The following is a 56,597-nucleotide window of genomic DNA, read 5'->3' on the forward strand; positions in this document are numbered from 1 at the left end:
AGAGTGAACATATTTTGTCTCCTTTCACCTGAGCCAACACGTCATTCCAGCCTTGTACATACGAAGTCAGAGCTTCTGGTTACCGTTCGGATTTTGAGTGACGTGAAAGGTGAAACGGAGGGCTTAAGCTACGAAGAAAGATCGGCGTCTTCAGGGCGGATACAAGCTTCCTCCGTTTCGTGTAACCGGTAGCTAACCAGCTACCGGTTCAAGATACAAGGGCGGATAAGCGCCAGCGTCATCCGCCGGAGTCAAAGGCCTGCCTGGTAAACGGCAATAATCTCTGCCGCAACCGCCACGGCGATTTCCGCCGGGAGCTTGCCCTTCACGTCCGCAAGCCCCACCGGGCAGCGCATGGTGGTAAGCTGCCGGGCCGTCACACCTTTTCCCGCCAGGCGATATTCAAAACGCTGACGTTTGGTCTGCGATCCAATCAGGCCAAAATAGCGGTAATCCCCGCGCTTGAGTATCGCCTCGGCCAGCTCCAGATCGCGTGGATGATGGTGGGTCATGACGACAAAGTAGCTGTCCGGCGCGGCAGCCGCCACCGCATCAAGCGGATCTTCAGCGTGAACAGCCTTTACCCCATCCGGCACGTTTAAAAACTGATCCTGACGCTCATCGACCCAGGTAGTACGGCATGGCAGCGTCGCCAGCAGTGAGACGAGCGCTCTGCCAACGTGGCCCGCGCCAAATACGATTATCTGCGGCTGCGGCTGGATGAGCGGCTCGAACAGCACCTTCGTCATCCCTCCGCAGCACTGGCCCAGCCGCGCCCCCAGATTAAAGTGCTCCACCCTCGGCGTGCTGGCACTGTTTCCCAGCATCTCACGAGCCATCGCGATGCACTGAAACTCCAGGTGCCCGCCGCCGATGGTCAGCCAGGTTTGTTCCGGCCCGACCACCATTTTTGTGCCGCCGTTACGCGGCACCGATCCTTTATCCTCCAGCACGGTGAGCAGGACGCAGGGTTCGCGACGCTCGCGCAGCTGCGACAGAATGCCGATCCACTCGTCGTTCATTCTGCCTCCTGACAGCCCCAGAAGATCCGTTCAGGCGTGGCGGGCGCATCCAGTAAGGGATGTTTGCGATAGCCGGTGACGCTGGCAACCGCATCCTGCAGGGCACACCACACGGAGATGCCGAGCATAAAGGGCGGTTCGCCAACGGCCTTCGAGCGATAGACCGTCTGCTGCGGATTGGCGTGGTCGGCCAGCAGCGTAACGCGGAAATCAGCGGGCGCATCGCCGATCGCCGGGATTTTGTAGCTCATCGGGCTGTCGGTCAGCAGCTGGCCTTTGTCGCTCCATACCAGCTCCTCGCAGGTCAGCCAGCCCGCGCCCTGAATAAAGCCCCCTTCTATCTGGCCGATATCCAGCGCCGGATTCAGGGAGGTGCCGACGTCATGCAGTATATCCGTGCGCAGCAGGCGGTACTCCCCGGTCAGGGTATCGACAATCACCTCCGAGCAGGCCGCGCCGTAGGAGAAGTAGTAGAACGGCTGCCCGCGCCCGGCGGCACGATCGTAATGAATGCCCGGCACCTTATAAAATCCTGTGGCGGAGAGCGGCACCTGGTTCAGCCACGCCATGTTTGCCACCTCTGCAAAGGTGAAATGATGACCGGGTACTTTAACTATGCCGTTGCGAAACTCGACCTGCTCCGCAGAGCAGCGGTGTAACCCGCAAAGCATCTCCACCAGCCGGTCTTTTATGGTCTGCGCCGCGATTTCTGCCGCCTTGCCGTTGAGATCGGTTCCGGAAGACGCCGCCGTCGGCGAGGTATTGGGCACTTTACCGGTGTTAGTAGCGCAGACCTGAATCTGCTCCAGAGGGATTTGCAGCACGATGGCGACAATCTGCGCCACTTTGGTGTTCAGCCCCTGGCCCATTTCCGTGCCGCCGTGGTTGAGCTGTACCGTGCCGTCGGTGTAGATAACAACCAGCGCTCCGGCCTGGTTCAGAAAGCTGGAGGTAAATGAGATGCCGAATTTAACAGGCGTCAGCGCCAGCCCGCGTTTGAGCACCGGACTCTGGCGATTAAATATTTCTATTTCTGCGCGCCGTGCCGCATAGCCTGCGCTCTCTTCCAGCTGACGAGTGATTTCCGGCAGGATGTTGTGTTCAACCTTCTGATGGTAATGGGTAACGTTGCGCTCGTGCTCGCCGTAATAATTACGTTTGCGTACTGCGAGCGGGTCCAGCCCCAGCTCGCGGGCAATGTGGTCCATGATCTGCTCGATGGCCACCATGCCCTGCGGGCCGCCAAAGCCCCGGTAGGCCGTATTGGAGGCCAGATTTGTACGGCAGCGGTAGCCGGTAATCAGCGCGTCGCCAAGATAGTAGGCGTTGTCGGCGTGGAACATCGCCCGGTCGCAGATCGATCCTGAAAGATCCAGCGAATAGCCGCAGTTGGCCGCCAGATCGATAACCACGCCGTTCAGCATTCCCTCATCGGTAAACCCCACGTCATAGCGCACAAAGAACGGGTGGCGTTTGCCGGTAATGCGCATATCGTCACGGCGTGAAGCACGCATTTTTGCCGGGCGGCCGGTCAGTATTGCTGCCAGTGCGGCATGGCACGCAAAGCTGGCAGCCTGCGTCTCTTTGCCGCCGAAGCCGCCGCCCATGCGGCGCATATCGACGGTCACTTTATTCATTGAAACGCCCAGTACCGAAGCCACCAGCTTCTGCACCTCCGTCGGGTGCTGGGTGGACGACCAGACCGTGACGCTGCCGTCCTCGCCGGGCTGCACCATGGCAATCTGCCCTTCCAGATAAAAGTGCTCCTGGCCGCCGATATGAAAATGGCCCTGAACGCGATGCGCAGCCGCCGCCAGCGCGGATTTTGCATCCCCACGCTGGTGAATATGTGGTTCCTGAACGTAGCTTTTCCGTGTCAGTGCGACTTCCACATCCAGCACCGGCTCCAGAATTTGATATTCAATTTTTGCGAGCCGTGCCGCAGCGCGCGCGGCTTCCGGCGTTTCAGCGGCGACGGTCAGCACGACCTGTCCGTGATATTCGACTCTGTCTCTGGCAAACAGCGGATCGCCCGGCTCCAGCGGCCCGATATCCAGCTCGCCCGGCACATCCTGCCAGCCGAATACCCGCACCACGCCGGTAACGGCAAGACAGGCGCTGACATCAATATTGACGATTCTGGCGTGAGCATGTTCGCTGAGCACCGGACACAGGTGCAGCAGGCCGGGCGGCGTCGGCCTGTCGTCGATGTACTCCGCTTTGCCGCTGACCTGTTTATCGGCGCTTTCATGCCTGCGGCTGCGGCCCGCGCCGCCGGACAGCTCGTGGGCAAACTGTTCAGCCAATGCCTGTTCAGAGAGGCTAACCGGGTTAGTTGACATAATTCTGCACCTCCAGCGGCATTTGGGCTTCGCTGCTTTGCAGCATCAGGCGGCGCAGCAGGTTTTGCGCCACGGCAAGGCGGTAGCGACCGCTGCCGCGAAAATCACTCAGCGGCTGGTAATCTTCTGCCAGCGCCTGACTGGCCGCTGCCAGCGTCTGTTCGTTGAACGGCTGGCCAATCAGCGCCTGCTCGCAGTGCTTTGCTCGGGCAGGTATAGCAGCCATGCCGCCGAAGGCGACTCTGGCGCTCATTACCACGCCTTCGTTGAGATGAAGGTTAAACGCGCCGAGCACGGTAGAAATATCGTCGTCCATGCGTTTAGAAACTTTCCAGACGTTGAAATTTGGTGACAGTGTCACGCGTGGTATAACGATATGGCTGATAAACTCCCCTACGGCCAGGGCTGTCTGCCGGTAGCCGAGGAAGAACTGCCCGAGCGGCAGCCTGCGAGTCTCAGCCCCGCAGCGTAGTTCAAGCACCGCATCCAGCGCTAACAGCACTGGCGCACAGTCCCCTATGGGTGAAGCGTTTGCCAGATTGCCGCCGAGGGTGCCGTGGTTACGAATCTGCCGGGAGGCAAAGCGCTCCAGCAGCTGGCTGAACGCCGGGATATGACCGGCCAGCGCCTGCTGACAGGCCTGTAAAGTGGCGGCGGAGCCAATGCGGATCTCATCGTCGGTGACGGTTATCTCCTGCAGCTCTTTTATCTGGCTTATGCCGATGATTAAAGGCATCGTTTTGTACTGCTGGGTGATGGTCAGCGCCAGATCGGTACCGCCCGCCAGCAGCCGGGCCTCGGGGTTTTGCAGATAAATCTCCGCCAGCCGGTCGAGGCTTTTCGGCAGCAGGCAGCGGCTGGATTTCATTAATACTGAGGTATCCGGGCTGCTCATCGCCTCCAGCCGACGGGCGGTCTGCTCTTCCAGCGGAGTGAACCGATCTTCGGAAATGTTACAGGCCCGCTCCGCCGCCTCAATGATTGGCCGATACCCCGTGCAGCGGCACAGGTTGCCGCCGAGATGCTGTTCAATATCGTGACGGCTGACCGTCTCCTGCGTCTTTTGCAGCGCAAACGTGGACATCACGAAGCCCGGCGTGCAGAAGCCGCACTGTGACGCGTGGCAGTCCGCCATCGCCTGCTGCACCGGGTGAAGCGTGCCGTTATCGGCAAGATCTTCCACCGTCAGCAGCTGTTTGCCGTCGAGCTGACCGATCAGCGTGATGCAGCTGTTCGCCGTGTCATACCGCATCTTCCCGCCGTCGCTGCTGCCCAGCACAACGGTACAGGCCCCACAATCCCCGGATGCGCAGCCTTCCTTTGTGCCGCAGCGCCGTTCGCTGCCGCGCAGCCAGTTCAGCACGGTGGTATTGGGATCGACATCATCCAGCGTTTTCAGCGTCTGATTCAGCAGGAACTGGATCATGCCGCCACCTCCAGCGCGTCGCGCTGCCAGGCGCATTTTCCGTCGATCCATGTTTGCCAGATATTGCGGTCATCCCCGAGCGTCATCAGGATAAACAGCTTCTCGTAGATGTCGCGGCTACTGGCGTCGCGCAGTTTTTGCAGCGGGGTGACCGCCGGGTCGAGGATCACGAAGTCGGCCTCTTTGCCGGTCTGGAAGTTGCCAATCTTGCCGTCCAGATCCAAGGCGTGCGCGCCGCCCAGGGTGGCATGGTAGAACGCTTCGCACGCTGACAGGCGATAGCTTTGCAGCTGCGCCACCTTGTAGGCCTCCGCCAGGGTTTGCAGCATATTAAACGTCGTCCCTGCGCCCACGTCGGTGCCGATTCCCATACGTACCTGCTTATGCTGACACTGTTTCAGGTTAAACAGGCCGCTGCCGAGAAACAGGTTTGAGGTCGGGCAAAAAGCCAGAGATGAGTCGGTGTTGTGCAGGCAGTCCCACTCGCACTCCTGAAGATGGATCCCGTGGGCAAACACGCTGCGTTTGCCCGTCAGATTGTAGTGATGATAAACGCCGAGATAGCTGGCGTGCTCGGGCCACAGGGCTTTGACCCAGTCTACTTCGCTGCTGTTTTCGCTCAGGTGGGTATGGACCCAGGTGTCCGGGAACTCTTCGCGCAGCTTCTGCACCGCCGCCAGTAACTCCGGGGAGGATGTGGGGGCAAAACGTGGCGTAAGCGCGTAGTTCAGACGGCCCCGTTTGTGCCAGCGCAGAATCAGCTCCCGCGTCTGCCGGTAGCTCTGCTCCGGGGTTTCCGTCAGGTATTCCGGCGCGTTGCGGTCCATCATGACCTTTCCGGCGATCATCCGCATGCCGACATGTTCCGCCGCGCTGAACAGCGCATCCACCGACTGCGGGTGTACCGTGCCAAAGACCAGGGCCGTGGTCGTGCCGTTGCTTAACAGCTGGCTGAGGAAGAATGCCGACATCCGCGCCGCATGATCGCGGCATTGATACTGGCTCTCCACCGGGAAGGTGTAGGTCTCCAGCCATTCCAGAAGCTGCTCGCCGTAGGCACCGATCATCTCCGTCTGCGGATAATGCAGATGGGTATCCACGAAGCCCGGCAGGATGAGTTTATCGCGGCTGTCCAGATAGTCCGTTTCATGGCGCAGCAGGCTGCGCCCTTCTTCCCAGGGTAACAGCGCGGCAATGGTGCCGCCGTTCAGAAAGAGAAGGCCGTCGTCCAGATGCCGGGCGTTGGCCTTCAGCGCCTCGGGGCTGGCCCCTACCTTCGCGATATCAAAAAACTGGCCGCGTATCGCCTGCGTATAATTAACTGCCATCGCCGTACCCGCTATGTGCTGAGGAATAGTTAACGTTCTGTTGCAACGTTGATGCCAGGTTGAAAAGCCACTGCAAACGGTTGCTTTACAACTCCGTTGCGCAACAAAAGAGCAATGCTCACAAACTGCACCCGCATGTGGCAGCGGATGCGCCTTCCTGCACTACTTTCGCGCAGCGCGAAACTTCGTTTATCGCAGGCCCGGTAGCCATGCTAAGGTATTAAGACGTAAAAGCGTTGAGGAACAGTGACATGATTATTATGGTAACCGGCGCCACCGCTGGCTTTGGTGAGAGCATCACCCGTCGTTTTATTCAGAACGGCCACAAAGTAATTGCTACCGGCCGTCGCCAGGAGCGTTTGCAGGAGCTGCAGGAAGAGCTGGGCGACAGCGTCCTCACCCTGCAGCTGGACGTGCGTAACCGTGCCGCCATCGAACAGGCGATGGAGCACCTGCCTGCCGAGTGGCGCGACATTGATATTCTGGTGAACAACGCCGGTCTGGCGCTGGGCATGGAGCCTGCCCACAAGGCCGATGCCGACGACTGGGAAACAATGATCGACACCAACAATAAAGGGCTGGTGTACATGACCCGCGCGGTGCTGCCGGGCATGGTTGAGCGCAACCGCGGTCATATCATTAATATCGGCTCAACCGCCGGGAGCTGGCCGTATGCAGGCGGCAACGTTTACGGCGCGACCAAGGCGTTCGTTCGTCAGTTCAGCCTTAACCTGCGTACCGACCTGCATAAAACGGCGATTCGTGTGACCGATATCGAACCCGGTCTGGTGGAAGGCACCGAGTTTTCTAACGTGCGCTTTAAAGGCGATGACGAGAAAGTGGGTAAAACCTACGAAAACGCTAACGCCCTGACGCCGGAAGATGTCACCGAGGCCGTCTGGTGGGTTGCTACGCTGCCGAAGCACGTCAATATAAACACCCTCGAGATGATGCCGGTCAGCCAGACCTTTGCCGGACTAAGCGTTCACCGCGAAGGCTAATCCTTTTCCCCTACCCGGATTACAGGTTCGGGTATGGGAGATCCCGCTAATAAGTGTTAAATTTAATTAAGTTTTCTAATTAAGAACAAAGCCATGCCATCACCTTCGGTTCTCAATCCTACGCAGCCCGTTAATCAGCAAATTTATCGTATTCTGCGCAGTGATATCGTTCGTTGTTTGATCCCGCCGGGCACCCCGCTTTCTGAAAAAGAAGTCTCCGTGCGTTTCAACGTCTCCCGCCAGCCGGTGCGCGAAGCTTTTATTAAGCTCGCCGAAACCGGGCTGGTGCAGATACGCCCGCAGCGCGGAACCTACGTGAACCGAATTTCCGTCACGCATGTGAAGAACGGCTGTTTTATACGTGAGGCAATCGAACGCGCAGTGGTAAAACGGGCCGCGAGTATGGCGACGGACAGCCATCTTTATCAGATTGAACAGCTTCTGAATCAGCAGCGTATAGCGATTGATAGAAACCAGCTGGACGACTTTTTCCAGCTTGATGACGAGTTTCACCATCAGCTCGCGCTGGTGGCGGACTGCCAGCTGGCGTGGGACACGGTGGAGAATATCAAGGCATCAATGGACCGGGTGCGTTATATGAGCCTCGATCACGTCTCCCCGCCGGACATGCTGCTGGCGCAGCATTACGACATTTTCGAAGCGTTACAAAGGCATAATGAGCACGATGTGGATCAGGCGATGCACCGCCATCTGCATGAGATAAGCCAGTCGATCCTGTTGATTCGTCAGGAGAACAAAGACTGGTTTAGCGAGGAGTGATATTACACGGAAGTGTAAGGCGCTTACGCTTTCGTAGGTCGGATAAGCAAAGCGTCATCCGACAAAATCTGACGGATGACGCCGGGCCAATCAGTACTTCGCCACCGTTGCTTTAGCGCCGTTTTCACGCACCGCAAGGTAAGCTTCTGTCACCTGCTTCACAAATTTCTCGTTGGCCGGTAAATCTTCGCCAAAGATGGTTTTCAGCCCCAGCAGCGCCTGCACGCGGGCTTCCCCTTCCTTGCTTCCTGACACCGCCTGCTGAATCGCCGGCAGAAGCGGATCGCTGATTTCAATATTCTCGCCCTGCTCGTCCACGCCGCCGACGTAGCGCATCCAGCCCGCCACTCCAAGCGCAAGCAGATCGAAACGGCTGCCGTTCGCCAGATGCCAACGGATGGAGTCCAGCCAGCGCTGCGGAAGCTTCTGGCTGCCGTCCATGGCGATTTGCCAGGCGCGGTGCTTCAGGGCCGGGTTGGTGTAGCGGGCAATCAGCGAATCTGCGTACTTGCCTAAATCAACGCCCTGCACCTTAAGCGTGGGTGCCTGTTCGTTAAGCATCAGCGCATGGGCCGTGCGGCGGTAGTTTTCGTCCTGCATGCAGTCAGAAATATGCTGGTAGCCCGCCAGATAGCCCAGATAGGCCAGGAAGGAGTGGCTGCCGTTAAGCATCCGCAGCTTCATCTCTTCGAACGGCAGCACGTCCTTAACCAGTTCAGCGCCTGCTTTTTCCCACGCCGGACGCCCGGCAACAAAATTATCTTCGATAACCCACTGGCGGAACGGCTCACAGGCCACCGCCGCAGGATCCGCTACGCCCGTCGCCTGCTCAACCAGCGCCAGGGTTTCTGGCGTCACGGCAGGCACAATGCGGTCTACCATGGTTGACGGGAACGTGACGTTAGCTTTGATCCAGGCACCCAGTTCCGGACTGATAGCCTCGGCTAAAGCAGTGATCACGTTGCGGGTCACATGGCCGTTTTCCGGCATGTTGTCGCAGGACATCACGCTAAACGCAGGCAGCCCGGCGGCTTTACGGCGCGCCAGCGCTTCGACAATCACGCCCGGCGCGGACTGCGGCTGATGCGGGTTTGCCAGGTCATGCACGATAAACGGGTGATCCATCAGGATTGTCCCCGTGGCAGGAGCGTGGCAGTAGCCCTTTTCCGTCACGGTAAGAGAAACTATCGCCACTTCTGGCTGCATCATGGCGTCGAATACGGCCTCCAGTCCGTCTACCTGCGCGTGAAGCGCCTTTTTCACTACGCCCACCACGCGGCACTGCCAGCCATCGGCGGACATTTCAGCCACGCTGTACAGATTGTCCTGCTGTTTGAGGTCGGCAATCTGCTGTTCGCCGCCGACCAGGTTTACTTCGCAGTAGCCCCAGTCGCTGCCGTACTCCTGAGCAAGAATATCGGCGTAGACGGCCTGGTGCGCGCGATGAAACGCGCCGAAGCCCAGGTGAACGATACGCGGAACAAGTTTGCTACGATCGTAGTGCGGCAAGGTGGCTTTTGCAGTTAAGAGCTTGTTTTCCATTTTGAAACTCGCTGTTTAGGGATCTCGGGACAGCTACAGACTACCTGCTATGGTAGTCTGCATTTTGATTTGAATTAATGTTCCGTCATTTGGTATGACACACTTTCCAAAGCTGTATGACAACTCACACTTCTGTCGGTTAATGCGTCACCGCCAGCGGTTTGATCGCTTTCGGCTGTTTGATGACGAAGAAGACCAGAACCGCACCAACGGCAGCCACAACCCCCGCAAGGATAAAGGCGCTGTCAAACTTGCCGGTATTCTGCACGATGAAGCCGGTGACAACCGGGCCGATAATCCCGGAGATACTGCCGACAAAGTGAATAAAGCCGCTGACGCTGCCGATACGCTTTTTAGTGACCACGTCCTGAATAATCGCCCAGTAAATAGAGCCGGTGACGTACAGGAAGAAAATAGAGATAGACATCAGCACTACGGCCGGAACAACCGAGCTGACCGAGCCTGCAAGCGCAACGCAGATAGCCGCCGCCAGTAAGCAAACCACTAAGACAATTTTTCTGGAAAGCAGTAGTTTCCCGGTGATGCGCAAGATAGCGTCGGAAATAACGCCGCCGAGCGCCAGGCCGACAAAGCCGACGATCCATGGAATAACCGTGGTGATACTCATCTCTTTAATATTCAGCCCGTGCGCCTGTACCAGATAAGACGGGAACCAGCTCAGGAAGAAGAACAGAATATAGTTGTAACAGAAGAAGGCAAAAGCGGTGACCAGGATAATAGGCTGCTTGAGGTAGTGGCCCAGCGTATGGTCGGAAGCATCATCATTCAGGCCGCTGTTAGCTGCGTCATCCTGCGCTTTAAGCTCCGCGATATACGCCTGCTCTTCCGCGCTGACGCGACGGCTTTTCTCCGGGCTGTCCGCCACGATAAAGAACCAGACCAGCATCCAGACGATACCGATGCAGCAGATGATCATAAACGCCGGACGCCAGCCGAACGAGAGCGCCAGGTAACCGACGATTGGCCCGGCAACCGCGCCGCCCAAAGGCGAACCCGCGCTGAGGAAGCCAACGGCCGTCGCCGCCTGTTTTCGCGGGAACCAGCCGTTAATCATCTTGTTAGCCGACGAACAAATTGGCCCCTCCGCCATGCCGAACAGCACGCGCAGAATAAGCATCGACCAGAAGCCGGTTGCCAGCGCGGTCATGCCGCAGAAGATAGACCACAGGCCAACGGCGCTGCCCAGCACGACCATCGGTCCGAACTTATCCACCGCCAGACCGCCGATGAAATTAAATAAAGCATAACCAAAGAAGAAGCTGCCAAATATCATGCCGAACTGTTCGGCATTAATAGTCAGATCTTTTTCGATCATCGGTAAGGTAATAGATAACGCAACCCGGTCGAGGTAATTGATCATATAGACTAAAAACAGCAACAGTACGATTATCCAGCGTAAATTCTTAGCCATAACTACTCCATAAATACGGTCTTACTATTTTGTAGGGTACGCAAAACAACGAAATGAGCGTAATGATGTGTGGTTTAAAATTTCAAAAGGACCTTGCAGCAGTGCTTCTGGTCTTCTTCAAATATCTTCATCGCCTCCAGCACCTCGGTATAAGGGTACTGATGGGTAATTAATTTCTCCGGCTGGACTTTTTTCTCCGTCATCCAGCTAATCACCTGCGGGAAGCGGTTACTGTTTAAGCGCGAGCTGCAAATAGACAGCTCTTTACTGGTGATACCCTGCTGGCTGATGACGCAAGGATCCGAAGAGAACCCCATAATGCCGATGCGGGCGGCAGGGGATGCCAGGCTAATGGCTTCCGGCAGAATTGCAGGATGACAGGCGGCGTCAATAATCACCGTTGGGCGAATGCCCTTTTCTTCCAGCCAGCTTTTCAAATCGATATTCGTGTTGTTGATAATCCGGTCGGCACCGTTGAGCTCCGCCATAGCCAGACGCTCATCAATGCGGTCCGCCACGATAATCTCTTTCACGCCGTAGACGCCGCGCAGCGCCTGAATCGAGGTCAGCCCCATTGGGCCTGCGCCATAGACCAGCGCCGTGTCTAACGGGCCAGGGTTCAGCTGGCTGCAAATGTTGGCGGCAATGGTGAACGGCTCCACCATCGTTGCTTCGTTATCGGGGATGCTGTCCGGCACCACGTGGGCATTTTTAGCGGGCAGCGTAACAAACTCGCTGAAGCCGCCGTCGCGGTGCACGCCAATGACCTGAAGCTCAGCGCATACGTTAGGACGACCAACAGAGCAGGGATAACAGTTTCCGCAGCTCACCACCGGATCGCCGACTACTCGCTCGCCGATGCGCGACGCGTCTACGCCCTCGCCTACCGCGTCAATATGACCAAAGAACTCATGGCCGATAACACGCGGGTATTTCGCGAAAGGATTGTGCCCGCGATAAATATGCACGTCCGAACCGCAAATACCGGCGCTGGATACTTTGATACGGACTTCGCCAGCCTGTGGATTAACAAGCGGACGTTCCTCAATCTCTAATTTTCCTGGTGTCTGAATAGTGATGCTTTTCATATTTATCTTCTCATTATCAAAAATAAAATACTCAATTGTGTTTGAGGGCCGGTGGCATATCCGGCCACGGTAATTAATGTTTATGCCATTCGTGGAATTCTTTTTTAAGCTTCAGCGGCGCGGTTTCCGGCATGGTCAGCAAGCCAATAACGGAAATAATCCCCAGCACGATGACATAAATTGCCAGCCCGTAATAATGTCCGCCGGTCATCTGTAATATTTTCACCGCCACCAGCCCCAGCACGCCGCTGCCGATAAGCGAGCCAACCTGCCAGATCAGGGCAATGCCGCTGCAGCGGATATGCGTCGGGAACAGCTCCGGGAAAAATGAAGCCTGCGGGGCGTAGCACATGCTGTGGCCGAAGCTCAGCACCAGAATCATCACCAGCTGGGTTAACCAGAAGGAATCCTGATTAATCGCCATAAAGAACGGAATAATCATAATGACCTGCAGCAGCGCCCCCAGAATATAGACGGGCTTACGGCCTACCTTGTCGCACAGCGCGCCCATTAACGGGATAGCCAGCACCTCAAGCACGACGGCTACAATCATGGTTTCCATTAAAATATTGGCATCCAGATTGTTCGCCTTGCCGTAGGCCAGCACGATGACGGTAAACATCGCAAAGGTGCAGGCTTCGATAAGCTTCGCGCAGACGCCTTTCACCACGATACCGGGATAGTCGCGAACCACCTCAATCAGCGGACGCGACTCTTCCGCTTTGGTTTCCCGGATCTGTGCAAAGACCGGCGATTCGTCAATGCGCAGGCGGATAAACAGCCCGACGATCACCAGCAGCAGGCTAAGCAGAAACGGAATGCGCCAGCCGTAGTCCATCATCTCTTCCGGCGACAGCGTGGCGTTCAGCAGCGCGAAGAGCGCCAGCGGCAATAAAAAGCCGACCGGAGCGCCAATCTGCACCCAGCTGGAGAAATAGCCGCGCCTGGCGGGTGCCGAATATTCTGCGGTCATCAGCACCGCCCCCGCCTGCTCTCCGCCAACGCCAAAGCCCTGCAATACGCGGATGAGGATCAGCAGCGCGGGTGCCCAGGCGCCAATCTTTTCATAGGTTGGCAGCAGCCCGATGCAGAACGTCCCTAACCCGACAATAAGGATGGTGATAACCAGGGCCTTTTTACGCCCGACCTTATCGCCGATATGGCCGAAGACAATGCCCCCCAGCGGCCGGGCCAGAAAGCCCACGGCATAGGTGGCAAAGGCGGCCAGCGTGCTGATTAACGGATCTGCGCTGGGGAAAAACAGATGGCCGAAAAACAGCACGGCAGCCGTGCCATAGGCGAAAAAGTCATAGTACTCAGCGGCGGTACCGATAGCCGATGCCGAAGCCACACGCCGGATGATCGACCTGTTTCCTGCATCATTCTTAATATCGACTGAACTGACCATGATTATCTGACCTTTATTGTAGGGTTGAGGTTATTACCATCCCTGGCCGCTGCGGCTAATGGCCTACCAGTTCCACAAGGTGCCGTCTTCGAGGCGGGCTACCGGCAGATGCGCCGGTTCATACGGGTATTTCGCCGCCAGCTTTTCGTCAAATTCGATGCCCAGCCCCGGCTTCTCGCCCGGATGCATATAGCCGTTATCGAAGGTCCAGCTGTGCGGGAACACTTCCAGCATCTGCTCGGAGTAGCCCATATACTCCTGCACGCCGAAGTTCGGCACCCACAGGTCAAAGTGCAGCGCGGCGGCCATGCAGATCGGAGAGAGATCCGACGGGCCATGTGAACCGGTGCGCACCTGGTAAAGCGAGGCGAAATCGGCGATGCGACGCATGCCGGTGATGCCGCCCGCGTGGGTGATGGTGGTGCGGATATAGTCGATGAGCTGCTCTTCAATAAGCTGCTTGCAGTCCCAGATGCTGTTAAACACTTCACCGACGGCAATTGGCGTCACGGTGTGCTGGCGGATGAGGCGGAAGCACTCCTGGTTTTCCGCAGGCGTCGGGTCTTCCATCCAGAACAGGCGGTAATCTTCAATGCTCTTGCCGAAGCGCGCCGCTTCGATCGGCGTCAGGCGGTGGTGCATGTCGTGCAGCAGATGTTCTTCAAAGCCAAACTTGCTGCGCACGGCGTCGAAAAGCTTTGGCGTGAAGTCGAGGTATTTTTCCGTGGACCACAGCTGTTCCTCCGGCCAGGCACCTTTGGTGGCTGGCTCGTATGCAAGTCCCTTGCCTTTTGACATGCCGTAGGTGGTTTTCATCCCCGGCACGCCGCACTGCACGCGAATCGCCTTGAAGCCCATCTCTTTATGGCGGGCATAATCCTCAAGCACATCATCAAGCGTGTGGCCGGTGGTATGGCAGTAAACCATCACCCCCTCGCGGGATGCGCCACCCAGCAGCTGGTACAGCGGCATGCCTGCAGCTTTGGCCTTGATGTCCCACAGCGCCATGTCCACCGCGGAAATTGCCGACATGGTCACCGGGCCGCGACGCCAGTAGGCGCCCTTATAGAAAAACTGCCAGATATCTTCGATGCGGTGCGCGTCACGGCCAATCAGCTGCGGGCAAACGTGATCCTGCAGATAAGAAGCCACCGGCAGTTCGCGCCCGTTCAGGGTGGCGTCGCCGATGCCGGTAAGCCCGTCGTCGGTGGTGATTTTTAACGTAACGAAGTTACGGCCGGGACAGGTGACAAAAACTTCAGCCTTCACAATTTTCATTCTGTTTTCCTTACTACGGAGGTTTCCAGGTCGACAATGAGCAGAAAACTACCGCTGAACAAACTACCATACAAGTATATTTATTCGATTTTGACGGAACAGGTCACACTTTTTAGCGTGACTTAAGGGAGGCTAATGGGGGTAAAAAGAATGGCTAAAATTGATGGGAACTCAGGTCAGGCGCGACCCCAACCGGCCACGATTATCAGCATGCCGCAGAACGCTACGCCTGCGCCAATCCAGTCGTAATGGCTAAGCTTTACGCCATCGACCACCCTGAGCCAAAGCAATGCAGTGACAACATAAACGCCGCCATAGGCTGCATACACGCGCCCGCTGGCAGCAGGATGTAAGGTCAGCAGCCAGACAAAAATCGCCAGAGAGCAGGCGGCAGGCAGCAGTAACAGAGGTGATGCCCCGCGCTTGAGCCATAGCCAGGGCAGAAAGCAGCCGATAATTTCCGCCAGCGCTGTTGCAAAAAACAGCAATGTTGTTTTGATCATATTGAACTATGTCTGGAATAATAGTGACTAAAAGGTGGCCCCTATGTCGCACGGGGGGTCAGTGATATAGTGATAAAGAAGTCGTGTTACACATTAAAAGGAAACCACAATGAACACAATCCTTCGCAAACGTCTGACTCAGGCTTTGCTGCCTCTGGCGTTATTGACGGGTGCGTTCGCGTTAAGCCATCCGGTTCAGGCCCAAACAAGTAAGCTGGTCATTGAATCGGGAGACAACGCGCAAACACGTCAGGATGCCGCGATGGAAAAAGAGCAATGGAATGACACACGCTCTCTGCGTCAAAAGGTGAATAAACGCGCGGAAAAAGAGTGGGATAAAGACGACGTTGCCTTTGACGATCGTGACAACTGTCAGCAAAGTGCGAACGTGAATGCCTATTGGGAACCCAATACGCTGCGCTGTCTGGATCGTCGCACCGGTCGCGCCATCACGCCGTAATACCCGCGTTTAACCGATAAGGCTTCTCGTCTGAAGCCTTATTTTTGTAGGGTGGATAAGCGCCAGCGTCATCCACAAAAGCTATCGATAACTGAAAAGCCCCGTCTACACCCAGAAAGGAATCCCCATGAGTACCGAACTCAGCATCAGGCTGCGCCCTCTTGAACGTGAAGATTTACGTTTCGTCCATCAGCTGGACAACAACGCGAGCGTGATGCGCTACTGGTTTGAAGAGCCTTATGAAGCCTTCGTTGAGCTTTCAGACCTGTATGACAAGCACATTCACGACCAGAGCGAACGCCGCTTTGTAGTGGAGTGCGACGGCGAGAAAGCTGGCCTTGTGGAGCTGGTGGAGATCAACCACGTTCACCGCCGCGCCGAGTTTCAAATCATCATCGCCCCGGATTTCCAGGGCAAAGGCCTGGCCTCCCGCGCCGCAAAACTGGCGATGGATTACGGGTTTTCCGTCCTCAATCTCTACAAACTTTATCTGATCGTCGATAAAGAGAACGCGAAAGCCGTGCACATCTACAAGAAGCTGGGATTTATGGTAGAGGGGGAGCTCATCCATGAGTTCTTCATCAACGGCGAGTACCGCAACACGATCCGCATGTGTATTTTCCAGCAGCAGTATCTGGATGCTCACCGTTCGACCGGCTCCCTTCTGAAACCGACCGCACAATAAATTGTTGCTGGGGGCTGCCCCCCAGCACGCAGCACTAAGCCTGCAGATAAACCATCTGGGTCTGGAGATATTCATTCAGGCCGTGACGTCCGTCCGCCCCGCCGATCCCCGATTTGCGCCAGCCCGCATGGAACCCCTGCATCGCTTCAAAATGCTCGCGGTTGATGTACGTTTCGCCGAACTTCAGCCCTTTTATCGCCTTCATGGCGGTATTCAGGTCGCGTGTATAGATTGAGGATGTCAGACCGTAGTCGCTGTCGTTCGCCATCGCCAACGCTTCGTCCAGCGTGTCAAAGGTTGTCACAGGCAGCACTGGACCAAAGGTCTCATCGTGCATGATGGTCATATCCTGACGTACGTCGACCAGTAACGTTGGCGGATAGAAGTAGCCTTTACCTTCCGGCGTTTTGCCTCCGGTTAAGACACGAGCGCCTTCTTTCACCGCCTGCGCCACTTTCTGTTCCACGCGCTCAAGCGCGGCGGCGTTAATCAGCGGCCCCATTGCGACGTCGTTACGCTCGGCCGTATCGCCAAAGCTAACCTGCTTAAACGCTTCGCTGAGGCGGGTAATAAACTCGTCGTAAATGCCCTTCTGCACGTATACGCGTTCCGCGCAGTTACAGACCTGCCCGGTGTTGATCATCCGGGAATCCACGACGGCTTTTACCGCGATATCCAGATCCGCATCGTTCATCACGATAGCCGGGGCTTTACCGCCCAGCTCCAGACAAACTTTGGTGATGTTTTTAGAGGCTGCCGCCATGATTTTCTCACCCGCGGCGACGCTGCCGGTCATGCTGACCATCGCCACTTTCGGGTTACCCGCCAGCTCCTGGCCCACGGTTTCCCCACGCCCAAGCACCAGGTTAAACACGCCTTTTGGCAGACCGATATCGTGAACAATTTCCGCAAAAGCAATGGCGTTATTCGGCGTGAATTCGCTCGGTTTAATGACGATGGTATTGCCGGTGATTAACGCTGGCGCGAGCTTGCGGGCAATCAGGAAGAACGGGAAGTTCCACGGCAGAATACCGGTGGTGACGCCCAGCGCACGTTTAAAGACCAGGATGTTTTCACCCGGACGATCGCTTTGCAGGATTTCACCTTCGTAGCGGCGCGCCCACTCGGACATGTAATCCAGATAATCGGCGGTGAAGGCAACTTCTACCTCAGCCAGCTGCTGGGTTTTCCCGCCTTCCGCCACAATCATGGCGCTGATAGCCGCCGCGCGTTCACGAATGCCTGCGGAAATTTTACGCAGCCAACCCGCCCGCTCAATAGCCGGCAGCGCTTCCCATGCGTGCTGCGCACTGGCCGCAGCGTCGATAGCTTCCCGAGCCTGCTGCGCGCTGCCGTCCGGAATACGGGAAATCACCTCTTCGGTAGCCGGATTAATCACGTCAATCCACTTATCGCCCTGCCACTGAACAAACTGACCGTTGATATACATAGGGTGCTGTACGGGTGCCGTCATGACCGTCTCCTGAATATGCAGATGAATGTTTGTTGTTACCGATGGGTAAAATATTTGTAACCACCTTAGGCATCTCAAACAGATAATCGGGCAAAACGGTCATGTTTTGTGATGGCACTCAATAAATTCAGTGCCTGATGGGCAATATGTTTACATATGAACAACATGAGAATGACCGTTTGAGACGCGCAGCGCCGAAAACGGTCAATACGGGCAGATTTAACGGCTGCTCACGGCCAGTTTTGCGGCGAACAGCATAAAAACGCCGCCTGTTGTGCGGTCCATCCATTTGACGACGGCGGGGATTTTTAATAAGCCTGACGCATAGCGGGTCGTCGCAATTAACGTCAGCGACCAGAGCGTGCCGATCAAAACGTGAATCGAGACGAGCAGAAAAGTCCAGACCACCGGGGAATGCCCCGCCGGAATAAACTGCGGCAGAAAAGAGACGTAAAAAATGCCCATTTTGGGATTGAGAACGTTGCCCAGCATACCCCGCACAAACCAGTTGCCGCCGGAACGAGCGTCGGGTTGAAAAGCATCGAACGTCCGGCGAGGCCGGATAAGAAGCTGCACGCCCAGCCAGCATAAATACGCTGCGCCGCAGTACTTGAGCACGTTATAGGCCAGTTCAGAAGCGGCAAGCAACGCGCCGAGGCCAAAGGCAACAACCGCGCCCCAGATAAAACACCCGGCGTCGATGCCAAGCGCCGCATGAAAAGCTTTCTTGCCGCCTTCAACGGTGGCGGTGCGCAGAATAAGCGCGGTATCAAGGCCGGGGGTCAGCGTCAGCAGTAAAGCCGCGAGGGAATAAGAAAGCAGTGCATCATTGACGGACATTTTGTCTCTCCGAAAGAGCGGATGTTACTGAAAATGCTACGTCCGCTCAATTGAAGAGATTTCACGATCTTATTGGTTTCCACAAAACGCGGCCAGCGCTCTGGCTAACCCTGCCGGATTTTCCCACGACATAGAGTGTCCTGCGTTTGGGATCACAATCGACTGGATGCCTGCCGCCTGAATAACTTCAAAATCTTTATCCGGCAGGGAATGCTCACCGAAGATTAATGCTTTGGGAAGCTGTAACGTAATAAACACGTCATCCCATGAGGGTGATACACCGGTGACCAGGCTGCTGGCTTCTCGCCACATCGCACGCGGGGAGGTATTTAGCAGGCTTCCGGCCCACGGCGACTGCTCTGCTGCAAGCAAGTCGTAATAGCCCTTGTTCACAAATTCCTGCTCTGACTGGGCGGCCACGCCGCTGCTGAACATCCCGCCGCCCGCTTTAAAATTAGGTTCAGAGACGATAAGCCCCGCTATTTTTGCCGGCATCAGCGCCGCAAGCTGAATAGCAATGCTGCCCCCCATGCTGTGTCCATACAGATAGAACCGGTGAAGACCAAGGTGCTCGACCAGTTCCGCCGCCACGGCGGCCTGATCCGAAGTGGTGTAGTCAAAAGCGTCTGGTTTTTCGCTGTAGCCGCTGCCGGGAAGATCGATAAGCACGCTGCGCCGCGAGCCAAACGCCGGGTCGGCATAAATTCGCGGATACTCAAAGGAGGAGGCACAGCCAAGACCATGAATAAATAACAGCGGAACGCCGCTGCCGGGAAGATCGTGGTAACGAACCCGGCAGCGGGCGTGACGGGAAATAAAACTCTGCATGAAGATTCCTTCCGGCTAACCATAACTGTATTTTTATACAGTGTATCGTAATATTCTGCTACCAGTCCATCCATACCCCGCCCTGGTCGCTGCTGGCGCGCAGGGTTTCGATAAAGCGCATGCCGGACAGGCCTTCCACAATCCCCGGCAGCAGCGGCGTTGTACCGCCGCGAATTTTCATTGCTGCCTCACGGTAGATTTGCGCGAAGCCTTCCAGATACCCCTCCGGGTGGCCCGCCGGGGTGCGGCACTGATGGCGGATGGAATCGTGATTATTGACGCCGTTACGCGTGACAACGTAACTATTCCCGTGCAGGGGATGGATCTCCAGTATCTCCGGCTGCTGCTGGCGGAAGCACATGCTCCCCCGGCTGCCGACTATGCGCAGGCGCAGATCGTTTTCAAAGCCCGGCGCAACCTGGCTTGCCCACAGGCGGCCCCGCGCACCGTTGGCGTAACGCATTTCGGCGTAAACTTCGTCGTCCAGCTCGCGGCCTTCGATGCGGGTCAGCAGCTCGCCGCGAATGGCTTCCGGCTCCATGCCGGTGACAAACGCCGCCAGCTGCCAGGCATGGGTGCCAATGTCGCCAATCGCCCCGGCCCCCGCGAACTGTGCTTTGCCCCGCCAGCTCGCCTGCTTGTTATCCGTCAGCTCCAGCCGGTCGTTCAGCCAGCCCTGCAAATATTCCACCTCAACGTTGCGGATGTCGCCAATCTCACTGTTGGCGATGCGCGCCCGCGCCTCGCGCACCATCGGCAGCGCGCTGTAGTTATGGGTCAGAATAAAATGCGAGCCGCTCTGGTTGATGAGAAACGCCAGCTCTTCCCCTTCCGCAAGGCTGACGCCCAGCGGCTTGTCGCAGATGACATGAATTTTCTTTTCAACGAACGCTTTGGCGATGGGAACGTGCAGGAAGTTAGGCGTGACGATGGCTACGGCTTCAATGCCGTCCCATCTTTCGGCCTCCTGCTCCGCCATCTCCTGCCAGCTTTCATAACTGCGGTCTGGCTCGACAAACAGCGCTTCGCCGCTGCGTTTTGCTACTTCCGGGGAGGAGGAAAACGCGCCCGCAACCAGCTCAAACTGGTCGTCAAGACGTGCGGCAATGCGATGCACGCCGCCGATAAACGAACCTTCACCGCCGCCCACCATGCCTAACCGTATGCGTTTCATCGTTAACCCTCCAGCCCGAGCATTTTACGCACCGCCGCACCGTTGCTTTCGCTATGGGCAAAATCATCAAAAGCGTACTCGGCAACGGGAATGATGTGGTCTGCGATAAACTTCGCCCCTTCGCGAGCGCCCGCTTCGCCCGATTTCAGACAGCACTCCCATTCAAGCGTAGCCCACCCTTCATAGCCGTACTGCGCGAGCCTGCTGAAAATGCCTTTGAAATCGACCTGCCCGTCGCCTGGCGAACGGAAACGCCCCGGACGCTCCACCCAGGGCTGGAAGCCAGCGTACACGCCGCTGCGGGCAGAGCGCTGAAACTCCGCGTCTTTTACGTGGAAGGCCTTAATGCGGGAGTGATAGAGGTCGATAAACCCGAGGTAGTCCATGTGCTGCAGCAGCATGTGGCTCGGGTCGTAAAGGACATTGCAGCGTGGATGATTATCCACCAGCGCAAGAAAACGCTCGAACGTGACGCCATCATGCAAATCTTCACCGGGATGCAGCTCAAAACAGACGTCGACGCCTGCCTCATCGAAGGCATCGAGCATCGGCCTCCAGCGTTTCGCCAGCTCTTTAAAGGCTTCATCGATAAGTAAGGCATTGCGTGGTGGCCACGGATAGAAATATGGCCAGGCCAGCGCACCAGAAAACGTGGCGTGGGCCTTCAGCCCCAGGTTTTGCGAAGCCCGCGCCGCCTGCTTCAGGCTTTCAACGCCCCACTGCTGGCGGGCCCTGGCATCGTGCGCCAGTTCAGGCGGGGCAAAACCTGCAAAGGCTGCGTCGTAGGCAGGATGCACGGCAATCAGCTGGCCCTGCAAATGCGTGGAAAGCTCGCTGATTTGCAGGCCGACGTTAGCCAGCGTGCCGCTGATTTTCGCGCAGTAATCTTTGCTTTCTGCTGCCTTGCGCAGATCGAAAATATGCGGCAGATGCGTCGGGAGCTGCACCGCTTTGTAGCCCAGGCCCGCAGCCCAGCCTCCCAGGGTTTCCAGCGAGTTAAACGGCGGCCTGTCGCTGATAAACTGGGAAAGAAAAATGGATGGCCCTTTTAGCGTTTTCATTATGAAACCTCCTTAATGTTCACCATGCGCTGCTCGCGCGCCGCGAGGTCAGCCGCCAGCACCACCGCCAGGCTCTCGATGGCCTGCTGCAGGTGCTGCGTTAAATCGTTATCGTCAAGAATTGCACGGGCAAAGAAACTCTGTTCCAGACGGCAGAGTTCGTAGTGGTCGGGTTCGCCGTCGGCACTTATCCACTCGTCCGGCGCGGCAAATTCGCCGTCGGCGTTCAGCCGGGAATGATGAAGGCGCAGGGATTCGGTGCGGGTATGGGCTTCGACGCTGGCGGACTGCCCTTCGCCACCCGCCTCGCGGGCGACGATGGAGGCGGAACCCTCCGGCCCGATAACGTCCTTAATAAAGAACGCCGTCTGGCTCATCATCGGCCCCCAGCCCGCCTCGTACCAGCCCACCGAGCCGTCGGCAAAGCGCACCTGAAGCTGGCCGTAATTAAACTGTTTTGCCGGGATTTGATCCGTTAACCGCACGCCGATGGCGCTGACAGACAGCGGGCTGGACTGGGTCATCTGGCACATCACGTCCAGATAGTGCACGCCGCAGTCCACGATCGGCGACAGCGACTGCATCAGCATTTTATGGGTGTGCCAGGCGGCCCCGGCGCTCTGCTGGTTGAGGTTCATGCGCATCACCAGCGGTTTACCGAGGGTATGCGCCAGTTTGATGAACTGCTGCCAGACCGGGTGATGACGGAGAATATAACCGACGACGAGTTTTTTACCCGCCAGCTGGGCGGTTGCCACCACGCGCTTCGCGCCGGATACGGTGGTGGCGACGGGTTTCTCGATAAACACATGGCAGCCCGCAGCGAGCGCCGTCAGCGCCAGCACTTCATGGCTGTCCGGCCAGGTGGCGATGCAGACCGCATCCGCCCGAGCCTGTTTTATCGCCTCCTGTATATCGTCGAACAGGGGAATATCGGCCCCCAGCTGCTGCCGGAGGCGATGTTTAGAGTCCCCACGGGCGACCAGCCCGCAGAGAGTAAATTCCGGAAGTGCCTGATAGGCCAGAGCGTGAGCCGCGCCCATATTGCCGCAGCCCACTACCAGCACCCGGAGTGGCCTATCTGCCATTATTCGCACCTTCTTTGTAATGGAAGGTGAAGAAGAAAATGGCGGCGATAACGACCGCGGCGATAGCAGGCATCCACCAGAAGTGCTGCCACTGCACCAGCGCCTCAGCCCCCTGCGCGGTGACCGAGCGGTTGAACACCGCGCCGCTGATCTGCGAACCGATTAGCATCCCCAGCCCGTAGGTGAACAGCACCAGCAGGCTCTGCGCCTGGCCTTTCACCTTGTCCCCCGCCACCTTATCGGTATAGATAAAGCCGATAACGAAGAAGAAGTCGTAGCACACCCCGTGCAGGATAATGCCGATGTAAATCATCCAGCGGGTTTCCTCCGCGATGCTCAGCGCGAACATGGCGTAGCGAGCAAACCACGCGAGCATGCCGATCAGCAGCATCATCTTGATGCCGAGGCGGCGGAAGAAGAACGGGATCAGCAGCATGAACAGCAGCTCGGACATCTGCCCGAAGGCCATTACCCCGCTGACGTTCTCGAAGCCCAGCGCGGAGATAAACGGTGCGGCATAGGCGTAGTAAGCGGCCAGCGGAATGGAGATCAGCGTGGCGCAGATGATAAACACCATGAAGTGCTTTTGTTTCAGCAGCGCGAAGGCATCGGCGCACACCAGGTCACGCATGGAAAGTGGTTTGCCGCGATCCGGCGCTGGCGTGTTTGGCAGCGTGAAGCTGTAGATGCCCAGCACTACCGAGGCGACGGCGGCCATAGTAAAGATGCCGGTGCTGTCGGACAGCCCGCTCATCCCGACAATCAGCCCGGCAACAATCCAGCCGATGGTGCCGAAGGCGCGCACGATCGGGAAGCCCCTCTCGCTGTTTGCCAGGCTGTGAAACGCAACGTTGTTGCTGAGCGCGATGGTCGGCATATAGCAAAGCATGTAGGCGAAAACTACCCACAGCAGGCCACTTTGCCCGCTTTCAAACATGCCCGGCAGCCACCACAGCAGCGCCGCACCAACCAGATGCAGAATGCCCAGCACTTTCTGCGAGGCAAAGAAACGGTCAACCAGCATCCCGAGCACGAACGGCGAAAGAATCGAGGCGATTGGCCCGGTGGAGTACGCATCCCCTATTACTGCGCTCAGCCCGTATTTGCCCATCACCACGCCCAGCGTCACGTACCAGGCACCCCAGACGAAAAACTCCAGAAACATCATTAACGACAGGCGCGGGATAACCCACTTGTGGGTTAACACCTGAGCCCCAACGGCTGATTGAGAAGACATACATCCTCCACGGCAGAGTATTGATTTAAGGGTAAGAGGTTATTTTTGTAATCGATTACATTAACAGATCATTAAAAATGTAATCGATTTCAGAGGGGTTGCCATCATGCTCGCGGATTATTTGATACTATTGATGCAAATCTGGAATGTGCTTCACAAATAGCCAACGCGCTCAAAGGATCAGCATGTCGATAGATAAAGTCGCCCGCACCGCCGGAGTTTCCACTGCCACCGTCTCCAGAGTGCTGAACGGCAATCCCGCAGTGAAGCCAGATACCCGCGATAAAGTGCTGGCTGCAATAGAATCCTGCGACTACCAGCCCAACCTGCTGGCCCGCCAGCTTCGCACGGCGCGCAGCCGCATGCTGCTCGTTCTTGTCTCTAACATCACCAACCCCTTCTGCGCCCGCGTGGTGCGCGGCATTGAAGAAGAAGCGGAAAAGCACGGCTACCACATTCTGCTGTGTAACTCTGAATCCAGGCTGACGCGCGAATCCGCCTATCTGCAGCTGCTGAGCGGCAAAGTCGTGGACGGCGTGATCACCATGGATGCCATCAGCTGCCTGCCGGGCTTAACCACGCTTATCGGCGATTCCCCGTGGGTGCAGTGCGGCGAAGGCGATCCGGGCTATAACGCCTCTTCCGTAACGATCGATAACTTCAAAGCGGCGGCGGCGGCGGTGGATCACCTTGCCAGCGCGGGCTACAAACGCATCGCGCTAATCAACGGCGATCTGCGCTATCTCTATTCCCAGCAGCGTGAAGCAGGCTATCGTTCCGCCAGAAGCAGTGCGTGGCAGGCCGTGGTCTATGCGGACAGCCTCGAATATCAGGCAGGCGTGCAGGCAATGGCGGAGCTGTTTACCCTGCCGGAGCCGCCGGACGCGGTGTTTGCCATCTCCGACGCCTTAGCCGGAGGCGCATTGCACTACGCCCACATGAACGGACTGCGAGTCCCGCAGGACGTGGCGATTATGGGCTTCGACGGCGTGCCGTTCGGCTCGGTAACCAGCCCGCCGCTGACCACGGTCGAGCAGCCGATGCACCAGCTGGGCGTGCGCAGCGTACAGCTCCTGCTGGAAAGAATTGATAACCCGGAGGTGGAAACGGTGAATGAAATTCTGGACTGGAAGTTGGTGGTGCGGGGATCGGTGTAGGGCTGCGCACTAGCAAAATGCCGGATGACGCTTCGCTTATCCGGCCTACAAGACAAGATGATAAAAAGAGGGGTTGGCTCATTTCCTGAAAAAAACGGATCGGTCTTACTAAAGCAACAGACTTCAATCAGTTAATGCTTCTTCAACCCAGCCTGGGAAAAGCTCATTAATTTGCTTAATGATTCCATTGCCTCCATTGAGGTTATAATGTTCATCCATATAGTTTGGATTATTAGTAACAAGCCAAACCTGTCCGGTATCATCTTCATAGGCCACAGCCTGCATGGGTAATACTTCAACGGTTCGGATGTTCAACTCTAAGAGAATACCAACAAGATGGCTATTCTGGAATGACACGCATTCAGCAGGCCTTACATTTTTACCTGCTATTTTAGATATTGCTTGCTGATCAATTCTTTCATATTGTAAAACCTCTGGGTTTTTATCAATTGCTCGTAATAACCTGTCGATCGTTTCTTTAACCGAATGAGGACTTTTGAATAACCATTTGCTCCCATCCACTATTTTTTCTAATTTGTGATTCATTCGTTATTCCTTTGCAGCAACTGTGTTTAGTAGAACTGGCACTTCAGATGAATAATCAATCCAGGGATTGGTATCCATCAATTCAGGATGGGGAATGCTTGGGTCGTTGAACTGCATATCAAATTCTTTTGGCCCATGAGCAAATGCAACAATGATTCCAGATTCGGCTGACATTAATGCAGCATGCGGAAGCAACCCGCTATAACTCAAACGAATAGCATCATCATTAGATCCTATAAATCCCATATCAATCCTGACAACCACACCGTCTGGTAAGCCAAAGAAGTGAGTAAAAGGTCCACCAGAAGCCATTGTCATCACTTCATCAATTGCGGTCCCGTCATCAGCAACGTTATTATGCAATTTACTAAAACGAGTTAAAGCATGATGTCTCATTTGAGGAGACATCCCTTTGAGGTCATAGATTTTTGGATAGGGAGGCATGCCTTTTTGTGTAATTTCAAGATACCCACCACGATACATCTGCGGTTCACGTCCCGAAAGTCGTATTTCATCTAACAATTGACCTCGATGAAGATAAAAAAGTTCTACTAATTTCTTCTGTTCTTCATCTGTAGTAGGTCGTAAAATAGATGCTTCTAAAATAGGGCGTGCGGCAACAGGCACTTTGACCGCAGTAATACGCAGGTTAATTTGTTCTAATGACTGATTGGCCCGATCAATTCCATAAACACTTTCACGACCATCACTGAAGTGTAAAGATACATTATGTTCAGATGTTTTGATGCTCATACTTAATCCTTTTTGGGTGGCAATGGGAATTTTACTCTCGAGAACCAGACGCCCATACTATATACCTTTGTAAACATGATTTGTTAGTCATCAAAAATCATTTTTTAAAAAAGAATTTTGCTAAAAACAGAATTCACAAATGAAGTGATACTTCATGACGAAATAGTTTAGATGAATGATTATAAATTTACTTCACTTGTTTATGTCCTGTAACTCGGTAATAAATTCAAAAAATCAATTTCGCTCCTGCCTCAATAATCTGCATACCACATGTTTCCTTAAGTTAAAATTTGAGTTTAGAATAGCTCAGATAAACTTGAGAAACGCCAAAGCGTCATGGCTAAATTCAGTAACCCACTACGCTTCAGGCGGTCAGGTAGTCTTGTCCAGTGAAGGCGAGTACCTGTCTCTGTCGCTACCAGGCCTGCTTCCACAGCCCACAACAGCTTATTTTGCCACGTTCAGCGTGTCATCCGGCCAGTACTTATAGCCATCCAGCGTCGCCTGTACAGCAAGACCTTTTTCGGTCAGTTCGTAAACGGTAACCGATTTTGGAATATCTACGCTGTCTGGCGCAACAGCACTTTGAGACTCCCCTATAGCCGGTAAGCCTTCATCATCATATTTCGCCGCAGCGTTCGCATTCGCACCGACAATATAGCCGTTGGTGATGAAGTTAGTCAGCGCTTTGCCGTCGTTGAAAATCATTACGGTATGCAGTTGCTTCAGGCCGATCCCCAGACCGGCACCGCCTTCCACCATTTTCATATAGGTGTCTTTACCATTACGCAGGTCTTTAACGACCCCGTAGCCGCCCCCAAAGCCAACCAGGAAAATTTTACTGCTATCGCTAGTGAATACGGCATAGCCCTGAGATTTTTTAATCTCAGCTTTGGCTTCGGGATGAGCCTGATAAAGCTCTGTGAGAGTATCGCTGCGCATTTTCTGAATAGCAGCACGCTGTTTACTGGCGGTATCACCCTCCGCACTACAACCAGAGAGGGTCGCCATGGTAGCGATAACAATAATTAATTTTTTTAAGTACATATGCATCCTTGATTTGGCATAGCCTGTACAGAAGTGAACTATGATGTGGTGGTGGTATTTGTCTGGTAATACGATGAGTCTTATTGAACTGTTATTAAGTTAGCGTAGCAGCATGAGCGCTCATCTATATCAATGTATGGAGACATCACCATGATGATGGATGGCATTAACCTTCACCGCAATATTAATTATCGAGATAGATTATTTAGCAAACCAGCATTAACGAAGTAACAAAAATAACAACAGCGAAATTTCAATCAATTTATCAGCAAGTTAACAATACAAAAAAGCTAGCACACCGTGAGCTATGTAGTTAAATCCCCGTAAAACCTACCTGTAGTGAACCTTCCCCGCCCCGGCAGGCTCATCTTCTGCAAATAATGCGACAAGCCTCACAGCGCTGTTAAAAAAAACCGCAGGGTGCCACCATGGATATATTCCAGGTGCTGGATATATGCCAAAGTTATGCTGATGCATTAATCGATTATAATAATCAGGCTAAGTATATGGCGCTTTGCGGCCGCTTATTAGCGGGACTGACAATATTAAGAGTGGTTTTAAAGAATCCGCTGCAGGAACATCTTATTCAGGCGCTGGCAGTGAATGCTAACGAAGAGAGCGATGATTGCCCCTCTCTCACCAGAGATTAAGAAACCTTACGGGAATATTGCGCGTCGTTAACCATGGTGTTGCTCAACCAGCAGGGATCCCCGGAGGAGCAGGAAAACATCGCCGGCATGCTGTTTGAAATGGTGACGCTTCTGGCCGAGGATTTAAAAACGCCCCGCTTTGTTCGCTCGGGTACAGGGCTAACAATGATGGGGCAAGAAACGGCGTCGGTTGTTCACTAACCCTTCACTGCAAAACGCCGGATGGCGCTTCGCTTATCCGGCCTACGATACCTGACCATGGGGTTGGATAAGCCCCCTCGTCATCCACCGAATACAAACCGCTGCAATAGCGACCGGGACTCTGGCGTATCGCTCACGCGCGACAATAACGCGTCCCGATCCTTGCCTTTCATGGCGATTCTTTCGCTGCGGCTGGTGATGATTTTATTCATGACCGGCGCGGTGAATTCCGGGTGAAACTGTACCGAAAGGGCCGTCGGGGAGTAGCGGATAATCTGATGGGGGTCATGGCCTGATGCGCCCAGCGCCGTCGCGCCCGGCGGCAGCGTCAGCACGCTTTGCTCGTGGCTCAGGAAGACATCAAAGCTAGCCGGTAATTCGCCCAGCAAGGCATCCTGTTTTGCCGCCGCGCTTAGCATCACCGGCAGCTGCCCGACTTCGCTGCCCTGCGGATGGTAGTCCACCACGCCGCCCATTGCATAGGCCATAAGCTGATGACCGTAACACACGCCAAGAATCGGCACGCCCGCCAGCATCATTTCTCTTGTCCATTCGGCGGTGCGCTCGCTCCACGCTTCGTGGTCCGTGACCATCGACCAGGAGCCAGAAATCACCGCCGCCCGGAACGTTCCGGCCACGGGCAGCGGGTCGCCGTCGAACGGGCAAACCACCTGCACCGCCACCTTGTCGCCAAGCGCGGCACGAAACCATTGCGGCTGCTCACCTACCGCCGCACGAATATCCGCAGGCGGGTGGCCCATTTGCACCAGCAGGATCGGGAGGGACTCAGGCATCGGGGGGATCCTTAATCGTTGTGGAATCTAATGATTAGCACAGATTGCCTCTCGCCCCCAACGTCGATTTTCTCAATCCCCCAATAATTAGAAAAATATGGCGTCTCTTCCGCCGTTTGCTTATTGCACGAGTCGGTAAAGTGTAATGCGTGAAGATGGCTCGAAAGGAGTCGTTAACAGCGGGATGATGACGTGGCAAAAATTTTACTGCGCAGCGGCAGCCTTGATGACTTCCTGGCGCTGGGCGAAAACGGGCAGGCAGTGTTCGATTCGGCATTACAGATACGCGAAACGCTGCGCCTGCGTAAACAACATGGGGTTGCGGACAGCCTGGCTATTCCTCAGCCGAACGATGAAGGCGATCGGGTTGACTGGTACGCACCGCTCGAAGGCAGCGTCCTGAGCTGGGCCGCCGCCAGCGATGAACAGCGCAACAAAGCGCTGCGCTATCTGGAAAACTGCCAGGCGAACATCGCCACCCTTATTCAACGCTGCCAGCAGACGGAGAAAACGGCCATTCAGCTGTTCGGCTCGCTGCTGTCCAACGCGTTACAGTTTCCCGGCAGCCAGCATATTTATCTGGTGGATGGCAAACCGGTCATCACCTTCTGGGGCTTCGTAAACCTTAATCAGGATGCGCGTGAAGACGTGCTGGACTGTCTGCGCGTGGTTGAGGTACCTGAACCAGTTATCGAAATCGTGCCTGAACCAGAGCCTGAGCCAGCACTGCCGGAACCTGTTCCTGTTCTTGCACCAACACCTGCTCCCGCAGAAATCAGCCCCCAGGATGAGCCGCTCGTTTATTCCATGCCGCCAAAAGCTGTGGCCCTGCGTGCCCCGGAACCGATAGCAGCCGAGGTTGAACCTGAAACGCCGCCGGTTGTGCCTGTAAAAACAAAATCACGCCTCTGGATGCTGCCCGTTGCTGCCGCAGCCCTGGTGCTCATCGCCGCGCCCGTCGCTTATCAATACTTATCGGCCCCGGCAGCAGAACCTTTAGCGAAGGCGAAGGCTAAAGCAGAACCTCAGCTCATGGCGCCTGCCGCGATTAAAACCGTCGACCAGCCCGTTCCGCCCTCTACTCTGCCGCTGGTCAAAGCCTCTGTGGTAGCACCGCCACCAGCCCCTGAACCCGTTGCCAGGCCTGAACCGGCCCCTGCATCAGCAGCAAAAAATGCCCTGGTTATCCCGGCTGAATCGCTGAGAATTGGTTCCACAAAATTTCTTAACGGATCGTTACGCGTGATCATTGAGGCCAAAAACCCCATTATCGGCAAGCCTCCGGTGCTGCACTATCAGATTAAAGATAACAAAGGCACCGCGCGCCTGGTTCATGGCGACCGCGTCAGCTGTAAGGTGTCCGTATTCTCCGGCCTGCACCGCACCGGTATTTTAATGATTAAAACCCGTGGCAGCGCGCGTTGCAGCGACGGTTCCCGCTATCCGATGCCGGAAATCACCTGTAAACCGGGCGATAATGGCGTGGCCCAGTGCACCGGACGCTACGCCGGCGACACTATTGTGCCGCTGACGATTACGAAAGTGAGTGACTGACTATGCTTGCCAACCTGTTCCACTACAAGCCGAGCGTGACGCTCATTAAAGACAGCGGGATCCAGCTGCTGGACTTTGGTCTTGCCCCTCAGCCTGACGCACCGCACACCGGACGCTTCGTGCGTAAAACGGCGAATGGCCCGCTGCTGCGTCTCGATTACGACATCATCCCCGGTAAATTCACGCTGCCGGAAGGCCAGGGCGGCACGGCCGAAGTGGTGAAGCCGGAAAGTACGGTCACCCTGGGCCATTCCCTGAAGGTCATGGATAAAACCTGGCTGCCCCTGCCCTTTGGCCGCTTTAATCCGCCGCGCACCTTCGTTGGCGGCCCGGATAACTGGGCGCGCGTGCAAATCCATTGCCTCGATGAGCCTGACTCTGCGGGCAACACCGTGCGCATCAGCATCGCGCTGGATACCAAAATCTACGCGGACGACAGCCCTGCAGCACATCTCGCCCCGACGCAAAACGACGTGCGCAACGGCGCCCGCTTCGCGCTGGCCTGGCAGAACCAGGAGATTCATGATTTCCTCGACCAGACCTGGGTCGACGGCTGGCTGCGCGAGGTCTTCACCCAGTTCGTTTCACGCCACGAATCCCGCTCAGAACGCGAAATAGCCGGCGCGATGAAGATGTTCGAGTACCAGGCACACTATCTGAATATCCTGGAAATGCTCGGTGCACAGCTTGAAGTGCCGGAAGTAAAAATTGTCACCGCCACTCTGCAAGCGCCGGCTGTCCCGGTCGATCTGGTGCTGGACGTCGGCAACACCCATACCTGCGGCGTGCTGATTGAGGATCATGGTGAAGCCAACGACGGCCTGCGCCAGACCGCCGAGCTGCAAATCCGCTCCCTGAGCGAGCCGCAGTTTATCAACGAGGCGATGTTCACCAGCCGCCTTGAGTTTTCCGAAGCCCGCTTCGGCAAGCAGCATTTTTCCGTGGAGAGCGGGCGCGACGACGCCTTTGTCTGGCCCTCTATCGCCCGCGTGGGCGCAGAAGCTCGCCGCATGGCAAGCGTGCGTCTGGGGACGGAAGGTGCCAGCGGCATCTCCAGCCCGCGTCGCTATCTGTGGGATGAAACCCCGGCAAGCCAGGACTGGCGCTTCAGCCAGATGGGCGTCAAAACCCAGCGCGAGCCTCTCGCCACCGCTTTCCCGCTGATGAACCTGATGAATGACGACGGCCAGCCGCTGTACGACCTGCCGATGGACGAGCGCCTGCCGGTCTTCTCGCCGCAGTACAGCCGCAGCTCACTGATGACGCTGATGCTCTGTGAACTGCTTGCCCAGGCGCTGATGCAGATAAACAGCGTCGGCTCCCGGCAGAGCATGGGCCATCTGAATGCGCCCCGTCAGCTGCGCAATCTGATCCTTACCCTGCCCTCCGCGATGCCGAAGCAGGAGCGTGAACTCTTCCGCCAGCGCATGCGTGAGGCGGTTGGCCTGGTGTGGAAGGCAATGGAGTGGCATCCGGCGGATGAAGCCTTCACCAGCGAACGCGATAAAGAGAAAAGCGTCGTGCCGGTGCCGAATGTGCATATGGAGTGGGACGAAGCTACCTGCGGCCAGCTCGTCTGGCTGTATAACGAAGCCATCGTCAACTACGCGGGACAAAGCGGCGCGTTCTTCAAACGGCTCGCCCGCCCGGACCGTCAGCTGAGCGAAGATGAACCGGCGGGCAAAACGCTGCGCGTCGCCTCCATTGATATCGGCGGCGGTACTACGGACATGGCGATTACCCAGTATCAGCTGGACGACGGCGTGGGCAGCAACGTGAAAATCGCCCCGCGCCTGCTGTTCCGCGAAGGGTTTAAAGTGGCGGGTGACGACATCCTGCTGGATGTCATTCAGCGCTGCGTTCTGCCTGCTCTTCAGGCACACATTCATAAGGCGGGTGTGGCGGACGTCACCGGGCTGATGACGACCCTGTTCGGCGAGTCTGGCCGTATGGACACGCGCGGCACCCTGCGTCAGCAGACCGCGCTGCAACTGTTTATTCCGCTGGGGCATGCGGTGCTGGATTTCTGGGAAAACAGCGATCCTGATGACCGTCAGGCGACGCTGGAAGCCACCTTTGGCGAACTGTTAGCCCAGCGCCCGACGGCTAACGTCATTAATTATGTTCAGCAGGCGGTCCAGCACGCGCTGCCCGCCGACGCGCCGCAGTTTGACCTTTTCAGCGTACCGATCCAGGTTGAGCTTTCCTCGTTACAGGAGGCGCTGATGGCCGGACAGTTCACGCTCACCGCGCCGCTCCAGGCCCTGTGTGAAGTGATCGGCCATTACTGCTGCGATGTCCTGTTAATTACCGGCCGCCCTGCCTGTCTGCCAGGCGTTCAGGCGCTGCTTCGTCACCTGCAGCCGGTGCCGGTTAACCGCATCGTCTGGCTGGATAACTACCAGACGCATGAATGGTATCCGTTCAGCCAGCAGGGGCGCATCGGGAATCCGAAATCCACCGCTGCCGTCGGCGCTATGTTGTGCAGCCTGGCGATGGATCTGCGCCTGCCGGGCTTTAATTTTAAAGCCAGCGATATCCGGGCGTACTCGACCATTCGCCATCTGGGCATGCTCGACGGCAACAATGTGCTGACGGATGAAAACGTCTGGTACAGCGATATCGATCTGGATAACCCGAAAGCGACGCTGGACACCCGCCTGCACTTCCCGCTGCGCGGCAATGCCTGTCTTGGATTCCGCCAGCTGGATAACGCCCGCTGGCCCGCCACGCCGCTTTATACCCTGGCGATTAACTCGGCCTCACTTGCCAGGTCTATCGCCGGTGACGGCATTTTAAACGTGCGCTTACAGCAAACCCGCGATGCGGACGCCTTTGTATTAGCCGAAGCGTGGTTGCAGGACGGCAGCAAAGTGCCGCTCAATCAGCTGAGTTTTAAACTGAACACCCTCGCCGGCAGCTACAGCGGCGCGAGTCACTACTGGATCGACAGCGGGAGCGTCTATCAAAAATGAGTAAGCCAACCCCCGTTCTGCCAGCGCTGGTCAATTGGGTGCAGGATACCCGTCTGCACGCCCCGCTTTTAGAAAACGAAGCCGACAGCCTGCTTGCCCGCCTGCTGCCGTTGCAGCGTCGGCAGCAACAGCTCAGCGCGCTGCACAACGCCCCGCTCACTTTGGGTTTGTACGGCCACTCAGAGGAGGGCAAACGCCATCTTCTGAGGGCGCTGCTGGCCAACCATGCCGATCGCATCGAGATCGAGCTGGGCGAAAAAACGCTGGATTACCTGACGCATATTAATCCTGGCCATTGTGCGGCTGCCGTAGCCGTACGCTTTACCCATCATGCCGCTCCGGTCAGCGATAATTTCCCGCTGCTGCTGACGCTGTTCAGCGAAAGCGATCTGGCACAGCAAACGATCCGTCAGTATCACTCGCAGCCTGAACCGCGCATCGTGCAGTCCAGCACAATCGCCGCGCGGCTGGCTGAACTGCAATCTCACCGCCAGGCGCAGACCGTGCCGGGTATCAGCAGCCAGCAGGTTGCCGATATCGCCCGATGTTACCATGCGCAGCTGCGCCGTCAGCACCATCTGGGAGATGCCCTATGGCAGCAGATGGCAGACCTGATGCCGTGGCTGACTACCGCTGACCGCACTTCACTTCTGGCGATGTTATGGGGCGATGACGCCCACCTTAGCGCCAGGTGGAAGCATCTTAGCGACACGCTGCATCATATCGGCGAAGTGCAGCAAATCCTGGCCCCGGCCAGCCTGCTTATCGACTCGTTCCTGCTGCCAGCGGAAGGTTTTCTGATCCCTGCCACGCCGGATGAACCCGACATTCAGGCCGATGTACTGATTTGCCCGCTGCGGGGCGAGTCAGCCGGCTCGCCGGTCAGTCTGGCACAGTCCGATCTGCTGGCGCTTTGCGCCGAGGTTAGCCTGACACTGAGCAACGCGTCCGCTCTACAAAACGTGGATATCATCGACATCCCTGAACAACAAATTGATGACTATACCGACCGTTTACAGCCCGATACCCTGCTGGTCTGCAATGCGGCAAGCGAGCGCGGTGAAGTCAAATCCGCAGGTAAAACGCTTTCCCGATGGGTGGACACAACCCAGGGGCCGCAGTCAACGCTGCCTGGCCTTATCTGGGCGATAACGCCTTTTGACGCGCGTTTTACCCGTGGCGTCAGCGTAGATGACGGGGTGCAGCGAATGGTAGGCCAGGCCGGTAAGCGCTGGGGAACGCTCCAGGCGCTGGACAGCCGCAACATGCATCGTTTACTTGAATGGCTCTCTGATGCCATCAGCGCCGAGCGTCGGAGCCACCGCATCGCCGGGCTTCAGGCCGAGCTGGATGCAAAAATCATTGAGGTGTTCCACCGCTTCACCGCGGATCATGAGGCTGCGCCGGAAGCGGCTCGGGTTCAGGCTGAAGCACTGGTTCGTGCCGTACAGACCAGCGCCGCCCGACACGGCGAGCTGCTGGCGAGCCTGGTGCCGGACCGCCATGCGTTACAGCAATGCTGGCTTCGCCACCAGCATCAGCGGCAGCACAAACCCTCCGGTTTCGTCCTGGATATCAACCTGTTCGCCGATGATGACGGTGAAGATCGCAACGACATGGCGGTAACCAGCTACGCACTGGAGATTCACCAGCTGTGGATTGCCCATCTTCGCAACCAGGGGCTGCGAGCCGAAGCGGCTGAACATCTCGGTCTGGATTGCAACCAGCTGCGGATACTGTGCGATTTGCTGATTGCCACCAGCTACCGCCTTGATCTGCCCGACCTGCTGGAAGAGACGCTGGCCTCAGGCGACGGCAGTATGGCGCAGGAGATAACCTGTGCTGCCAACGTGCTGGGGGATTTCGTGAACTGGCTGGGCTATGCCAACGTCGCGCAGGAGCATCGCCCGGCGAGCCGTATTAACAAAGGCGCAAAAGTGTTTGCCCCTGCTGAACAGGCTAAAGCGGCAACGCGGCTGACACAGCTGGGGGAAAAACCAGTGCGCGGCAACGCAAGCTATGTGTACGACTGGCTGGTGGCGCTGTACGCCCGCGCCGTCGAAAACATCGGCTACCGTCATCCACATGACGTGAGCGATATGCACCGGGCGACATTGCGCGGGCTGCTGGCGAAGGCTTAATACGGCGAAAGGTCATGGTGAGGGCATTGTCTGCCCTCACACATCAATAGTAATCAATACTGTTTTTGATGGAGTAATGCGTGGTGGCAGGTGGTGCCACGCTGTCATCGATAACGTTCAGCTCACAGGCAACGGGATTGAAGTGCCCGTCGTATTCACAGCTCTGCTTTGCCTGCGCGATTTCTTTACCGTTAAGCGTACTGACAGCCGTGTAATCGAGCTTCTTCCTGATGTCTGCCCCTGCTTTAGCCAGCACGGCAAGCGTCGATTTTTTAGCGCTGGTGGTTTTACCCAGCGGATAACCTTCTGCGTCATAGGTATATTTCACCGAGACGTCTTTGCCGCTGGCGGCAACCACAAAGCCATTATCATCGGTTTCATAAGTGATGGCCGCGGCCGGCAGCTCGGCCAGCTGGCATTTCCCCTGCAGTTTTACCCGACGTTCCTGGCTTAGCGCATCGCGATAATAATTGGCGTCCAGCACCAGCGAAGCACCGCTGTTGGCTTCCAGGTCGTGGAACTCCAGGGTATCAAAGCAACCCTCTTTTGAAACCGTTCCTGAGACACGTTTAACGACTTCGCCTTTCTCGTTCATCAGCGTCTGGCTGAAGTCCTTGACGGGGCCACGCAGCGGATCGAAATCAAATTCATTCGAGAAGCTTGCCATTTCCGGCGTGTAGCTCAGCGGCTCGTCCGATTTATCACACCCTGCCAGGGTCGCGACCAGCGCGCTGAGAATGATGATTTTCTTCACGTTAGTTCTGTTCCCTTCCTGAAATGTTGCCCCATGATATAAGCAAATACAGATATTTACAGCAGGTGGTCTATTATTATTGAACATCCTCAATATAAAGGAAGAGACGATGACGAAGTCCTTTTGGTTAGCTGCCTTTGTGCTGATGGCCGCAACCCCGGCGCTGGCAGCGCAAAACTCCTGCGATAAAGTTAAGGCCGACATTCAGCAGAAAATCATCAACAACGGCGTTCCCGAGTCAGGCTTCACCCTGACAATCGTGCCTGCTGACCAGGTGGACAAACCTGATGCTCAGGTCGTCGGACACTGCGCGAACGACACCCAGAAGATTCTCTATACCCGCACCAGCAGCGGTAATGACAGTAGCGACAATGCGCCGACGCAAGACGCGCCGCAGGCAGAGCAACAGCAGTAAACAACGGGGCGCTCCCCGCGCCCCTTCTTCCTGTCAGTTATCTCCTTCCAATCACTCCAAAATTGACGAGTGATAAAGAGTCATACCCCCAAGTAAGTACAATCTCGCCCAGAGGGTATTATTTGTCTGGTAATTAATTAGACATCTGCATCCCTCAGCTGCAATCAACGACAAAACAAAAACCTAAAATGACGGCCCCTTACAGGGAAAAAGTCATGGAGTGAGCTATGTCTGACATAAACAACCCCGGTGGCATCAGCCGCCGAAGCCTTGTGAAGTCCACCGCGATAGGCAGCCTTGCGCTTGCCGCCGGTGGAATTTCATTGCCCTTTGGTCTTAAAGCTGCGGCTGTCGCCGTTAATGGAGCACTGGAAAAGCCCGACGATAAAGTTGTCTGGGGTGCCTGCTCGGTTAACTGCGGAAGCCGCTGTGCGCTGCGTCTCCACGTGCGCGATAACGAAGTCTACTGGGTGGAAACGGACAACACCGGACACGACGAGTACGGCGATCACCAGGTTCGCGCCTGCCTGCGCGGCCGTTCCATTCGCCGCCGAATTAACCATCCGGAACGCCTGAACTACCCAATGAAGCGCGTAGGCAAACGCGGCGAAGGGAAATTTGAGCGCATCTCCTGGGATGAAGCGCTGGAGACCATCACCAAAAGCCTGAAAGAGACGGTGGCGAAATACGGTAACGAAGCGGTTTACCTGAACTATACCTCCGGCGTGGTGGGCGGGAACATTACCCGCTCCTCTCCTTACGCCTCGTTACTGACCCGCCTGATGAACTGCTACGGCGGCTTCCTCAGCCACTACGGCACCTACAGCACCGCACAAATTGCCTGCGCCATGCCCTACACCTACGGCAGCAACGACGGCAACAGCACCTCAGATATCGAAAATACTAAGCTGGTCGTGATGTTTGGTAACAACCCCGCGGAAACACGCATGAGCGGCGGCGGCATCACTTATTATCTGGAACAGGCTCGCGAACGTTCAAATGCGCGCATGATCGTTATCGATCCGCGCTATACCGACACCGCCGCAGGCCGTGAAGACGAGTGGATCCCAATCCGTCCGGGCACCGACGCCGCGCTGGTCGCCGGTATCGCCCACGTGCTGATTAACGAAAACCTCGTTGACCAGCCGTTCCTCGATAAATATTGCGTAGGCTACGACGAGAAAACGCTGCCGGAAGGCGCTCCCGCTAACGGCCACTACAAGGCCTATATTCTCGGCCAGGGCGAAGATGGCGTAGAGAAATCCCCGCAGTGGGCCTCCGCTATCACCGGTATTCCGGTGGACCGTATCATCAAGCTTGCCCGTGAAATCGGCAGCGCCAAACCTGCCTGTATCGTTCAGGGTTGGGGGCCGCAGCGCCAGGCCAACGGTGAACTGACCGCCCGTGCCATCGCCATGCTGCCAATCCTGACCGGTAACGTGGGTATTAACGGCGGCAACAGCGGCGCACGTGAATCTACCTACAACATCACCATTGAGCGCATGCCGGTGCTGGAAAACCCGGTCAAAACACAAATTTCCTGCTTCAGCTGGACGGACGCGATTGTGCGCGGCCCGGAAATGACCGCCAAACGCGACGGCGTGCGCGGCAAAGACAAGCTCGACGTGCCCATCAAGTTCATCTGGAACTATGCGGGCAACACCATCATCAACCAGCACGCTGAAATCAACAAAACCCACGATATCCTGCAGGATGAGAGCAAGTGCGAGATGATTGTCGTCATCGAAAACTTCATGACCTCTTCTGCTAAGTACGCGGATATTCTGCTGCCGGACCTGATGACCGTCGAGCAGGAAGACATTATCCCGAACGACTACGCCGGGAACATGGGCTATCTGATCTTCATTCAGCCTGCTACCGCACCGAAGTTCGAGCGCAAGCCTATCTACTGGATCACCAGTGAGGTAGCCCGCCGTCTGGGGCCGGACGTCTACCAGAAGTTCACCGAAGGTCGCACCCAGGAAGAGTGGCTCAAGCACCTTTACGCTAAAATGCTCGCCAAAGATCCGGCGCTGCCTTCTTATGAAGAGCTGCGCACCATGGGTATTTACAAGCGTAAAGATCCGAACGGCCACTTCGTCGCCTATAAGAAATTCCGTGACGACCCGGCGGCCAACCCGCTGAAAACGCCTTCCGGCAAAATCGAAATCTACTCCGACAGGCTGGCGAAAATTGCCGCGACCTGGGAGCTGCAAAAAGACGAAACCATCAGCCCGCTGCCAGTTTACGCCTCCACCTTTGACGGCTGGGACGCACCGGAGCGCAGCTCTTATCCGCTGCAGATGTTTGGTTTCCACTACAAAGCCCGTACCCACTCCAGCTATGGCAACGTTGATATCCTCAAGGCCGCCTGCCGCCAGGAAGTGTGGATCAACCCGATTGACGCGCAGAAACGCGGTATCGCCAACGGCGATCTCGTCAGCGTATTCAACGGGCGCGGTGAGATTCGCGTTGAAGCAAAAGTGACCCCTCGCATCATGCCGGGCGTAACCGCAATGGGCCAGGGCGCCTGGCACGACGCCAACATGAACGGCGATCGTATCGATCACGGTTCCTGTATGAACACCCTCACCACGCAACGCCCGTCACCGCTGGCGAAAGGCAATCCACAACATACCAATCTGGTCGAAATCAAAAAGGCGTGAGGCGTAGCTAATGACAACCCAGTACGGATTTTACATTGACTCAAGTCGCTGCACCGGCTGCAAAACCTGCGAGCTGGCCTGCAAGGACTACAAAAACTTAGGCCCGGACGTCAGCTTCCGCCGCATTTATGAATACGCGGGCGGCAACTGGCAGGAGGACAACGGCGTCTGGCATCAGGACGTGTTCGCCTACTATCTGTCCATCTCCTGTAACCACTGTGCGGATCCGGCCTGTACCAAGGTCTGCCCGAGCGGTGCGATGCACAAGCGTGAAGATGGTTTTGTGGTCGTTAACGAAGAAGTCTGCATCGGCTGCCGTTACTGCCACATGGCCTGCCCGTATGGCGCGCCGCAGTACAACGCCGAGAAAGGCCACATGACCAAGTGCGACGGCTGCTATGACCGTATTGCCGACGGCAAAAAGCCGATCTGCGTCGAGTCCTGCCCGCTGCGCGCGCTGGATATGGCGCCAATCGACGAGCTGCGCAAAAAATATGGCGAGCAGGCTGCCATTGCGCCGCTGCCGTCTGCGCACTTCACCAAACCAAATATCGTCATTAAACCTAACGCCAACGGTCGCCCTTGCGGGGATAAGACCGGTTATCTGGCCAATCCGAAGGAGGTATAAGATGGGCAGTGGATGGCATGAATGGCCGCTGGTGTTGTTTACCGTGCTGGGCCAGTGCGTCGTTGGCGGCGTCATTGTAATGGGCATGGCGTGGATGTCCGCCAGCAATAACAGCGAGCTGCAAAACAAGATTGTCCGCTCAATGTTCTTCCTGTGGGTGATTATGGGCGTGGCATTTGTCGCCTCCATCATGCACCTGGGATCGCCGCTGCGCGCCTTTAACTCTCTCAATCGTATCGGGCACTCTGCCCTCAGCAACGAAATCGCCAGCGGTTCGGTGTTCTTCGCCGTGGGTGGTTTCTGGTGGCTGGTTGCGGTACTGAAAAAGATGCCCGCTGCGCTGGGTAAGGTCTGGCTGGTGGTGGCAATGCTGCTGGGCCTGGTCTTTGTCTGGATGATGACCCGCGTTTATCAGATTGATACTGTGCCGACCTGGTATACGGGTTACACAACGCTGAGCTTCTTCATGACGGTAGTGCTCGGTGGCCCGCTGCTTGGCGCTATGCTGTTACGTCTGGTGAACTATCCGCTCGCGGGGACTAAACTGGCGACGCTTAGCGTGCTGGCGCTGCTGGTTACCGTTGGCGTAATTGTGCTGCAGGGCTTCAGCCTTTCCGGCATCAGCAGTTCCATCCAGCAGGCGTCTGCACTGCTGCCGGATTATGCAAAACTTCAGGTCTGGCGTATTGTGCTGCTGGCGCTGGGCCTAGGCTGCTGGATTTGCCCGCTGGCCCGTCGCCTGCCGCCTTCCACCGTCACGCTACTGGCCGGTTTTGTGCTGGTGGTGGCCGGTGAGCTTATCGGTCGCGGCCTGTTCTACGGCCTGCATATGACCGTAGGCATGGCGATTGCAGGTTAATTAGTTCAAAATGCGCGGGAAACCCCGCGCAAATTTTTTGCAGGTATTACCAGGAAAAGAAATATGTCATCTCAAGATTCGCAACGACTGGCGGTTATCGCCCTCACGGGCCGCGTGCTCGGCGTGCTGTATCACCAGGCCCCTCAGAGCCGGGATGCGGCTCCGCTTTATGCCTCCCTTGCGAACCCTGACTGGGCCGTCGAATGGCCGGTACAAGTGCCTGAGCTTGCGGATATCGCACAGCGCATGGCGGAAGGCTGCAACTATCAGCAGGAGACGCTGAACGAGGCGTTCCAGCGCCTGTTCATCGGCCCTCACGCGCTCCCGGCAGCCCCATGGGGTTCCGTTTACCTCGATAAAGAGAACGTGCTGTTTGGCGATTCGATGATTGAACTGCGCCGCTGGATGCGCAAACACGAGATTGGCGTTGAGCTCGACCAAAATGAACCTGACGACCACATTGGCACCCTGCTGATGATGTGCGCATGGCTTGCAGAGCAGCGCCAGCCGCAGCGCGTGGATGAGCTTCTGGCGTGGCACATCCTGCCGTGGGCAGGACGCTTCCTGGAGCTGTTTATCGAAAAGGCTAACCATCCTTTCTATCAGGGCCTGGGCGAACTGACCCGCCTGACGCTTGCCAACTGGCGTGAAGAGTTATTGATTCCCGTCGCCAGCAAAGAGCTGTACCTCTAAGATTCTGAGTAGCGGTGGATGGCGCTGGCGCTTATCCACCCTACAATACTGAGGCAGGATGCGCGAATTAGAGCGCAGTAAGACGCTGAACGTTCAGACTTTCCAGTTTTCCATCCAGAATTTCCAGAAAATCATCGTGATACGGCATCGCGACGTGCTTCACCAAATCTTCCTCTGATTTCCAGCGCTCAATAAAGACAAATGACATTGCGCCCTCATTCGCCAGTTCGCGAACGTCCGCAATCGCCCGGCTTTCATGCAGATCGTATTGCAGACAGCCGGCTTCCTGATGCGTGAGCGGTACCATCGTTTGCGCAGCTTTTCTTATGGCCGCGATATGTTCGGGGAAAGGTGTCAGGGTAGCCACGATCTTAACTTCGCTCATTGAAAGTCCTTGATTTATTGTTGCTGCCTCGGGGCCCACCCCCGGGAACTTGAACCAATCAGGCTAGCAGCGAGCGGGCTTTTACGCCAACCTTGTATCGGGGCCGGGCTGCCCGGTGGTGGATGGCGCTGGCGCTTATCCACCCTACAACACCTCCCGTAGAGTAGGTCAGATAAGCGTAGCGTCATCCGACACCCCCACAAAAGTTACAACGTCACCTCTGGTTAACATTTTTAAGACAATTCTTTACGAAGCGTAACAAAGCGAGGCGGTATCAGCCTCGTCGATGATTCACCGCATAAATCATTAGCAACTTAATCAATGCCCTGACTGGTAACTCACCCACTCCGTTGCTATAGCTTTCAATACCCTGCCGACACAAGGCATAACAACAGGCGCCTCGGGCAAAGCTCCACGGGCTGCTATAACGCGTGCAACAGGGAGACACACTGCAATGCAAAACGCATCCTTCGCAAAACGCACCCTTCTGGGTGCTCTGGCATTTATTGTCGTCATCGGGCTACTGGTCTGGGGCATTGGGCCAGAAACAATCAGGACACGACAGGTCGATCTCGTTTACCTCGGGAAACAGCACCTGCTTCTGGTGTTCAGTTCTATGGCGCTGGCATTACTGGTGGGGATCCCAAGCGGGATCATGTTAAGCCGTCCTGCCGCCCGCCGCTGGGCTGAATACATCATGCAAATCTTCAACGTGGGTAACACCCTGCCTCCACTGGCGGTGCTGGCACTGGCGATGGTGATACTCGGCATCGGGGACAAACCGGCCATTATCGCGCTTTTCCTGGCCTCTTTATTACCCATTGTTCGTAACACCTATGCAGGGCTGTGCGGCGTGCCGGCTTCGCTTATCGAAGCGGCAAACGGCATCGGGATGACAAAATTACAGCGCCTGCGCCAGGTTGAGATCCCTAACGCATGGCCGGTCATTTTGTCCGGGGTCCGTATCGCTACCGCCATTAACGTTGGTACCGCTCCACTGGCGTTTCTGATTGGCGCAAGCAGCTACGGCGAGCTTATCTTCCCGGGTATTTATCTGAATGACTTCCCGACGCTGATCCTCGGCGCGGCGGCGACGGCTATTTTTGCGTTGATTCTTGATATCGCCCTGGCTGGTCTTGGCCGCGTACTCAGCCCACACATCGCAAAATAACGATAATAAGGAGCGTTGCATGAACCCATTTAAACGCCTGCTGGCGGCGCTGGCCGCCACGACCCTGCTGGCAGGGGCCGCCCACGCGGACCCCATTGTGCTGGCAACCAAAAGCTTTACCGAGCAACACATTCTTTCGGCATTGACCACGCAATACCTGCGTAAAAAAGGCTTCCAGATCACGCCTAAGACCAATATCGCCACGGTGATTTCCCGTAACGCGATGATCAACAAGCAGATTGATATGACCTGGGAGTACACGGGGACATCGTTGATTATCTTTAATCACATCAACAAACGCATGTCGCCCCAGGAGTCTTACGATACGGTAAAAAAACTGGATGCAAAGTTGGGTCTTGTGTGGCTCAAACCTGCGGATATGAACAACACCTACGCCTTTGCGATGCAGCGTAAACGTGCCGAAAAAGAGAACATCAACACGATGTCCGAGCTGGTGGCAAAAGTTGAACACATCCGTCAGACCGACCCGGATAACAACTGGATGCTGGGCCTGGATCTGGAATTTTCAGGACGCAGCGACGGTATGAAGCCCCTGCAGCAGGCCTACAACATGCCGCTGGACAGACCGCAAATCCGCCAGATGGACCCAGGGCTGGTGTACAACGCGGTGCGCGATGGCTTTGTTGACGCTGGACTTATCTACACCACGGATGGCCGCGTGAAGGGCTTCGACCTCAAAGTCCTTGAGGACGATAAAGGCTTCTTCCCGAGCTACGCCGTTACGCCAGTGGTTCGCAAAGATACGCTGGACGCGAATCCAGGCCTCGAGGAAGCGATGAATACCCTCTCCGCCCTGCTTAACAACGACGTGATTTCCACCCTGAACGCGAAAGTGGATATTGACCATGAAACCCCGCAGCAGGTCGCCCGCGAGTTCCTGCAGCAGAAAGGCTTGCTCTAAGGAGGCATCATGGACACGTTACATTACATGATTGATAACGCCGGTTACCTGAGCAGCCTGACGCTACAGCACCTCTGGCTGGTGCTGATGGCCGTAGGCCTGGCGATAATTATTGGCGTGCCGCTGGGCATTCTTATCGTCCGTCACAAATGGCTGGCCACACCGGTTTTGGGTGTAGCCACCATCGTGCTGACCATTCCGTCCATCGCACTGTTCGGGCTGATGATCCCCCTGTTTTCGATGGTCGGTCAGGGTATTGGCGTTTTGCCCGCCATTACCGCGGTGTTCCTCTATTCGCTGCTGCCGATTGTGCGCAATACCCATACCGCGCTGGACAGCCTGCCGCCGGGCCTGCGTGAGGCCGGACGCGGTATCGGGATGACTTTCTGGCAGCGTCTGCGCTGGGTGGAAATCCCAATGGCCCTGCCCGTGATCTTTGGCGGTATTCGTACAGCCGTGGTGATGAACATCGGGGTGATGGCGATCGCCGCCGTTATCGGTGCGGGTGGTCTGGGTCTGTTACTTCTTAATGGTATTGGCGGCAGCGACATCCGTATGCTGATTGCCGGTGCCGTCATGATTTGTGTTTTAGCCATTGTGCTGGACTGGCTGCTGCATCGCCTGCAGCTTGTCCTGACACCGAAGGGGATTCGATAATGATAACACTGGAAAATCTCACCAAGCAGTTCGTTCAAAAGAACGGTCAGGGTATCAATGCGGTGGATAACGTCAGCCTTACCGTGCCCGAAGGGGAAATGTGCGTGTTGCTCGGCCCTTCCGGCTGCGGCAAAACCACCACGCTTAAGATGATTAACCGTCTGATTGCCCCGACCAGCGGCAACATTCTGATTAACGGCAAGAACACCAACGAGCTGGATACCGTGACGCTGCGCCGCAACATTGGCTATGTTATTCAGCAAATCGGTCTGTTCCCCAACATGACGATTGAAGAGAACATTACGGTCGTGCCGCGCATGCTGGGCTGGGACAAAGCCCGCTGTAAAGAGCGAGCCAGCGAATTGATGAGCATGGTGGCGCTGGACCCTTCGAAATTCCTGCACCGCTACCCGCGCGAAATGTCCGGCGGCCAGCAACAGCGTATCGGCGTTATTCGTGCGCTGGCGGCGGATCCTCCGGTACTGCTGATGGATGAACCGTTCGGTGCGGTCGACCCGATCAACCGTGAAGTGATTCAGAACGAGTTTCTGGAGATGCAGCGCCAGCTGAAGAAAACCGTCATGCTGGTCAGCCACGACATTGATGAAGCGCTGAAGCTGGGTGACCGTATTGCGGTGTTCCGCCAGGGCAAAATCGTTCAGTGCGCAAGCCCGGACGAACTGCTGGCAAAACCAGCCAACGAGTTTGTCGGCTCGTTTGTCGGCCAGGACCGTACGCTCAAACGTCTGCTGCTGGTTCAGGCGGGCGACGTCACGGATCAGCAACCGACCATTACCGCCCGCGAATCCACCCCGCTGCCGGAAGCTTTCGCCACCATGGACGACAACGACATGCGTTCGATTACGGTGGTAGACAGCGACGGCAAGCCGTTGGGCTTTGTGAAACGCCGTGAAGCGCGTGGGGCAACCGGCGTCTGCTCGGAAATGCTGCACCCGTTCCGCATCACCGGACGCGCTGAGGATAACCTGCGTATCGTGCTGTCGAAGCTCTATGAGCACAACATGGTGTGGATGCCCATCACCGATGAGGACGGGCGCTACAGCGGAGAAATTTCGCAGGATTATATTGCGGACTACCTCAGCTCCGGTAAAACTCGCCGGGCGCTGAATATTTACCAGCCTTAAGGGAGGGGTCGGTGGAGGACGCTAACGCGCTTCCCCCCTCCCCGGCAAATCACTCATCAAGCTCGTCAAATACCTGTTGGGCAAGATGCATGGTGGCGTTGGCTGCGGGCAAACCGCAGTACAGCGCCGAATGCATGATCAGCTCTTTCAGCTCTTCCCTGGTGACGCCGTTATTAAAGGCCGCCCGCAAGTGCATTTTCAGCTCTGCTTCCCGGTTTAGCGCAATCAGCATCGCGATGGTAATCATGCTGCGCGTATGGCGTTCCAGTCCTGGCCGAGTCCAGATATCGCCCCAGGCGTAACGGGTGATAAAGTTCTGAAACTCGTCGTTCAGCGGAGTGATTTGCTTCAGCGTGCGATCCACGTGCGCATCGCCAAGTACCGCCCGACGGATTTCCATACCTTGCTGATAGCGATCCTCATCCTTCATTATTGCTTCTCCCTGCGCTGAATGAAATTGATCAACGCAGCGCTAAACGCCTGCGGGGCTTCAATGTTCGCCAGATGCGATGCGGGAACGGTGACAAGCTCAGAGCCTGCAATCTGGCTATGCATAAATTCGCTGTCTGCAACCGTGGTGACCGGATCGTGCTGCCCGGCAATCAGCAATACAGGAAGATTGATGGCGGCTATCTCTGCACGCAAATCTGCCGCAGCCAGCGCCTCACAGCATGCGGCGTAACCTTCAGCATCGGTTGCGGCCAGCCCGGAAACCAGGGCCTCAACCTGCGTTTTATTTGCTGCAACAAAATCTTCTGTAAACCAGCGGGAAGCTGCGCTCGCAGCGACGGTATCCATCCCTTCATGACGAACCGTGCGGGCACGGCTCAGCCAGCCGGATTGCTCGCCGATTTTTGCCGCGCTGTTTGATACGGCTACCGATAAAAAGCGTTCTGGCGCAAAACGTGCCAGCCAAAGCCCCGTGAGGCCCCCCATCGAGATCCCGCAGAAATGCGCCTGCTGGATCCCCGCGTCATCCATCACGCTAATCACATCTTCGGCAAGCTGCGGCAAACTCGTTTTATCGTTGTTGGCCGTACGCCCATGTCCGTGGGTGTCGTAACGTAAGACCCGGAAATGTTCCAGCAGCGCTTCCATCTGCGGCTGCCACATTGCCAGCGTGGTGCCAAGTGAGTTGGACAGCACGATGACAGGCGCATCGCTACGCCCTTCTGGCTGATAATAATTGGTCATGATAGCCCCTTTTGTTGCTGTCGGGCGCGTTCCAGAACGCACTGGATAAAAGACTCTGCGCTGCCGGTTGCGTGCTGCGGGTCAAGCAGCCGTTCAATTTCTGGCGCAGTCAGATACGGAGTGATTCCCGGGTGTTGGGTCAGCAGCTGCGCCAGCGGAACGTTTTCGTCCAGCGCGCGGTGGCAGAGCTGTTCGACCAGATGATGGGCGGGCTGCTTGCCGATGTGCTGAGCCAGAGCCAGCGTCACCGATTCAGCCATGATCAGCCCGTGAGTCATCTCCAGATCCGCACGCATTTTCTCCGTGTTCACCTGCATGCCGTTTAGCAGGTCAAGACTGGTTTGCATGATCCCTCCCGCCAGCATGGCAAGTTCAGGCAGCGTTTCCCACTCTGCTTGCCAGCCGCCGAGCGCACGTTCGTGCTGCTGGATCTGGCTGGCGTACATCGTTGCCATCAGCCCCGGGATTCGGGTTACGGCGTTCAGCACGGCGGCACAGCCCACTGGGTTGCGCTTATGCGGCATCGTGGACGATCCTCCTCGTCCTTCTGCTACGGGTTCGCCCACTTCGGCAACCTCTGTCTGCATCAGTAAAGCGAAGTCGCTGGCAAATTTGCCCAGCGTACTGCTGACGCCGGCGAACCAGCCTGCGACCTCAAGAAAACGGTCGCGCTGGGTGTGCCAGGGGGTATCAGCCTGCGCAAGCTCAAGCTCCAGTGAGAGCGCCTGAGCTATCTCCTCGCCCTGTTCTTTTAACGATGCCAGCGTGCCGGCCGCCCCGCCAAGCTGAAGCACCAGAACGCGGGGTTTCAGCTGCTGCAGGCGTTCCTGCCAGCGCAGCAGAGCATCCAGCGTGCCCGCCAGTTTTAAGCCAAAAGTGATGGGCAGCGCGTGCTGCATCCAGGTGCGACCAGGCATCACGCTATGCTGGTGGCTCTCGGCCTGTTCAGCCAGCACCTCCGTTAGCTGAGCCAGGAGATTTTCAGCCGCCGCCAGCGCGTCACGTATTTGCAGCACCATCCCGGTGTCGATGGCATCCTGGCTGGTGGCTCCCCAGTGCACATAGCGGGCGGCCTGTTCATCCTGCTGCCTGACGTTCGCGGTCAGCTGTCTGACGAGCGGAATCGCCAGGTTTCCGGCACTGGCCGCAGAGCGCGCCAGTTTTTCAGCATCAAACTTTTCGGCGCGACACTCACCGGCGATGACACTCGCCGCAGACTCAGGTATCGCGCCACATTTTGCCTGCGCCTTTGCCAGCGCGGCTTCAAACTCCAGCATCCCCTGTAACGTGCGCTCATCGCAGAAAATAGCCGTGAGCGTTGATCCACGCAGCAGCGGGTTAAACAATCCCATGCCTGCTCCTTAAACGCGTTCGATAATCAGTGCAATCCCCTGGCCTACGCCGATACACATCGTGCATAACGCATAGCGTCCGCCGGTCCGCTTTAGCTGATAAGCCGCCGCCATTGCCAGACGACCACCTGATGCGCCAAGCGGATGGCCTAATGCGATGGCCCCGCCGTTTGGATTGACGTGTTCTGCGTCATCCGGCAGGCCTAAATCTCGCATGACCGCCAGCGCCTGTGCGGCGAAAGCTTCATTTAATTCAATCACATCCATCTGCTCTAGCGTTAGCCCTGTTTGTGCCAGCACTTTGCGAACAGCCGGAGCCGGGCCAAAACCCATGATACGAGGGGCGACGCCTGCGGTCGCCACGCCGACGACTCTCGCCAGCGGCTCCAGGCCGTTTGCGTTAAGCGCTTGTTCGCCAGCCAGCAGCAATGCGCATGCCCCGTCGTTGACGCCTGATGCATTGCCCGCCGTGACCGTACCGTTTGCTGCCACAACGCCTTTCAGTTTGGCTAATGCTTCAGGCGAGGTGGAACGCGGATGTTCATCACGTTCCAGAAGCAGCGGTTCGCCTTTGCGTTGCGCAATGGAGACCGGGATCAGCTCGTCGGCAAACAATCCCAACTCCTGCGCGCGTGCGGTGCGAAGCTGGCTGCGGAGCGCAAACGCGTCCTGATCTTCGCGATTGATATTGAAATCGCTCGCCACGTTTTCGGCCGTTTCCGGCATGGAGTCCACGCCATACTGCGCTTTCATCAGCGGATTGATAAAGCGCCAGCCGATGGTGGTGTCTTCCATTTTCATGGCGCGACTAAAAGCCGTCTCCGCTTTGCCCATCACAAAGGGCGCACGGGACATACTTTCCACGCCGCCCGCAATCATCAGCTGCGTTTCACCGCTTTTGATTGCGCGGGCCGCCACGCCAATTGCATCCAGGCTGGAGCCACAGAGCCTGTTCAGGGTGCTTCCGGGCACGCTTTCCGGCAGGCCAGCCAGCAAAAGCGCCATACGCGCTACGTTGCGGTTATCCTCCCCGGCCTGATTTGCGCAGCCATAAATCACATCGTCGATCTGTGACCAGTCCAGATTTGGGTGACGGGCAATCAGGGCTTTTAACGGTAACGCCGCGAGATCGTCAGCACGTAAAGCTGCCAGCGTACCGCCATAGCGGCCGAACGGAGTGCGAACGGCGTCGCAGATAAATGCTTGATTCATCATAGTTCCTTACGCGCTTTCTGCCAGTTGTTGAAAGCCCAGTTTGACCGGGGTGAGACGCTGCAGCTCTTCAAACGAGAGGCCGTTGAAGATCTCCCGTACGACTGGCCCGCCGTCGGTGATATCAATGACGGCCAGATCGGTATAGATGCGGCTGACACAGCCCACGCCGGTTAAAGGATAGGTGCAGGTTTCAACGAGCTTGCACTCACCGTCGCAGGTCAGGTGATCCATCATCACAAAGACCTGACGGGCGCCAATGGCCAAGTCCATCGCACCGCCCACGGCTGGGATGGCGTCCGGTGCACCGGTGCTCCAGTTCGCCAGATCGCCCTTTGCAGAAACCTGGTATGCGCCTAAAACGCAAATATCCAGATGGCCGCCGCGCATCATGGCGAAGGAGTCTCCATGATGGAAAAAACAGCCTCCCGTCAGGAGCGTGACCAGCTCTTTGCCGGCGTTAATCAGCTCCGGGTCCTCCTCGCCTGGCGCAGGTTTCGGCCCCATCCCCAGCAGACCATTTTCGCTGTGCAGGAAGATTTCTTTGTCGGCAGGCAGGTAGTTCGCGATGCGGGTTGGCAAGCCAATACCCAGATTGACGTACGCCCCTTCCGGGATATCACGCGCCACGCGCTGGGCCATTTCGTCACGAGTCAGTTTGTTCATATCAGATTTCCTTATGCGCTGCGGGCTGCGTCCGACAGGGTTTCCAGAGAGACAACGCGCTGGACGAAAATCCCCGGCGTCACCACGTTTTCCGGGTCAAGCTCGCCCAGAGCAACCAGACGGCTGACCTCAGCAATGGTGACCGCTGCCGCCGTCGCCATAATAGGCCCGAAGTTACGCGCCGCTTTGCGATAGACGAGATTTCCCCAGCGGTCCCCTTCATGGGCCTTAATCAGGGCAAAGTCAGCTTTCAGCGGATATTCAAGTACGTAATGACGACCGTCGATTTCGCGAGTCTCTTTCCCTTCGGCGAGCGGCGTGCCGTAGCCTGTCGGGGTAAATACCGCCCCCAGACCTGAACCCGCCGCCTGAATGCGCGCGGCCAGATTGCCCTGCGGAACAAGCTCCAGCTCAACTTTGCCGCGGCGATAGAGGTCGTCGAAAATTTGCGAATCAACCTGACGAGGGAACGAACAGATCATTTTGCGCACGCGACCCGCCTTCAGTAGCGCCGCCAGACCCATTTCGCCGTTACCCGCGTTGTTGTTGATGATGGTGAGATCCCGTGCGCCCTGCGCGATCAGCGCATCAATCAGCATTGTTGGCTGCCCTGCGCTGCCAAACCCACCAATCATGATGGTGGCACCATCGCCTATCCCCGCTACCGCCTCTTCGGGCGAAGCCACGCTTTTGTCGATCATCACATGCTCCTTGAAGTGCGAAATTCGCACAAGTTTGCGTTGTTCGCACAAACTGTGAGCCGCTTAACAAAGCCGGTCAAGTTCGATAATCGAAATATGGTGCGATTATCGAACATCGTATAGATTTGTGTATAGAGTGTGATCGACGACGATATTTGGGAGAGAAAGATGCAAAACCAACCGCAGGATTTACCCGCAGGCGACGGCGACCCGTTTAAGGGCGACCCTAATTTCATGGCATCGCTGGCTCGCGGGCTGGAGGTGATACAGGCGTTTACCCCGCAGCGCCGCCTGCTCTCTATTTCGCAGATCAGCCAGAAAACAGGCATCCCACGAGCGGCCGTGCGCCGCTGCCTGTATACCCTGGGAAAACTCGGTTTTGTATACGCGGAAGACGGGAAGAACTTCCAGCTGCGCCCAAGAATTTTGTCGCTGGGACACGCTTATCTCGCCTCTACGCCGCTGGCGAAATCTACCCAGCCGGTGCTTAAACACCTGAGTGAAATGCTCAATGAGTCCTGTTCGATTGCGACGCTGGACGGGGACGATATTTTGTATATCGCGCGCGCCTCAAGCTCGCGCATCATGACTATCGATCTGGATATTGGCAGCAGGCTGCCGGCCTGGTCTACTTCGATGGGCCGTGTCCTGTTGAGCTGTCTCCCGGAAGGACAGCTGACAGATTTTCTGGGGCGCATCACCATGATTCGCTATACGCCGCATACGGTTGAATCCGTGGCAAAATTACGTGAGGAGCTGAAACGCGTACGCCAGCAGGGGTATGCGTTAAACGATCAGGAGTTAGAGATGGGGTTACGGTCAATTGCCGTGCCGCTGGTTAACCCGGAGGGCGTCGTCGTGGCCGCGCTGAACGTGGGGGTTCATGCCGGACAGGTATCGGCTGAAGAGCTGCGCAGCCGCGTGCTGCCAAAATTGCAGCAGGCTGCGCAGGAACTCTCTTTGCTGCTGAAATAGACCGCTAACGGCTGCGTTTGGCGTGGCGCTCCCAGTTGTCGAGCTTTGCCTGAGCGGATTTTTTCAGCGCCACATAGCAGGCCCCGCTGCCGCCGTGATACGGCATCGCGCAGCAAAATGCCTGCACCTCTTCAAACTCCATCAGCCAGCGTGCGAGGTAGCTGCGTACGACGTTGGCATGGGAACGATCTTCGCGCCCTTTTCCATGAACGATAAGTAAATTGCGCAGCCCGTCCTGCTTTGCCTGCTGAATGTAAGCAAACAGCAGCTGGCGGCACTGTTCAACAGGCTGGCGTAGCAGATTCAGACTGGCTTCCTGGCTATATTTTCCCAGACGAAGCTTATCCAGCACGCCGATTTGCAGCCCTTCGCGTTTGTACTCAAGCTGCGTCGCGAGGGGCACGATCTCAAGAAAACCGATGGTCAGGAAATTATCGAGCTGTAACGCATCGATCTTGCGTGGCGCTTTTTCTTTGACCGGTTTGAGCCACTGGCTGCTGCTGCAATCTTTCAGCGGTTTGACATCCTCCATGGCGTCAAGAAACAGCGATTTGTCGTCAAGGTTCATGAACAATCCTCCAGGCTCGGCATCTCGGGCTACTATAACCGCCGACATCCCCTTCCTCAACGGCTTCTACCTGAACAGGACGCGATAATGTCGGCAGGTCTCCCTCTTCTGGAGTAGCCGATCTTCTAATCTTTTTGGGTGTCTGGTTGCGCCGTCGGGACTCGTGATATCTTATTTGGCTGTGGAACAGATCGGGAATGTCCCCGCCCCTGTAAAGACACGGAGCGCATCATGTTGACACTGCTGGAAGATAAAATTGCAACGCCGCTAGGACCATTATGGATCCTCTGTGATGAGCAGTTCCGACTGCGTGCGGTGGAATGGGATGAGCACAGCGACAGGATGGAACAGCTTTTAGGCATTCACTATCGTGCGCAGGGCTATCAGCGCGTCAGCAGCGCAAACCCGGGTGGTCTAAGCAGAAAGCTCTGTGATTACTTTGAGGGCGACCTGAGCGTCATCGAAACATTGCCTACCGCCACATCGGGGACAGACTTTCAGCGCGAAGTCTGGAATACGCTGCGTACCATCCCCTGCGGCCAGGTGATGCACTACGGCCAGCTCGCGGAACAACTTGGCCGTGCGGGTGCGGCACGGGCGGTCGGCGCAGCAAATGGTTCAAATCCCATAAGTATCGTTGTTCCCTGCCACCGTGTTATCGGGCGCAACGGCACAATGACTGGCTATGCGGGGGGTGTGACACGTAAAGAGTGGCTTCTGCGTCACGAAGGTTATCTATTGCTTTAAAGTGACGCCGGGGAGGAATGCACTGCCTGACCAGGCAAAAAATGCGTTGTTAATGCATTGGTGTTTTTCACACCTACTTATTTATCAATAAGATAAAGCCGAATCCCTCAGAATATAAGTGACTATATTCTTAATGGGGATTCGTCATACTTACGTGCCCGGCAAAAAGATGTTAAAATTGACCAATATCAATTACTGCCCGAGCATATCTATGATCCCTGAAAAGCGAATTATCCGACGCATTCAGTCTGGCGGTTGTGCTATCCATTGCCAGGATTGCAGCATCAGTCAATTATGCATCCCTTTTACGCTCAATGAGCATGAGCTGGATCAGCTTGATAATATTATTGAGCGAAAAAAACCTATCCAGAAGGGTCAGACCCTGTTTAAAGCGGGTGATGAGCTGAAATCGCTGTACGCTATCCGTTCAGGGACCATTAAAAGCTATACCATCACCGAGCAAGGTGATGAGCAGATCACCGGCTTCCATCTGGCGGGCGATCTCGTCGGTTTTGATGCTATCGGTACAGGTCATCATCCGAGCTTTGCTCAGGCTCTCGAAACGTCTATGGTCTGCGAGATCCCGTTCGAAACGCTGGACGATCTGTCCGGGAAAATGCCCAGTCTGCGTCAGCAGATGATGCGCCTGATGAGCGGCGAGATCAAAGGCGATCAGGACATGATTCTGCTGCTTTCTAAAAAGAATGCGGAAGAACGCCTGGCCGCGTTTATCTACAATCTGTCCCGTCGTTTCGCGCAGCGCGGCTTCTCGCCTCGCGAATTCCGCCTGACGATGACCCGTGGCGACATCGGTAACTACCTGGGTCTGACGGTAGAAACCATCAGCCGTTTGCTGGGCCGCTTCCAGAAAAGCGGTATGCTCGCGGTGAAAGGTAAATATATCACTATCGAAAATACCGAGCTGCTTTCGCAGCTGGCTGGACAGTCACGCAACGTTGCCTGATTGATCCTCTCCCTTGCCGGATCGCTAAAATTTTTATGTTTTTGATCCGGCAACGGCTTCCCACCTGTTTCATTCTCTCCTTATGGGTTAATCTTATCTGACAGACTGTGGTTGAACAGTTGTAAGGAGACCCTGTATGGCAAAGTATCAAAACATGCTAGTCGCGATCGATCCTAACCAGGACGACCAGCCTGCCTTGCGGCGTGCGGTTTATCTGCACCAAAGGATTGGCGGCAAAATCAAAGCATTTTTGCCGATCTATGATTTTTCCTATGAAATGACCACCCTCTTATCGCCTGATGAACGCACAGCAATGCGCAAAGGCGTTATCAGCCAGCGTGCGGCCTGGATAAAAGAGCAGGCGCAGTACTATATCGAAGCCGGTGTTCCCATTGAAATCAAAGTGGTTTGGCACAACCGGCCTTTCGAAGCCATCATTCAGGAAGTCATCAGTGGCGATCACGATCTGCTGCTCAAAATGACTCATCAGCACGACAAACTCGAAGCGGTCATTTTTACCCCAACGGACTGGCATCTGCTGCGTAAATGCCCGTGTCCGGTATGGATGGTTAACGAGAAGCCCTGGCCTGAAGGTGGGAAGGCGCTGGTCGCGGTTAATCTCGCGAGCGAAGAGCAGTATCACAACGCGCTCAACGAAAAGCTGGTCAAAGAGACGCTTCAGCTGGCAGAGGTTGCTAACCATACGGAAGTGCATCTGGTCGGTGCCTATCCGGTAACGCCAATTAATATTGCTATCGAACTGCCGGATTTTGATCCGAGCGTGTATAACGATGCTATTCGCGGCCAGCATCTCGTTGCGATGAAAGCTATTCGCCAGCAGTTTGGCATCGACGAGAAAATGACGCACGTCGAGAAAGGCCTGCCAGAAGAGGTGATCCCGGATCTTGCGGAACATTTGCAGGCAGGGATTGTGGTACTGGGTACAGTGGGTCGCACCGGGCTTTCCGCCGCGTTCCTCGGCAACACCGCCGAACAGGTTATCGATCATCTGCGTTGCGATTTATTAGTCATCAAACCGGACTCTTACCAGACGCCGGTTGAACTGGACGATGATGAAGACGATTAATTACTGATGCTAATAAAAGGCCGCCCGTGCAGAACATGGGCGGCCTTTTTGTTTATATTCATACTGGCAATATACAGGCGAAAAAAAACCGCCCCGGAAGGCGGTTTTGAGAAACGTCTCGCAAATCAGAGCGATTTAAGTATCGCTTCTACGCTGGCCTTGGCATCGCCAAACAGCATTTGCGTATTGTCCTTAAAGAACAGCGGGTTCTGAACGCCAGCGTAACCGGTATTCATCGAACGCTTGAAGACAATCACGTTCTGCGCTTTCCACACCTCAAGCACCGGCATGCCGGCAATCGGACTGCGCGGATCTTCCTGAGCTGCAGGGTTAACCGTGTCGTTAGCACCGATAACCAGCACGGTGTCTGTATCGGTGAAATCATCGTTGATTTCATCCATTTCCAGCACCACGTCATAAGGCACGCGCGCTTCTGCCAGCAACACGTTCATATGGCCTGGTAAACGCCCGGCAACCGGATGAATACCGAAGCGCACTTTGATACCGCGAGCGCGAAGTTTTTCAGTGATTTCAGCCACCGGATACTGCGCCTGGGCCACAGCCATGCCGTAGCCCGGGGTGATGATCACAGAACTGGAGTTTTTCAGCATTTCTGCGGTTTCTTCCGCTGTGATTTCACGGTGTTCACCCGCTTCTTCATCTTCACCCGTTGAAGAACCATCGGTACCGAACCCCCCCGCAATCACGCTGATAAACGAACGGTTCATCGCTTTACACATGATGTAGGACAGAATCGCCCCCGAAGAACCCACCAGCGCCCCGGTGACAATCAGCAAGTCGTTGCTGAGCATAAAGCCCGCCGCCGCCGCCGCCCAGCCGGAGTAAGAGTTCAGCATGGAAACCACAACCGGCATATCCGCACCGCCGATTGAAGCCACCAGATGCCAGCCAACGACCAGCGCAATGATGGTCATCAGCAGCAGAGCCAGAACCTGCAGGCCCACGCTTTCAGTGCGCACAAATACGATCATCAGTGCAAATGAGGCGACGATCGCTGCCA

Annotated in this window: 54 protein-coding genes (1 of these 54 running past the window's edge); 23 read left to right on the forward strand and 31 right to left on the reverse strand. The window is 56.2% G+C overall.

The genetic code is table 11. The annotated features are described in order from the left end of the window. Positions 1-251: 251 nt before the first annotated feature. Genes xdhC through guaD form a run of 4 tightly spaced genes read right to left on the reverse strand, consistent with a single transcriptional unit; the run spans position 252 to position 6,118 of the window. Positions 252-1,022 (reverse strand): xanthine dehydrogenase accessory protein XdhC, encoded by a 771-nt coding sequence (gene xdhC / locus HYQ67_RS13670; protein ID WP_202304231.1) that lies wholly within the window; start codon positions 1,020-1,022, stop codon positions 252-254. Beyond that, positions 1,019-3,364 carry a xanthine dehydrogenase molybdopterin binding subunit gene (gene xdhB, locus HYQ67_RS13675; RefSeq protein WP_202304232.1) on the reverse strand — a complete coding sequence of 782 codons (2,346 nt, stop codon included), beginning with the start codon at positions 3,362-3,364 and terminating at the stop codon, positions 1,019-1,021. Before xdhB ends, xdhC begins: the two co-directional genes overlap by 4 nt. Beyond that, a complete protein-coding gene (gene xdhA, locus HYQ67_RS13680; RefSeq protein ID WP_202304233.1) occupies positions 3,354-4,790 on the reverse strand; it encodes a xanthine dehydrogenase small subunit in 1,437 nt (478 codons plus the stop codon). Before xdhA ends, xdhB begins: the two co-directional genes overlap by 11 nt. Then, entirely contained in the window at positions 4,787-6,118 is a 1,332-nt protein-coding gene (guaD, locus tag HYQ67_RS13685; protein ID WP_202304234.1) for a guanine deaminase, read from the reverse strand. The genes xdhA and guaD overlap by 4 nt, the downstream gene beginning before the upstream one ends. A gap of 251 nt (positions 6,119-6,369) precedes the next feature. On the opposite strand from guaD, the gene ydfG reads away from it, so the two are divergent. Together ydfG and HYQ67_RS13695 are read left to right on the forward strand one after the other, a co-directional pair. Then, positions 6,370-7,119, forward strand: coding sequence for a bifunctional NADP-dependent 3-hydroxy acid dehydrogenase/3-hydroxypropionate dehydrogenase YdfG (gene ydfG, locus HYQ67_RS13690; RefSeq protein WP_202304235.1), 750 nt, complete (start codon positions 6,370-6,372; stop codon positions 7,117-7,119). A gap of 93 nt (positions 7,120-7,212) precedes the next feature. After that, positions 7,213-7,899 (forward strand): GntR family transcriptional regulator, encoded by a 687-nt coding sequence (locus HYQ67_RS13695; RefSeq protein ID WP_202304236.1) that lies wholly within the window; start codon positions 7,213-7,215, stop codon positions 7,897-7,899. Between the two features lie 90 nt (positions 7,900-7,989). Here HYQ67_RS13695 and HYQ67_RS13700 read toward each other — a convergent pair whose 3' ends face one another. From HYQ67_RS13700 to HYQ67_RS13725, 6 genes are all read right to left on the reverse strand, one after another. Next, the gene (locus tag HYQ67_RS13700; protein WP_202304237.1) at positions 7,990-9,441 is read right to left on the reverse strand and encodes a mannitol dehydrogenase family protein; all 1,452 of its coding nucleotides are present in this window, start codon (positions 9,439-9,441) and stop codon (positions 7,990-7,992) included. A 139-nt stretch (positions 9,442-9,580) separates the two neighbouring features. Next, on the reverse strand, positions 9,581-10,873 hold the full coding sequence (locus HYQ67_RS13705) for an MFS transporter (RefSeq protein ID WP_202304238.1): 1,293 nt from the start codon (positions 10,871-10,873) through the stop codon (positions 9,581-9,583). Between the two features lie 74 nt (positions 10,874-10,947). Beyond that, positions 10,948-11,961: a Zn-dependent oxidoreductase gene (locus HYQ67_RS13710; protein ID WP_202304239.1), complete on the reverse strand. Its 1,014-nt coding sequence runs from the start codon at positions 11,959-11,961 to the stop codon at positions 10,948-10,950. A 73-nt stretch (positions 11,962-12,034) separates the two neighbouring features. Continuing rightward, positions 12,035-13,369, reverse strand: coding sequence for an MFS transporter (locus HYQ67_RS13715; RefSeq protein ID WP_202304240.1), 1,335 nt, complete (start codon positions 13,367-13,369; stop codon positions 12,035-12,037). A gap of 63 nt (positions 13,370-13,432) precedes the next feature. Next, positions 13,433-14,647, reverse strand: a complete 1,215-nt coding sequence (gene rspA, locus HYQ67_RS13720; protein WP_202304241.1) for a starvation-sensing protein RspA — start codon at positions 14,645-14,647, stop codon at positions 13,433-13,435. A 176-nt stretch (positions 14,648-14,823) separates the two neighbouring features. Then, positions 14,824-15,150 carry a YnfA family protein gene (locus HYQ67_RS13725; RefSeq protein WP_202304242.1) on the reverse strand — a complete coding sequence of 109 codons (327 nt, stop codon included), beginning with the start codon at positions 15,148-15,150 and terminating at the stop codon, positions 14,824-14,826. A gap of 109 nt (positions 15,151-15,259) precedes the next feature. Between HYQ67_RS13725 and HYQ67_RS13730 the strand changes: the two genes are divergently transcribed. Together HYQ67_RS13730 and speG are read left to right on the forward strand one after the other, a co-directional pair. Next, positions 15,260-15,610: a DUF1283 family protein gene (locus HYQ67_RS13730; RefSeq protein ID WP_202304243.1), complete on the forward strand. Its 351-nt coding sequence runs from the start codon at positions 15,260-15,262 to the stop codon at positions 15,608-15,610. 127 nt (positions 15,611-15,737) lie between these two features. After that, the gene (speG, locus tag HYQ67_RS13735; RefSeq protein ID WP_202304244.1) at positions 15,738-16,295 is read left to right on the forward strand and encodes a spermidine N1-acetyltransferase; all 558 of its coding nucleotides are present in this window, start codon (positions 15,738-15,740) and stop codon (positions 16,293-16,295) included. Between the two features lie 34 nt (positions 16,296-16,329). On the opposite strand, the gene aldA is transcribed toward speG, so the two are convergent. The 7 genes from aldA to HYQ67_RS13770 all read right to left on the reverse strand — a co-directional run bounded on the left by aldA (position 16,330) and on the right by HYQ67_RS13770 (position 23,997). Then, positions 16,330-17,769: an aldehyde dehydrogenase gene (gene aldA / locus HYQ67_RS13740; protein ID WP_202304245.1), complete on the reverse strand. Its 1,440-nt coding sequence runs from the start codon at positions 17,767-17,769 to the stop codon at positions 16,330-16,332. Positions 17,770-17,988: 219 nt separating this feature from the next. Then, the gene (locus HYQ67_RS13745; RefSeq protein ID WP_202304246.1) at positions 17,989-18,609 is read right to left on the reverse strand and encodes a LysE family translocator; all 621 of its coding nucleotides are present in this window, start codon (positions 18,607-18,609) and stop codon (positions 17,989-17,991) included. A 69-nt stretch (positions 18,610-18,678) separates the two neighbouring features. Further along, the gene (locus HYQ67_RS13750; RefSeq protein WP_202304247.1) at positions 18,679-19,437 is read right to left on the reverse strand and encodes an alpha/beta fold hydrolase; all 759 of its coding nucleotides are present in this window, start codon (positions 19,435-19,437) and stop codon (positions 18,679-18,681) included. Positions 19,438-19,495: 58 nt separating this feature from the next. Continuing rightward, positions 19,496-20,611 carry a Gfo/Idh/MocA family protein gene (locus HYQ67_RS13755; protein ID WP_202304248.1) on the reverse strand — a complete coding sequence of 372 codons (1,116 nt, stop codon included), beginning with the start codon at positions 20,609-20,611 and terminating at the stop codon, positions 19,496-19,498. 2 nt (positions 20,612-20,613) lie between these two features. Continuing rightward, a complete protein-coding gene (locus HYQ67_RS13760) occupies positions 20,614-21,672 on the reverse strand; it encodes a sugar phosphate isomerase/epimerase family protein (protein ID WP_202304249.1) in 1,059 nt (352 codons plus the stop codon). Next, entirely contained in the window at positions 21,672-22,760 is a 1,089-nt protein-coding gene (locus tag HYQ67_RS13765; RefSeq protein ID WP_202304250.1) for a Gfo/Idh/MocA family protein, read from the reverse strand. The genes HYQ67_RS13760 and HYQ67_RS13765 overlap by 1 nt, the downstream gene beginning before the upstream one ends. Beyond that, positions 22,750-23,997, reverse strand: coding sequence for an MFS transporter (locus HYQ67_RS13770; RefSeq protein WP_202304251.1), 1,248 nt, complete (start codon positions 23,995-23,997; stop codon positions 22,750-22,752). The genes HYQ67_RS13765 and HYQ67_RS13770 overlap by 11 nt, the downstream gene beginning before the upstream one ends. 185 nt (positions 23,998-24,182) lie before the next feature. Here HYQ67_RS13770 and HYQ67_RS13775 point away from each other — a divergent pair, with 185 nt between their 5' ends. After that, a complete protein-coding gene (locus HYQ67_RS13775) occupies positions 24,183-25,154 on the forward strand; it encodes a LacI family DNA-binding transcriptional regulator (protein ID WP_202304252.1) in 972 nt (323 codons plus the stop codon). A gap of 123 nt (positions 25,155-25,277) precedes the next feature. Here HYQ67_RS13775 and HYQ67_RS13780 read toward each other — a convergent pair whose 3' ends face one another. The 3 genes from HYQ67_RS13780 to HYQ67_RS13790 form a co-directional block, all read right to left on the reverse strand. Then, positions 25,278-25,700 (reverse strand): DUF302 domain-containing protein, encoded by a 423-nt coding sequence (locus HYQ67_RS13780; RefSeq protein ID WP_202304253.1) that lies wholly within the window; start codon positions 25,698-25,700, stop codon positions 25,278-25,280. A 3-nt stretch (positions 25,701-25,703) separates the two neighbouring features. Then, positions 25,704-26,453, reverse strand: coding sequence for a hypothetical protein (locus tag HYQ67_RS13785; protein ID WP_202304254.1), 750 nt, complete (start codon positions 26,451-26,453; stop codon positions 25,704-25,706). Between the two features lie 447 nt (positions 26,454-26,900). Next, a complete protein-coding gene (locus tag HYQ67_RS13790) occupies positions 26,901-27,500 on the reverse strand; it encodes a lipid-binding SYLF domain-containing protein (RefSeq protein WP_202304255.1) in 600 nt (199 codons plus the stop codon). Between the two features lie 428 nt (positions 27,501-27,928). Here HYQ67_RS13790 and HYQ67_RS13795 point away from each other — a divergent pair, with 428 nt between their 5' ends. Both HYQ67_RS13795 and HYQ67_RS13800 read left to right on the forward strand, forming a co-directional pair. After that, positions 27,929-28,150 (forward strand): hypothetical protein, encoded by a 222-nt coding sequence (locus HYQ67_RS13795; protein WP_202304256.1) that lies wholly within the window; start codon positions 27,929-27,931, stop codon positions 28,148-28,150. A 33-nt stretch (positions 28,151-28,183) separates the two neighbouring features. Beyond that, positions 28,184-28,351 carry a hypothetical protein gene (locus tag HYQ67_RS13800; RefSeq protein ID WP_202304257.1) on the forward strand — a complete coding sequence of 56 codons (168 nt, stop codon included), beginning with the start codon at positions 28,184-28,186 and terminating at the stop codon, positions 28,349-28,351. Positions 28,352-28,431: 80 nt separating this feature from the next. On the opposite strand, the gene HYQ67_RS13805 is transcribed toward HYQ67_RS13800, so the two are convergent. Next, positions 28,432-29,145 (reverse strand): glutamine amidotransferase, encoded by a 714-nt coding sequence (locus tag HYQ67_RS13805; RefSeq protein ID WP_202304258.1) that lies wholly within the window; start codon positions 29,143-29,145, stop codon positions 28,432-28,434. 192 nt (positions 29,146-29,337) lie between these two features. Here HYQ67_RS13805 and HYQ67_RS13810 point away from each other — a divergent pair, with 192 nt between their 5' ends. Genes HYQ67_RS13810 through HYQ67_RS13820 form a run of 3 tightly spaced genes read left to right on the forward strand, consistent with a single transcriptional unit; the run spans position 29,338 to position 35,815 of the window. After that, positions 29,338-30,699, forward strand: coding sequence for an SrfA family protein (locus HYQ67_RS13810; RefSeq protein WP_202304259.1), 1,362 nt, complete (start codon positions 29,338-29,340; stop codon positions 30,697-30,699). A 2-nt stretch (positions 30,700-30,701) separates the two neighbouring features. Then, positions 30,702-33,674: a virulence factor SrfB gene (locus HYQ67_RS13815; RefSeq protein ID WP_202304260.1), complete on the forward strand. Its 2,973-nt coding sequence runs from the start codon at positions 30,702-30,704 to the stop codon at positions 33,672-33,674. Next, positions 33,671-35,815 carry a virulence factor SrfC family protein gene (locus tag HYQ67_RS13820; protein ID WP_202304261.1) on the forward strand — a complete coding sequence of 715 codons (2,145 nt, stop codon included), beginning with the start codon at positions 33,671-33,673 and terminating at the stop codon, positions 35,813-35,815. Before HYQ67_RS13815 ends, HYQ67_RS13820 begins: the two co-directional genes overlap by 4 nt. Before the next feature lie 43 nt (positions 35,816-35,858). On the opposite strand, the gene HYQ67_RS13825 is transcribed toward HYQ67_RS13820, so the two are convergent. Beyond that, entirely contained in the window at positions 35,859-36,569 is a 711-nt protein-coding gene (locus HYQ67_RS13825; RefSeq protein ID WP_202304262.1) for a YnfC family lipoprotein, read from the reverse strand. 109 nt (positions 36,570-36,678) lie between these two features. Between HYQ67_RS13825 and HYQ67_RS13830 the strand changes: the two genes are divergently transcribed. The 5 genes from HYQ67_RS13830 (at position 36,679) to dmsD (ending at position 41,830) form a co-directional block, all read left to right on the forward strand. Continuing rightward, positions 36,679-36,984 (forward strand): DUF1161 domain-containing protein, encoded by a 306-nt coding sequence (locus HYQ67_RS13830; protein WP_202304263.1) that lies wholly within the window; start codon positions 36,679-36,681, stop codon positions 36,982-36,984. 227 nt (positions 36,985-37,211) lie between these two features. After that, entirely contained in the window at positions 37,212-39,650 is a 2,439-nt protein-coding gene (gene ynfE / locus HYQ67_RS13835; RefSeq protein ID WP_202304264.1) for a selenate/tellurate reductase subunit YnfE, read from the forward strand. Between the two features lie 10 nt (positions 39,651-39,660). Further along, positions 39,661-40,278 carry a DMSO/selenate family reductase complex B subunit gene (locus HYQ67_RS13840; RefSeq protein WP_202304265.1) on the forward strand — a complete coding sequence of 206 codons (618 nt, stop codon included), beginning with the start codon at positions 39,661-39,663 and terminating at the stop codon, positions 40,276-40,278. Position 40,279: 1 nt separating this feature from the next. Then, a complete protein-coding gene (locus HYQ67_RS13845) occupies positions 40,280-41,137 on the forward strand; it encodes a dimethyl sulfoxide reductase anchor subunit family protein (RefSeq protein ID WP_202304266.1) in 858 nt (285 codons plus the stop codon). 63 nt (positions 41,138-41,200) lie between these two features. Continuing rightward, positions 41,201-41,830, forward strand: a complete 630-nt coding sequence (gene dmsD / locus HYQ67_RS13850; protein ID WP_202304267.1) for a Tat proofreading chaperone DmsD — start codon at positions 41,201-41,203, stop codon at positions 41,828-41,830. A 67-nt stretch (positions 41,831-41,897) separates the two neighbouring features. On the opposite strand, the gene HYQ67_RS13855 is transcribed toward dmsD, so the two are convergent. Further along, positions 41,898-42,215, reverse strand: coding sequence for a putative quinol monooxygenase (locus HYQ67_RS13855; RefSeq protein ID WP_202304268.1), 318 nt, complete (start codon positions 42,213-42,215; stop codon positions 41,898-41,900). Positions 42,216-42,669: 454 nt separating this feature from the next. Between HYQ67_RS13855 and osmY the strand changes: the two genes are divergently transcribed. Genes osmY through osmV form a run of 4 tightly spaced genes read left to right on the forward strand, consistent with a single transcriptional unit; the run spans position 42,670 to position 46,110 of the window. Then, positions 42,670-43,386, forward strand: a complete 717-nt coding sequence (gene osmY, locus HYQ67_RS13860) for an osmoprotectant ABC transporter permease OsmY (RefSeq protein WP_202304269.1) — start codon at positions 42,670-42,672, stop codon at positions 43,384-43,386. A gap of 19 nt (positions 43,387-43,405) precedes the next feature. Then, positions 43,406-44,308 (forward strand): osmoprotectant ABC transporter substrate-binding protein OsmX, encoded by a 903-nt coding sequence (gene osmX, locus HYQ67_RS13865; protein ID WP_202304270.1) that lies wholly within the window; start codon positions 43,406-43,408, stop codon positions 44,306-44,308. 9 nt (positions 44,309-44,317) lie between these two features. Further along, positions 44,318-44,965 carry an osmoprotectant ABC transporter permease OsmW gene (gene osmW / locus HYQ67_RS13870; protein WP_202304271.1) on the forward strand — a complete coding sequence of 216 codons (648 nt, stop codon included), beginning with the start codon at positions 44,318-44,320 and terminating at the stop codon, positions 44,963-44,965. After that, positions 44,965-46,110, forward strand: a complete 1,146-nt coding sequence (gene osmV / locus HYQ67_RS13875) for an osmoprotectant ABC transporter ATP-binding protein OsmV (protein ID WP_202304272.1) — start codon at positions 44,965-44,967, stop codon at positions 46,108-46,110. The genes osmW and osmV overlap by 1 nt, the downstream gene beginning before the upstream one ends. A gap of 49 nt (positions 46,111-46,159) precedes the next feature. Here the strand turns inward: osmV and pcaC are convergent, their stop codons facing one another. The 6 genes from pcaC to HYQ67_RS13905 are packed head-to-tail and all read right to left on the reverse strand — an operon-like array spanning position 46,160 to position 51,235. Continuing rightward, positions 46,160-46,540, reverse strand: a complete 381-nt coding sequence (pcaC, locus tag HYQ67_RS13880; protein WP_202304273.1) for a 4-carboxymuconolactone decarboxylase — start codon at positions 46,538-46,540, stop codon at positions 46,160-46,162. Continuing rightward, on the reverse strand, positions 46,540-47,304 hold the full coding sequence (gene pcaD / locus HYQ67_RS13885; protein WP_202304274.1) for a 3-oxoadipate enol-lactonase: 765 nt from the start codon (positions 47,302-47,304) through the stop codon (positions 46,540-46,542). The genes pcaC and pcaD overlap by 1 nt, the downstream gene beginning before the upstream one ends. Beyond that, positions 47,301-48,656: a 3-carboxy-cis,cis-muconate cycloisomerase gene (locus HYQ67_RS13890; RefSeq protein ID WP_202304275.1), complete on the reverse strand. Its 1,356-nt coding sequence runs from the start codon at positions 48,654-48,656 to the stop codon at positions 47,301-47,303. Before HYQ67_RS13890 ends, pcaD begins: the two co-directional genes overlap by 4 nt. A 9-nt stretch (positions 48,657-48,665) precedes the next feature. Then, positions 48,666-49,868, reverse strand: coding sequence for a 3-oxoadipyl-CoA thiolase (gene pcaF, locus HYQ67_RS13895; RefSeq protein ID WP_202304276.1), 1,203 nt, complete (start codon positions 49,866-49,868; stop codon positions 48,666-48,668). A gap of 9 nt (positions 49,869-49,877) precedes the next feature. Beyond that, positions 49,878-50,534 carry a 3-oxoacid CoA-transferase subunit B gene (locus HYQ67_RS13900; protein ID WP_202304277.1) on the reverse strand — a complete coding sequence of 219 codons (657 nt, stop codon included), beginning with the start codon at positions 50,532-50,534 and terminating at the stop codon, positions 49,878-49,880. An 11-nt stretch (positions 50,535-50,545) separates the two neighbouring features. Then, on the reverse strand, positions 50,546-51,235 hold the full coding sequence (locus HYQ67_RS13905; protein ID WP_202304278.1) for a 3-oxoacid CoA-transferase subunit A: 690 nt from the start codon (positions 51,233-51,235) through the stop codon (positions 50,546-50,548). Between the two features lie 168 nt (positions 51,236-51,403). Here HYQ67_RS13905 and HYQ67_RS13910 point away from each other — a divergent pair, with 168 nt between their 5' ends. Next, positions 51,404-52,210 carry an IclR family transcriptional regulator domain-containing protein gene (locus HYQ67_RS13910; protein ID WP_202304279.1) on the forward strand — a complete coding sequence of 269 codons (807 nt, stop codon included), beginning with the start codon at positions 51,404-51,406 and terminating at the stop codon, positions 52,208-52,210. Positions 52,211-52,214: 4 nt separating this feature from the next. Here HYQ67_RS13910 and smrA read toward each other — a convergent pair whose 3' ends face one another. Next, the gene (gene smrA / locus HYQ67_RS13915; protein WP_202304280.1) at positions 52,215-52,778 is read right to left on the reverse strand and encodes a DNA endonuclease SmrA; all 564 of its coding nucleotides are present in this window, start codon (positions 52,776-52,778) and stop codon (positions 52,215-52,217) included. A gap of 231 nt (positions 52,779-53,009) precedes the next feature. Between smrA and ogt the strand changes: the two genes are divergently transcribed. The 3 genes from ogt (at position 53,010) to uspE (ending at position 55,576) form a co-directional block, all read left to right on the forward strand. After that, the gene (gene ogt, locus HYQ67_RS13920) at positions 53,010-53,525 is read left to right on the forward strand and encodes a methylated-DNA--[protein]-cysteine S-methyltransferase (protein WP_202304281.1); all 516 of its coding nucleotides are present in this window, start codon (positions 53,010-53,012) and stop codon (positions 53,523-53,525) included. Between the two features lie 211 nt (positions 53,526-53,736). Further along, positions 53,737-54,489: a fumarate/nitrate reduction transcriptional regulator Fnr gene (gene fnr / locus HYQ67_RS13925; RefSeq protein ID WP_202304282.1), complete on the forward strand. Its 753-nt coding sequence runs from the start codon at positions 53,737-53,739 to the stop codon at positions 54,487-54,489. A 136-nt stretch (positions 54,490-54,625) separates the two neighbouring features. Then, positions 54,626-55,576, forward strand: coding sequence for a universal stress protein UspE (gene uspE, locus HYQ67_RS13930; RefSeq protein WP_202304283.1), 951 nt, complete (start codon positions 54,626-54,628; stop codon positions 55,574-55,576). Between the two features lie 125 nt (positions 55,577-55,701). Here uspE and pntB read toward each other — a convergent pair whose 3' ends face one another. Next, positions 55,702-56,597 carry the 3' portion of a Re/Si-specific NAD(P)(+) transhydrogenase subunit beta gene (pntB, locus tag HYQ67_RS13935; protein ID WP_202304284.1) on the reverse strand. Its footprint extends 493 nt past the window's final position, so the window shows 896 of its 1,389 coding nt (coding positions 494-1,389); its start codon lies off the right edge, out of view; the stop codon is at positions 55,702-55,704.

Origin of the sequence: Dryocola clanedunensis subsp. sulfonylureivorans, assembly GCF_016756775.1 — a bacterium.
Taxonomy (GTDB): domain Bacteria; phylum Pseudomonadota; class Gammaproteobacteria; order Enterobacterales; family Enterobacteriaceae; genus Dryocola; species Dryocola clanedunensis.

Excerpts from the sequence above, each read along its gene's own strand:
- xdhC (WP_202304231.1), bottom strand. The coding sequence starts at position 1,022 with ATGAACGACGAGTGGATCGGCATTCTGTCGCAGCTGCGCGAGCGTCGC.
- xdhB (WP_202304232.1), bottom strand. The coding sequence starts at position 3,364 with ATGTCAACTAACCCGGTTAGCCTCTCTGAACAGGCATTGGCTGAACAG.
- xdhA (WP_202304233.1), bottom strand. The coding sequence starts at position 4,790 with ATGATCCAGTTCCTGCTGAATCAGACGCTGAAAACGCTGGATGATGTC.
- guaD (WP_202304234.1), bottom strand. The coding sequence starts at position 6,118 with ATGGCAGTTAATTATACGCAGGCGATACGCGGCCAGTTTTTTGATATC.
- ydfG (WP_202304235.1), top strand. The coding sequence starts at position 6,370 with ATGATTATTATGGTAACCGGCGCCACCGCTGGCTTTGGTGAGAGCATC.
- HYQ67_RS13695 (WP_202304236.1), top strand. The coding sequence starts at position 7,213 with ATGCCATCACCTTCGGTTCTCAATCCTACGCAGCCCGTTAATCAGCAA.
- HYQ67_RS13700 (WP_202304237.1), bottom strand. The coding sequence starts at position 9,441 with ATGGAAAACAAGCTCTTAACTGCAAAAGCCACCTTGCCGCACTACGAT.
- HYQ67_RS13705 (WP_202304238.1), bottom strand. The coding sequence starts at position 10,873 with ATGGCTAAGAATTTACGCTGGATAATCGTACTGTTGCTGTTTTTAGTC.
- HYQ67_RS13710 (WP_202304239.1), bottom strand. The coding sequence starts at position 11,961 with ATGAAAAGCATCACTATTCAGACACCAGGAAAATTAGAGATTGAGGAA.
- HYQ67_RS13715 (WP_202304240.1), bottom strand. The coding sequence starts at position 13,369 with ATGGTCAGTTCAGTCGATATTAAGAATGATGCAGGAAACAGGTCGATC.
- rspA (WP_202304241.1), bottom strand. The coding sequence starts at position 14,647 with ATGAAAATTGTGAAGGCTGAAGTTTTTGTCACCTGTCCCGGCCGTAAC.
- HYQ67_RS13725 (WP_202304242.1), bottom strand. The coding sequence starts at position 15,150 with ATGATCAAAACAACATTGCTGTTTTTTGCAACAGCGCTGGCGGAAATT.
- HYQ67_RS13730 (WP_202304243.1), top strand. The coding sequence starts at position 15,260 with ATGAACACAATCCTTCGCAAACGTCTGACTCAGGCTTTGCTGCCTCTG.
- speG (WP_202304244.1), top strand. The coding sequence starts at position 15,738 with ATGAGTACCGAACTCAGCATCAGGCTGCGCCCTCTTGAACGTGAAGAT.
- aldA (WP_202304245.1), bottom strand. The coding sequence starts at position 17,769 with ATGACGGCACCCGTACAGCACCCTATGTATATCAACGGTCAGTTTGTT.
- HYQ67_RS13745 (WP_202304246.1), bottom strand. The coding sequence starts at position 18,609 with ATGTCCGTCAATGATGCACTGCTTTCTTATTCCCTCGCGGCTTTACTG.
- HYQ67_RS13750 (WP_202304247.1), bottom strand. The coding sequence starts at position 19,437 with ATGCAGAGTTTTATTTCCCGTCACGCCCGCTGCCGGGTTCGTTACCAC.
- HYQ67_RS13755 (WP_202304248.1), bottom strand. The coding sequence starts at position 20,611 with ATGAAACGCATACGGTTAGGCATGGTGGGCGGCGGTGAAGGTTCGTTT.
- HYQ67_RS13760 (WP_202304249.1), bottom strand. The coding sequence starts at position 21,672 with ATGAAAACGCTAAAAGGGCCATCCATTTTTCTTTCCCAGTTTATCAGC.
- HYQ67_RS13765 (WP_202304250.1), bottom strand. The coding sequence starts at position 22,760 with ATGGCAGATAGGCCACTCCGGGTGCTGGTAGTGGGCTGCGGCAATATG.
- HYQ67_RS13770 (WP_202304251.1), bottom strand. The coding sequence starts at position 23,997 with ATGTCTTCTCAATCAGCCGTTGGGGCTCAGGTGTTAACCCACAAGTGG.
- HYQ67_RS13775 (WP_202304252.1), top strand. The coding sequence starts at position 24,183 with ATGTCGATAGATAAAGTCGCCCGCACCGCCGGAGTTTCCACTGCCACC.
- HYQ67_RS13780 (WP_202304253.1), bottom strand. The coding sequence starts at position 25,700 with ATGAATCACAAATTAGAAAAAATAGTGGATGGGAGCAAATGGTTATTC.
- HYQ67_RS13785 (WP_202304254.1), bottom strand. The coding sequence starts at position 26,453 with ATGAGCATCAAAACATCTGAACATAATGTATCTTTACACTTCAGTGAT.
- HYQ67_RS13790 (WP_202304255.1), bottom strand. The coding sequence starts at position 27,500 with ATGTACTTAAAAAAATTAATTATTGTTATCGCTACCATGGCGACCCTC.
- HYQ67_RS13795 (WP_202304256.1), top strand. The coding sequence starts at position 27,929 with ATGGATATATTCCAGGTGCTGGATATATGCCAAAGTTATGCTGATGCA.
- HYQ67_RS13800 (WP_202304257.1), top strand. The coding sequence starts at position 28,184 with ATGGTGTTGCTCAACCAGCAGGGATCCCCGGAGGAGCAGGAAAACATC.
- HYQ67_RS13805 (WP_202304258.1), bottom strand. The coding sequence starts at position 29,145 with ATGCCTGAGTCCCTCCCGATCCTGCTGGTGCAAATGGGCCACCCGCCT.
- HYQ67_RS13815 (WP_202304260.1), top strand. The coding sequence starts at position 30,702 with ATGCTTGCCAACCTGTTCCACTACAAGCCGAGCGTGACGCTCATTAAA.
- HYQ67_RS13820 (WP_202304261.1), top strand. The coding sequence starts at position 33,671 with ATGAGTAAGCCAACCCCCGTTCTGCCAGCGCTGGTCAATTGGGTGCAG.
- HYQ67_RS13830 (WP_202304263.1), top strand. The coding sequence starts at position 36,679 with ATGACGAAGTCCTTTTGGTTAGCTGCCTTTGTGCTGATGGCCGCAACC.
- ynfE (WP_202304264.1), top strand. The coding sequence starts at position 37,212 with ATGTCTGACATAAACAACCCCGGTGGCATCAGCCGCCGAAGCCTTGTG.
- HYQ67_RS13840 (WP_202304265.1), top strand. The coding sequence starts at position 39,661 with ATGACAACCCAGTACGGATTTTACATTGACTCAAGTCGCTGCACCGGC.
- HYQ67_RS13845 (WP_202304266.1), top strand. The coding sequence starts at position 40,280 with ATGGGCAGTGGATGGCATGAATGGCCGCTGGTGTTGTTTACCGTGCTG.
- dmsD (WP_202304267.1), top strand. The coding sequence starts at position 41,201 with ATGTCATCTCAAGATTCGCAACGACTGGCGGTTATCGCCCTCACGGGC.
- HYQ67_RS13855 (WP_202304268.1), bottom strand. The coding sequence starts at position 42,215 with ATGAGCGAAGTTAAGATCGTGGCTACCCTGACACCTTTCCCCGAACAT.
- osmY (WP_202304269.1), top strand. The coding sequence starts at position 42,670 with ATGCAAAACGCATCCTTCGCAAAACGCACCCTTCTGGGTGCTCTGGCA.
- osmX (WP_202304270.1), top strand. The coding sequence starts at position 43,406 with ATGAACCCATTTAAACGCCTGCTGGCGGCGCTGGCCGCCACGACCCTG.
- osmW (WP_202304271.1), top strand. The coding sequence starts at position 44,318 with ATGGACACGTTACATTACATGATTGATAACGCCGGTTACCTGAGCAGC.
- osmV (WP_202304272.1), top strand. The coding sequence starts at position 44,965 with ATGATAACACTGGAAAATCTCACCAAGCAGTTCGTTCAAAAGAACGGT.
- pcaC (WP_202304273.1), bottom strand. The coding sequence starts at position 46,540 with ATGAAGGATGAGGATCGCTATCAGCAAGGTATGGAAATCCGTCGGGCG.
- pcaD (WP_202304274.1), bottom strand. The coding sequence starts at position 47,304 with ATGACCAATTATTATCAGCCAGAAGGGCGTAGCGATGCGCCTGTCATC.
- HYQ67_RS13890 (WP_202304275.1), bottom strand. The coding sequence starts at position 48,656 with ATGGGATTGTTTAACCCGCTGCTGCGTGGATCAACGCTCACGGCTATT.
- pcaF (WP_202304276.1), bottom strand. The coding sequence starts at position 49,868 with ATGAATCAAGCATTTATCTGCGACGCCGTTCGCACTCCGTTCGGCCGC.
- HYQ67_RS13900 (WP_202304277.1), bottom strand. The coding sequence starts at position 50,534 with ATGAACAAACTGACTCGTGACGAAATGGCCCAGCGCGTGGCGCGTGAT.
- HYQ67_RS13905 (WP_202304278.1), bottom strand. The coding sequence starts at position 51,235 with ATGATCGACAAAAGCGTGGCTTCGCCCGAAGAGGCGGTAGCGGGGATA.
- HYQ67_RS13910 (WP_202304279.1), top strand. The coding sequence starts at position 51,404 with ATGCAAAACCAACCGCAGGATTTACCCGCAGGCGACGGCGACCCGTTT.
- smrA (WP_202304280.1), bottom strand. The coding sequence starts at position 52,778 with ATGAACCTTGACGACAAATCGCTGTTTCTTGACGCCATGGAGGATGTC.
- ogt (WP_202304281.1), top strand. The coding sequence starts at position 53,010 with ATGTTGACACTGCTGGAAGATAAAATTGCAACGCCGCTAGGACCATTA.
- fnr (WP_202304282.1), top strand. The coding sequence starts at position 53,737 with ATGATCCCTGAAAAGCGAATTATCCGACGCATTCAGTCTGGCGGTTGT.
- uspE (WP_202304283.1), top strand. The coding sequence starts at position 54,626 with ATGGCAAAGTATCAAAACATGCTAGTCGCGATCGATCCTAACCAGGAC.